The 57671-nt window shown below is 72.4% G+C and carries 42 protein-coding genes, 3 tRNA genes and 1 pseudogene (1 of these 46 running past the window's edge); 29 read left to right on the top strand and 17 right to left on the bottom strand.

The window, feature by feature from the left end; translation table 11 throughout:
• Positions 1-567 carry the 3' portion of a M14 family zinc carboxypeptidase gene (locus ABZ208_RS18835; RefSeq protein WP_356910579.1) on the top strand. 1986 nt of this gene lie to the left of the window's left edge, so only the last 567 of its 2553 coding nucleotides appear in the window; its start codon lies off the left edge, out of view; the stop codon is at positions 565-567.
• A gap of 71 nt (positions 568-638) precedes the next feature.
• Here ABZ208_RS18835 and ABZ208_RS18830 read toward each other — a convergent pair whose 3' ends face one another.
• Complete coding sequence (locus ABZ208_RS18830) at positions 639-1067, bottom strand: organic hydroperoxide resistance protein (RefSeq protein ID WP_356910578.1); 429 nt, start codon at positions 1065-1067, stop codon at positions 639-641.
• A gap of 66 nt (positions 1068-1133) precedes the next feature.
• A complete protein-coding gene (locus ABZ208_RS18825; protein WP_356910577.1) occupies positions 1134-2153 on the bottom strand; it encodes an NADP-dependent oxidoreductase in 1020 nt (339 codons plus the stop codon).
• Between the two features lie 91 nt (positions 2154-2244).
• Here ABZ208_RS18825 and ABZ208_RS18820 point away from each other — a divergent pair, with 91 nt between their 5' ends.
• The gene (locus tag ABZ208_RS18820) at positions 2245-2685 is read left to right on the top strand and encodes a MarR family transcriptional regulator (protein WP_356910576.1); all 441 of its coding nucleotides are present in this window, start codon (positions 2245-2247) and stop codon (positions 2683-2685) included.
• 90 nt (positions 2686-2775) lie between these two features.
• On the opposite strand, the gene ABZ208_RS18815 is transcribed toward ABZ208_RS18820, so the two are convergent.
• A complete protein-coding gene (locus ABZ208_RS18815) occupies positions 2776-3525 on the bottom strand; it encodes a hypothetical protein (RefSeq protein WP_356910575.1) in 750 nt (249 codons plus the stop codon).
• A gap of 122 nt (positions 3526-3647) precedes the next feature.
• Here ABZ208_RS18815 and ABZ208_RS18810 point away from each other — a divergent pair, with 122 nt between their 5' ends.
• Positions 3648-4226 carry a hypothetical protein gene (locus tag ABZ208_RS18810; RefSeq protein ID WP_356910574.1) on the top strand — a complete coding sequence of 193 codons (579 nt, stop codon included), beginning with the start codon at positions 3648-3650 and terminating at the stop codon, positions 4224-4226.
• A 123-nt stretch (positions 4227-4349) separates the two neighbouring features.
• Positions 4350-5420: a rod shape-determining protein gene (locus ABZ208_RS18805; RefSeq protein ID WP_356910573.1), complete on the top strand. Its 1071-nt coding sequence runs from the start codon at positions 4350-4352 to the stop codon at positions 5418-5420.
• Between the two features lie 529 nt (positions 5421-5949).
• Here ABZ208_RS18805 and ABZ208_RS18800 read toward each other — a convergent pair.
• Positions 5950-6390: an Lrp/AsnC family transcriptional regulator gene (locus ABZ208_RS18800; RefSeq protein WP_356910572.1), complete on the bottom strand. Its 441-nt coding sequence runs from the start codon at positions 6388-6390 to the stop codon at positions 5950-5952.
• 69 nt (positions 6391-6459) lie between these two features.
• Between ABZ208_RS18800 and ABZ208_RS18795 the strand changes: the two genes are divergently transcribed.
• The 4 genes from ABZ208_RS18795 (at position 6460) to ABZ208_RS18780 (ending at position 12178) form a co-directional block, all read left to right on the top strand.
• A complete protein-coding gene (locus ABZ208_RS18795) occupies positions 6460-7329 on the top strand; it encodes a hypothetical protein (RefSeq protein ID WP_356910571.1) in 870 nt (289 codons plus the stop codon).
• 112 nt (positions 7330-7441) lie between these two features.
• Positions 7442-8581: an MFS transporter gene (locus ABZ208_RS18790; protein WP_356910646.1), complete on the top strand. Its 1140-nt coding sequence runs from the start codon at positions 7442-7444 to the stop codon at positions 8579-8581.
• Between the two features lie 281 nt (positions 8582-8862).
• Complete coding sequence (locus tag ABZ208_RS18785) at positions 8863-10365, top strand: acyl-CoA synthetase (RefSeq protein WP_356910645.1); 1503 nt, start codon at positions 8863-8865, stop codon at positions 10363-10365.
• Positions 10358-12178, top strand: a complete 1821-nt coding sequence (locus tag ABZ208_RS18780; protein ID WP_356910570.1) for a carboxyl transferase domain-containing protein — start codon at positions 10358-10360, stop codon at positions 12176-12178. Before ABZ208_RS18785 ends, ABZ208_RS18780 begins: the two co-directional genes overlap by 8 nt.
• 57 nt (positions 12179-12235) lie before the next feature.
• Here the strand turns inward: ABZ208_RS18780 and ABZ208_RS18775 are convergent, their stop codons facing one another.
• Entirely contained in the window at positions 12236-15943 is a 3708-nt protein-coding gene (locus ABZ208_RS18775; RefSeq protein ID WP_356910569.1) for a S8 family serine peptidase, read from the bottom strand.
• Positions 15944-16197: 254 nt separating this feature from the next.
• On the opposite strand from ABZ208_RS18775, the gene ABZ208_RS18770 reads away from it, so the two are divergent.
• Positions 16198-16848 carry an HAD family hydrolase gene (locus ABZ208_RS18770; protein WP_356910568.1) on the top strand — a complete coding sequence of 217 codons (651 nt, stop codon included), beginning with the start codon at positions 16198-16200 and terminating at the stop codon, positions 16846-16848.
• A 144-nt stretch (positions 16849-16992) separates the two neighbouring features.
• Positions 16993-17781 (top strand): VOC family protein, encoded by a 789-nt coding sequence (locus ABZ208_RS18765; RefSeq protein WP_356910567.1) that lies wholly within the window; start codon positions 16993-16995, stop codon positions 17779-17781.
• Positions 17782-17855: 74 nt separating this feature from the next.
• On the opposite strand, the gene ABZ208_RS18760 is transcribed toward ABZ208_RS18765, so the two are convergent.
• Positions 17856-19616: an RICIN domain-containing protein gene (locus ABZ208_RS18760; RefSeq protein WP_356910566.1), complete on the bottom strand. Its 1761-nt coding sequence runs from the start codon at positions 19614-19616 to the stop codon at positions 17856-17858.
• 697 nt (positions 19617-20313) lie between these two features.
• Between ABZ208_RS18760 and ABZ208_RS18755 the strand changes: the two genes are divergently transcribed.
• On the top strand, positions 20314-20733 hold the full coding sequence (locus ABZ208_RS18755) for a VOC family protein (RefSeq protein ID WP_356910565.1): 420 nt from the start codon (positions 20314-20316) through the stop codon (positions 20731-20733).
• Positions 20734-20934: 201 nt separating this feature from the next.
• Here ABZ208_RS18755 and ABZ208_RS18750 read toward each other — a convergent pair.
• Both ABZ208_RS18750 and ABZ208_RS18745 read right to left on the bottom strand, forming a co-directional pair.
• Positions 20935-21235 (bottom strand): annotated as a pseudogene (locus tag ABZ208_RS18750) (hypothetical protein); the annotation flags it as partial.
• Between the two features lie 227 nt (positions 21236-21462).
• Positions 21463-21951 (bottom strand): ATP-binding protein, encoded by a 489-nt coding sequence (locus ABZ208_RS18745; protein ID WP_356910564.1) that lies wholly within the window; start codon positions 21949-21951, stop codon positions 21463-21465.
• A gap of 110 nt (positions 21952-22061) precedes the next feature.
• On the opposite strand from ABZ208_RS18745, the gene ABZ208_RS18740 reads away from it, so the two are divergent.
• Positions 22062-22742 carry a TetR/AcrR family transcriptional regulator gene (locus tag ABZ208_RS18740; RefSeq protein WP_356910563.1) on the top strand — a complete coding sequence of 227 codons (681 nt, stop codon included), beginning with the start codon at positions 22062-22064 and terminating at the stop codon, positions 22740-22742.
• A 1078-nt stretch (positions 22743-23820) separates the two neighbouring features.
• Here ABZ208_RS18740 and ABZ208_RS18735 read toward each other — a convergent pair.
• The 3 genes from ABZ208_RS18735 to ABZ208_RS18725 all read right to left on the bottom strand — a co-directional run bounded on the left by ABZ208_RS18735 (position 23821) and on the right by ABZ208_RS18725 (position 24219).
• Positions 23821-23894: transfer RNA gene (locus ABZ208_RS18735), tRNA-Ile, on the bottom strand.
• Between the two features lie 174 nt (positions 23895-24068).
• A tRNA-Asn gene (locus ABZ208_RS18730) sits at positions 24069-24141 on the bottom strand.
• Between the two features lie 5 nt (positions 24142-24146).
• Positions 24147-24219, bottom strand: a tRNA-Asn gene (locus ABZ208_RS18725).
• Positions 24220-24392: 173 nt separating this feature from the next.
• On the opposite strand from ABZ208_RS18725, the gene ABZ208_RS18720 reads away from it, so the two are divergent.
• The 7 genes from ABZ208_RS18720 to ABZ208_RS18690 all read left to right on the top strand — a co-directional run bounded on the left by ABZ208_RS18720 (position 24393) and on the right by ABZ208_RS18690 (position 31029).
• On the top strand, positions 24393-24692 hold the full coding sequence (locus tag ABZ208_RS18720; protein ID WP_356910562.1) for a YtxH domain-containing protein: 300 nt from the start codon (positions 24393-24395) through the stop codon (positions 24690-24692).
• 35 nt (positions 24693-24727) lie between these two features.
• Positions 24728-26173, top strand: a complete 1446-nt coding sequence (locus ABZ208_RS18715) for an FGGY family carbohydrate kinase (protein WP_356910561.1) — start codon at positions 24728-24730, stop codon at positions 26171-26173.
• 135 nt (positions 26174-26308) lie between these two features.
• Positions 26309-28042: an ABC transporter ATP-binding protein gene (locus ABZ208_RS18710; protein ID WP_356910560.1), complete on the top strand. Its 1734-nt coding sequence runs from the start codon at positions 26309-26311 to the stop codon at positions 28040-28042.
• A 20-nt stretch (positions 28043-28062) separates the two neighbouring features.
• Positions 28063-29970, top strand: a complete 1908-nt coding sequence (locus ABZ208_RS18705) for an ABC transporter ATP-binding protein (RefSeq protein WP_356910644.1) — start codon at positions 28063-28065, stop codon at positions 29968-29970.
• A 76-nt stretch (positions 29971-30046) separates the two neighbouring features.
• Positions 30047-30319 carry a metalloregulator ArsR/SmtB family transcription factor gene (locus tag ABZ208_RS18700; RefSeq protein ID WP_328400891.1) on the top strand — a complete coding sequence of 91 codons (273 nt, stop codon included), beginning with the start codon at positions 30047-30049 and terminating at the stop codon, positions 30317-30319.
• A gap of 13 nt (positions 30320-30332) precedes the next feature.
• Complete coding sequence (locus tag ABZ208_RS18695; protein ID WP_328400889.1) at positions 30333-30722, top strand: VOC family protein; 390 nt, start codon at positions 30333-30335, stop codon at positions 30720-30722.
• A 112-nt stretch (positions 30723-30834) separates the two neighbouring features.
• Positions 30835-31029, top strand: coding sequence for a hypothetical protein (locus ABZ208_RS18690; RefSeq protein ID WP_356910559.1), 195 nt, complete (start codon positions 30835-30837; stop codon positions 31027-31029).
• 10 nt (positions 31030-31039) lie between these two features.
• Here ABZ208_RS18690 and ABZ208_RS18685 read toward each other — a convergent pair whose 3' ends face one another.
• On the bottom strand, positions 31040-32320 hold the full coding sequence (locus ABZ208_RS18685) for an RNA polymerase sigma factor (RefSeq protein WP_356910558.1): 1281 nt from the start codon (positions 32318-32320) through the stop codon (positions 31040-31042).
• Between the two features lie 88 nt (positions 32321-32408).
• On the opposite strand from ABZ208_RS18685, the gene ABZ208_RS18680 reads away from it, so the two are divergent.
• The gene (locus tag ABZ208_RS18680) at positions 32409-33065 is read left to right on the top strand and encodes a hypothetical protein (protein WP_356910557.1); all 657 of its coding nucleotides are present in this window, start codon (positions 32409-32411) and stop codon (positions 33063-33065) included.
• Positions 33062-34048, top strand: coding sequence for a nucleotidyl transferase AbiEii/AbiGii toxin family protein (locus ABZ208_RS18675; RefSeq protein ID WP_356910556.1), 987 nt, complete (start codon positions 33062-33064; stop codon positions 34046-34048). Before ABZ208_RS18680 ends, ABZ208_RS18675 begins: the two co-directional genes overlap by 4 nt.
• Before the next feature lie 213 nt (positions 34049-34261).
• Here ABZ208_RS18675 and dnaG read toward each other — a convergent pair whose 3' ends face one another.
• From dnaG to ABZ208_RS18655, 4 genes are all read right to left on the bottom strand, one after another.
• Complete coding sequence (gene dnaG / locus ABZ208_RS18670; protein ID WP_356910555.1) at positions 34262-36160, bottom strand: DNA primase; 1899 nt, start codon at positions 36158-36160, stop codon at positions 34262-34264.
• Between the two features lie 34 nt (positions 36161-36194).
• Positions 36195-37457: an FAD-dependent oxidoreductase gene (locus ABZ208_RS18665; RefSeq protein WP_356910554.1), complete on the bottom strand. Its 1263-nt coding sequence runs from the start codon at positions 37455-37457 to the stop codon at positions 36195-36197.
• Positions 37458-37584: 127 nt separating this feature from the next.
• Positions 37585-38988, bottom strand: coding sequence for a deoxyguanosinetriphosphate triphosphohydrolase (locus ABZ208_RS18660; protein WP_356910553.1), 1404 nt, complete (start codon positions 38986-38988; stop codon positions 37585-37587).
• A 34-nt stretch (positions 38989-39022) separates the two neighbouring features.
• Positions 39023-39772 (bottom strand): sirohydrochlorin chelatase, encoded by a 750-nt coding sequence (locus ABZ208_RS18655; RefSeq protein WP_356910552.1) that lies wholly within the window; start codon positions 39770-39772, stop codon positions 39023-39025.
• A 308-nt stretch (positions 39773-40080) separates the two neighbouring features.
• Here ABZ208_RS18655 and ABZ208_RS18650 point away from each other — a divergent pair, with 308 nt between their 5' ends.
• The 5 genes from ABZ208_RS18650 (at position 40081) to ABZ208_RS18630 (ending at position 53128) form a co-directional block, all read left to right on the top strand.
• Positions 40081-40956, top strand: coding sequence for a DUF4132 domain-containing protein (locus tag ABZ208_RS18650; protein ID WP_356910551.1), 876 nt, complete (start codon positions 40081-40083; stop codon positions 40954-40956).
• Positions 40953-45998, top strand: coding sequence for a hypothetical protein (locus ABZ208_RS18645; RefSeq protein WP_356910550.1), 5046 nt, complete (start codon positions 40953-40955; stop codon positions 45996-45998). Before ABZ208_RS18650 ends, ABZ208_RS18645 begins: the two co-directional genes overlap by 4 nt.
• Positions 45995-47161 carry an AAA family ATPase gene (locus tag ABZ208_RS18640; protein ID WP_356910549.1) on the top strand — a complete coding sequence of 389 codons (1167 nt, stop codon included), beginning with the start codon at positions 45995-45997 and terminating at the stop codon, positions 47159-47161. The genes ABZ208_RS18645 and ABZ208_RS18640 overlap by 4 nt, the downstream gene beginning before the upstream one ends.
• Positions 47162-47402: 241 nt before the next feature.
• A complete protein-coding gene (locus tag ABZ208_RS18635) occupies positions 47403-51305 on the top strand; it encodes a DUF5682 family protein (protein WP_356910548.1) in 3903 nt (1300 codons plus the stop codon).
• The gene (locus tag ABZ208_RS18630; protein ID WP_356910547.1) at positions 51302-53128 is read left to right on the top strand and encodes a hypothetical protein; all 1827 of its coding nucleotides are present in this window, start codon (positions 51302-51304) and stop codon (positions 53126-53128) included. The genes ABZ208_RS18635 and ABZ208_RS18630 overlap by 4 nt, the downstream gene beginning before the upstream one ends.
• Here ABZ208_RS18630 and ABZ208_RS18625 read toward each other — a convergent pair.
• A complete protein-coding gene (locus ABZ208_RS18625; protein ID WP_356910546.1) occupies positions 53026-53799 on the bottom strand; it encodes a hypothetical protein in 774 nt (257 codons plus the stop codon). The two genes, ABZ208_RS18630 and ABZ208_RS18625, sit on opposite strands and share 103 nt — an antisense overlap.
• A 69-nt stretch (positions 53800-53868) precedes the next feature.
• On the opposite strand from ABZ208_RS18625, the gene ABZ208_RS18620 reads away from it, so the two are divergent.
• The 3 genes from ABZ208_RS18620 to ABZ208_RS18610 all read left to right on the top strand — a co-directional run bounded on the left by ABZ208_RS18620 (position 53869) and on the right by ABZ208_RS18610 (position 57499).
• Positions 53869-54585 (top strand): ElyC/SanA/YdcF family protein, encoded by a 717-nt coding sequence (locus ABZ208_RS18620; RefSeq protein ID WP_356910545.1) that lies wholly within the window; start codon positions 53869-53871, stop codon positions 54583-54585.
• A 63-nt stretch (positions 54586-54648) separates the two neighbouring features.
• On the top strand, positions 54649-55230 hold the full coding sequence (locus tag ABZ208_RS18615; RefSeq protein ID WP_356910544.1) for a TIGR03086 family metal-binding protein: 582 nt from the start codon (positions 54649-54651) through the stop codon (positions 55228-55230).
• 121 nt (positions 55231-55351) lie between these two features.
• Positions 55352-57499 carry a molybdopterin oxidoreductase family protein gene (locus tag ABZ208_RS18610; RefSeq protein WP_356910543.1) on the top strand — a complete coding sequence of 716 codons (2148 nt, stop codon included), beginning with the start codon at positions 55352-55354 and terminating at the stop codon, positions 57497-57499.
• Positions 57500-57671 lie beyond the last annotated feature (172 nt).

The raw sequence follows: 57671 nt of genomic DNA, 5'->3' as shown, positions 1-57671 counted from the left end.
ACACCGGTGACGACGGCCACGCTCAACGCGGGCTTCGACTGGACGGGCTTCGGGGCCCTGTACGTGTCCAGCGGGCTGGATCACGCCGGACTCGGCGCGCAGGCGCGCAGCGCGCTCGACGCGTTCCTGACGGGAGGCGAGGGTCGCGTGGTGGCGCTCGGGGAGCAGGGAGCGGCGTTCAACACAGCGGCGGGGCTGCTGAAGGTGACGCCGGTGGCGGGCAGCGGGGACGCCAACGGCGTGGTCCGGGTGGTCAATGGGCCGGGTGCGCGGATCACGGCCGGGTCCCTGCCGCACACCTTTGTGTACGCGCCGCGCTGGTTCACCGGCCTCGGCGCCGGTGTACGCGTCGAGCAGTCGTACGCCGCGGGGAACCCGCTGGTCGCGGGCCACTGGCGGGCGAACGAGGACGGCACGGGCGGTCCGTCGGCCGCGGCCGGCAAGGCGTCGGTCGTCAGCGGTGTCTCCCGGGCGGGCGCTTCTGTGGTGCTGTTCGGCACGGAGCCGCTCTTCCGCGCCCACCCCAAGGGGGTGTTCGCGCAGATCGGCCGGGCGCTGGTCGGATAGCGGCAGGCAGAAAGGGCCGAGGGCCGCATCCCCCTGCGGGGATGCGGCCCTCGGTCGAAGCGTGCCGCTGGTCAGACGACGGAAAGCTCGACCTTGATGTTGCCGCGCGTGGCGTTGGAGTACGGGCAGACCTGGTGGGCCTTGTCCACGAGCGCCTGGGCGGTGGCCGCGTCGACGTTCGGAACGGAGACGCTGATGGCGACCTCCAGGCCGAAGCCGCCGTTGCCGTTCTTGCCGATGCCGACCGACGCGGTCACCGTCGAACCGGAGATGTCGGCCTTCTCCTGGCGGGCGACGACACCGAGCGCGCCCTGGAAGCAGGCGCTGTAGCCGGCGGCGAACAGCTGCTCCGGGTTGGTACCGGCGCCGTTGCCGCCGAGCTCCTTGGGCGCCGTGACGACGACGTCGAGCATGCCGTCGTCGGTGGCGACGCGCCCGTCACGGCCGTTCTCCGCAGTGGCGACAGCGGTGTAGAGGACGTCTATGGCTTGGATGGACATACTGCGTGTTCCTCCTGGGGTGACGCCGCGACTCGCGCCCACGATCGCGACGGCCTGCCCGCGAGCCTAGCGGGTGAGCGAAACGATCATCTTTCCGGTGTTCTCACCGCGAAGCAGACCGAGGAACGCGTCGAAGCCGTGCTCCATTCCCTCGACGACGGTCTCGTCGTACTTGAGCTCGCCGGAGCGGATCCAGCCGGCCACGTCCTGGACGAACTGCGGCTGGAGCGCCGCGTGGTCGCCGACGAGCATGCCCTGCAGACGCAGCCGCTTGCCGATGACGAGGGCGAGGTTGCGCGGGGCGGGGCTCGGCTCCGTGGCGTTGTACTGGGCGATCATGCCGCAGATGGTGGCCCGGCCGTGGACGTTGAGCGAGGAGATGGCCGCCTCGAGGTGGTCGCCGCCGACGTTGTCGAAGTAGACGTCGATGCCGTCGGGGGCGGCGTCCTTCAGCTGCTGGGCCACGGGACCGCTCTTGTAGTTGAACGCTGCGTCGAAGCCGTATTTCTCGACGAGGAGCTTGACCTTCTCGTCGGAGCCGGCGGAACCGATGACGCGCGAGGCGCCGCGGAGCTTGGCCATCTGGCCGACCTGGCTGCCCACCGCGCCTGCCGCGCCGGAGACGAAGACGGCGTCGCCCTCCTTGAAGGAGGCCACGTCGAACAGGCCCGCGTAAGCGGTGAGGCCGGTCATGCCGAGCACGCCGAGGTACGCGGAGAGCGGGGCGAGCGAGGGGTCGACCTTGGTGGCGTGCTTGGCGGGCACGTTCGCGTACTCGCGCCAGCCGAGACCGTGCAGGACATGGTCGCCGACCTCGAAGCCCTCGGCCTCGGAGGCGATGACCTCGCCGACGGCGCCGCCGTCCATGGGCTGGTCGAGCTGGAACGGCGGGACGTACGACTTGACGTCGTTCATCCGGCCGCGCATGTACGGGTCGACCGAGAAGTAGTGGTTGCGCACAAGGATGCGCCCCTCGCCCGGCGCGGCGACCGGAACCTCACGCAGTGCGACGTCCTCGGCCTTGGGCCAGCCGTGCGGGCGGGCGACAAGGTGCCATTCACGGCCAGTTGCGGGAAGTGCGGACATGGTGCGATTCCTCCTCGTAAAGCTTCATTACCTGAAACAACCATGCTCCTGAATATTTCATGTTGTCAAGTAACTGGGTATTCTGTTGTCCATGGCCAGTCAGCGAACAGATCCCCTGACCCTCGAGGTCGTCGAGCTCATCGGTGCCGTGGTGGCCCGCTACTACGACGAGTACGAGCGGGCCGCGGCCGCGCACTCCCTCACCGGGGCCCAGGCGCGCGTGCTGGGACTGCTGTCCCTGGAGCCCACACCCATGCGCCGGATAGCGCAGAAGCTGAAGTGCGAACCGTCGAACATCACCGGCATCGTGGACCGGCTGGAGCTCCGCGGCCTGGTCGAACGCCGCCCCGACCCGGGCGACCGCCGGGTGAAGATCGCCGCGGCCACCCAAGAGGGCCGTGACACGGCGCATCGGCTACGGGATTCGCTGGGCTTCGCGCGCGAACCGCTGGCCGAGCTGTCCACCGACGAGCGCACGGTGCTGCGGGATCTGCTCAAGCGGATGCTGGGCGAGGATCCGGGCACCGAGTAGCGCGGCCCTGCACGCCCCGGGGTCCGTCGTTCGGCGTCGGACCGCCGGCCGTACACCCCTGCCGCCCCGCACATTTCCGCGGGACAGCTCTCAGATGCACCACCACAGGAACGGCTCGCACGTCTCCGTGGGAGTCGGTTCCGGCGGGGGCGGGGGCTCCTGGCCCGGAGGTGCGGGATCACCCGGACCCTGCGAGGGGTCGGCAGTGGAACTGGGGGACCCTTCGCCGGGCGAGGGGTCCGCGGAGGAGGACGGCGACGGACCGCCGCCTGCCGACTCGGACGCGGAGGGCAGCGTGCCCGCACCCTTGCCCGGGCTGCCCGAACGCTTGCCGCTCCTGCCCGTGCCGGTGGCGGACGTGGCGGGGCGCGGGGAGCCGGAGGAGGTGACCGCGGGTTCGTCCACCCCGGCCGGCAGTTCCGGCGCGTCGTCGCTCTCGGTGGGCTCCGGCAACTCCGACTCGACCACCGGCTTGTCCCGCACGGAGGTCGCCGCTCCGTCGGAGCCGCCCTTTTCGGTGGCCAGTTCGGCCAGGCTCAGCGCCCCGGCCGCCAGCGCCAGCCCGAACGTACCGAGCACCACGTTGCGCCCGCGCCGCTTGCGCGCACGGCGTGCCCTGGTGGCCTTGCGGCGCCCCGAGGGCGCCTCTCGGCGCTGCGCCGGCTGCTGCCGCCGTGCACGCCGGGGCGCCGCGGGCTCGGACACCACGTCCAGTTCGTAGACGTGGTCCCCTTCGGCCGCGGTGGGGCTGAAGTGGCGCAGCTCCTCGACAGGTGTACCGCACCCGGCACAGGCCAGGGCGCCGTTGAGGTGCCGTCCGCAGGGGTGGCAGTAATCCATGGCGCCCGCAGGCTATGCGCCCGCGGGGTACGAGATGTAGGGCACCTTGTGTGGATCCTGTGAGGAATCTTCACTTCCGCGGCGAGTCCCGTCGCCCTGGTTGACGTTGCGCGAGGGGCAGGATGTCTGCCATGACCCCTGCCGCACCCTTCGGTCCGCTCGACTTCCAGCTGGTGCTGCTGCGCCGGATGGCCGACTTCCAGCCCGGTCTCGCCGAGGACGCCCGGCGGGAGCTCGGCGCCTCGCTCGCCGACCAGCGCGAGGCCAACCGCCGCTGGCAGGCGATGAGTCACTCACCGCGCAGCCGCGGCGCGCTGACCCGCTACCGATCGGTCCTGGGCGACCCCGAGCAGGCCGCCCGCAGGCGGATCGGCGATCTGGAGTGCGATGCGCTGCTGTGGCGGCTGCCGCTCTGGCCCGATCTGCGCTTCGAGGTGCTGACGGCACCGGACTCCGGAGCGGTCTGGAACGAATGGCTGGTGAGGGCGCCGGGGGCACCGGGGCCCGAGCTGCGCACGGCCGGCGATCTGACGCCCTGGTCATGCACGGTGGACGAGGTGGCCCGGGCCTTCCCGCCGGCCCGTCCGATGGAGGGCTCGGCACCGACCAGATGGCGGCTGGCCTTCACCCTCCCCGACGGCGGGCAGCGGATCGCGGAATTCACCTGGGGGCTGCTCCAACGGCTGGTCCAGGACGACTGACCGGGCAGCACAGCGGATCTGGCGGAGCGTCAGGTCCTGCCCCCCGGCCGGCGCAACTCGACGCGCACAACTCCTGCGGTAATCGGACAATGCGTACAAGTACCGCTCTCGGGAGGACCTGCCGTGACCGTCAGCCTTGATCAGTTGCGCCGTTGCCATGTCGCCGTCGATATGGGGGCCGCCCGCACCCGGGTCTTCGTCAAAGGTCTCGGCCTTGTCGTGGACGAGCCCAGCGTCGCCGCCGTGAACACCCGCACCGGTGCGCTGATCGCGGTCGGCGCGCTCGCCGAGAAGATGACGGGCCGCACGCCGCACTACATCCGGGTGGCCCGGCCGGTCGCCGGCGGTACCGTCGTCGACATCGAGATGGCCCAGCGGATGCTGCGCCATCTGCTCGGCGAGAAGCTCCGCAGACAACTGCGCCGCAGGCCACGGCTGCGCGCCGCCGCGAGCACCCCGCACGACAGCGACCCGCTCGCCCAGCGCGCCACCGTGGAGACCCTGGTGGGCCTCGGTGCCCGCCGGGTGGAGCTGGTCGACACGCTGATCGCAGCGGCCGTCGGCTGCGGGCTGCCGGTGGAACAGCCCACCGCGACCATGATCATGATGTGCGGGGCGGCGACCACCCAGGTCGCGGTGCTCTCCCTCGGGTCGATCGTCACGGCCACGCGGATCCCCATCGGCGGCAACGCCATCGACCACGCGGTGATCCAGCATCTGCGCCACCAGCACGAGCTGATGCTGCCCAGCCAGTCCGTACGCCCGCTCCAGCTGGCCCTGAGCGGGAACGGCCTGACCCCCCACGGCCCCGCCTCGACCGAGATCCACGGCCGGGACGTGGCCACCGGCCTCGCCCGTTCGGTCACGGTGGACACCGCAGCGGTACGGGATGCCATCCACACCCCGCTGACCTCCGTACTCGACGGCATCGGCAAGGTGCTGCGGGACTGCCCGCCCGACCTGGTCGCCGATCTGGTCGACCGCGGCATCGTGATGGTGGGCGGGAGCGCGCTGCTGCCGGGCCTGGACCAGATGCTGCGCGATGCGACGGGCATGCCGGTGAATATCGCCGACCGGCCGGACACCTGCGCCGTGCTGGGTCTCGGCGCGATGCTGGACGGTCAGATCCGCCCGCTCGTCTTCGATCCCCTCGCCGAGGCCGACACCGCCGATCCGCTCGCCGACGCCGAGTGAGGCGATGACCGGCTCGGGCGGACCCGACGAGGGCGCGCCCGAGCGGGCGCCGAAACAGCTGGGGGGTGCCGCCTGCCGGGCCGTCCCGTCCAGCCGCGCGTTGCCGATGGCGCGGCCGCGGCGCCCGCGATCCCATCCCTGCAGCAGCCGGCCTCGGCGCCCCACGCGTTCCGCGGCCGGACGCTGCGCGCGAAGCGCGGCGCGGCGGACGTCGATCCGCGCCCGGGCGACGTGCGTGGTGCATGTCGCTCACCAGGCGCGGGGGCACTTCCCGTACGCCGCAGCACGCCGGTCACCGTGACCCGACCCGCGTCGACGCTGAACACCCCCACCAGGGCCGATGAGAGGTACCGCCGGTGAGGGCACGTCACCGGCGACGGCGACGACACGGGACTGCTCGGCCTCTCGCCGTCCCCTCACTCCACGGGCGCCCTGGACGCGCCGGCGCGCGAACCGGCCGACGGGCGGGACGCGGTGCGGCTGACGGTCACGGACGACGGCGTCGGGGAGGGCGAGCAGGACACGACGGTCATCTGGCCGGCCCCCCGGTAGCGGCCCGCAGCGCGATCCGGGTGCTGGACTGAGCGACGCCGGCCTCGCGCTTGAGGGTGCGCAGCAGCGTGTCCAGCTCGGCGGGGTCGGCTGCCCGGGCCCGGACGAGATAGTCGTGCGCTCCGGTGACGTGGACGACTTCGGTGATGCCCGGCAGCTTGAGCACGACCCGTTCGAACTCCTCGTTGGTGGTGTCGAGGCGCAGGGTGATGTCGATGAAGACGACAAGACCGGCGCGGGATTCCGCGGTGGGGTCGACCAGGGTGGTGAAGCCGCGGATCACGCCGTCGCGGCGCATCCGGCGTACGCGGTCGGCGGCGGCGTTGGCGCTGAGGCCGACACGGACGCCGAGGTCACGGTAGGAGATCCGCGCATCCTCACGCAGCACACCGAGGATTTCACTGTCGAGGCTGTCCATGCCGCGATTGTCGCAGTCCCGGCCGTAATCCGGCCGCGTGAGCGGCGGCCGCGATCCGACAGTGTGCCCATGACGGATATCTGGACGACAGCAACGGCGGGGGCCATCGCCGGCCTGGGTGTGGCGATGCCGATGGGGGCGATAGGCGTTCTGCTCGTCCAGGAGGCGATGCGCGACCGCCGCGGCGCGATGGCCGGGGCGGCGGCGGTGGCATGTGTCGACATGGCGTACGCGGCGCTGGCCACGGCCCTCGGCCCGCTGGTCGCCGCCGCCCTGTCGGGGGTCGAGGCGTGGGTCCGCCTGGTGTCGGCGCTGATCCTGGCGGTGATCGCGGTCCACGGCCTGCTGGCCTCCCGAGGTGTGCGCAGGCCGGGCGCCGACCGGGGCCGCGCCGCGCACACGGTCGCGGACCCGGGGCCACGCGGATCCGCGGCCCCGAGCGAGGCCGCAGATCCGCACCCGCCACAGCCACGCCGTGCCGGCGGCACGCCGCCGTCGACCACCGGCGCCGGCCGGTACGCGGCGGTGCCCGGCGTGAACGAGGCCGGGGCGAAGACCCGTCCGTCGGCCCGCGACGCCGTCGGGCCAGCACGTCGGCGCGGTGTGCGGGTGGACGGCGTGCAGGGCCACCCCGGCCGGGTCGGCACCCCCGGGCGTGCGTTCGTGCGGTTCGCCGCGCTCACGCTCGTCAACCCCACCACCGCCCTCTACTTCGCCGCCCTCACCACCGCCCAGGGCGCGACCCTGCGCGGGGGCGCCGCCGGTGCCGTGTTCGTCGGCGGGGTGCTCATCGCCTCGATGGCGTGGCAGCAACTGCTTGTAGGGGCGAGCGGGCTCGCCGGGGCCCGGATCCCGGACCGGGCCCGCGCCTGGACCTTCCGCCTCGGGTACGGACTGGTCGCCGTGTACGCCGTGAACGTCGCGCTGCCGCTGCCCTGACCGGGCCCGCTCGTACGGAGCAGTCCGGCGCGCTCTGTGACCCCTAGACACCTTGACTGGCCGTGTGAGTACCGTCGCGAAGCCCTCCGCCGCCGCGTACCGCAATCTGATCATGGCCACCGTCGGGTTCACGCTCACCTTCTGGGCCTGGAACCTGATCGCACCGCTGAGCGGCGACTACAAGGAACGACTCGAACTGAGCTCGTTCCAGCAGTCGTTGCTCGTCGCGGTGCCGGTGCTCGTCGGGTCGCTGGGCCGGATCCCGGCGGGTGCGCTGACCGACAGGTACGGCGCGAAGCTGATGTTCCCGCTGGTGTCCGCGCTCACGATCGTGCCCGTGCTGCTGCTGATCCCGGTGAGGGACTCCTACGCCGCCATGCTCGCCGTGGGGTTTCTGCTCGGACTCGGCGGCACGACGTTCGCCATCGGGGTTCCGCTGGTCAACTCGTGGTTTCCGCCCGCCGGACGCGGCTTCGCGATCGGCGTCTTCGGCATGGGCATGGGCGGTGTGGCCCTGTCGGGCTTCTTCACGCCCCGGATCGCCGAGCGCGGCGACAACCTGCCGTCCGTCATCGTGGCGATCGCGCTCGCCGTGTTCGCCGCGCTCGCCGCCGTAACGATCACCGACCGGCCCGACCGGCCGGTGCCCACGGCGTCGCTCGGGCACCGGCTGGGGCAGGCGGCACGGCTGCGCGTGACATGGGAGCTGTCCGCCCTCTACGCGATCGGGTTCGGCGGCATCGTCGCGTTCGGCGTCTACCTGCCGACGTATCTGAAGACCTGGTACGAGCTGGGTGCGACCGACGCAGGTACCAAGGCCGCCGGGTTCGCTCTGATGACCGTCGTGTTCCGGCCGATCGGCGGCTGGGCGTCCGACCGGATCCACCCGGCCCTGGTGACCGCCGCCGCGCTGGGCTTCGCGGCGCTGTGGGCGATCGTGCAGGCCTTCGACCCCCCGCTGTACCCGGGCGGCACGATGGCGCTGCTGTGCATGGCCGCCGGGCTCGGTACGGCGAGCGGCAGTGTCTTCGCCCTCGTCGCCCAGGTGACGCCGCAACCGCAGGTCGGCAGCGTGACCGGCATCGTCGGAGCGATGGGCGGGCTCGGCGGGTTCGTGCCACCGCTGGTGATGGGCGCCATCTACAGCTCGCAGGGCTCGTACTCCATCGGCTTCATGCTGCTGTCGGACCTGGCACTGGCGGGATGTGTCTACGCGTACGGGCGGATGCGGAACATCAGGCCGACGGCCTGAGCCGGCCGCGCCCGCGCACGGGCCCCCGCCGCCCGGACGCGTCGGCCGTGCCTGACGTCCGGACGGCGGGGCCCGCCGCCGCTCCCCCGTTCTCTCCCCCGTTGCCCCCGTGTCTCCCCCGCAGGACACGATGGTGCCGGACCGGTGGCCTCGGCACATCGGCCCGCAGACGGACCGGAGGCTTCCGGCTTCTCCGCCTTGCGGGGGAGCCAGAATGACCGGAGACGGTCCACGAGCACGCGACTCAAGGAGGACGACGAGTGGGTTCCCTCTTTCCGGCACTGGACAGCGCCGCCCCTGGCTCCGGACGCAGGGAGACAGGCCTCGCCCCGGCAGAGGACCCGGGGAAGGTCGCCCTGCGCTTCGGGGAACGCGCCCTCACCTACCGGGAACTGGCCGAAGCTGCGGGCGCGCTCGCGGGCCGGCTCGCGGCGGCCGGGCCAGGGACGGGGCTCCGTCCGGACGCGGGCCCGGGGAGGGTCGCCCTGTGGGCCGCGCCGACGCTGGAGACCGCGGTCGGTGCCGTGGCGGCGCTGCTGGCCGGCATGCCGGTCGTGCCGCTGAATCCGCGGACCGGTGAGCGGGAGCTGGCGCACATCGTCGCCGACAGCGCCCCGTTCGCGGTGCTGGCCGGGCCCGACGACGAGCTGCCCGCGGCGCTGGAAGCCCTGGAGCGCGTCGACATCCCGGTGTCCGGGGTGACCGCGACGCCGCTGCCGCCGGAGGCCGGCCCGGACTCCCCCGCGCTGATCGTCTACACGTCGGGAACCACGGGCCCGCCCAAGGGTGCCGTGCTGCCGCGCAGGGCGATCGCGACGACACTGGACGCACTGCAGGACGCATGGCAGTGGAGCGCCGACGACGTACTCGTGCACGGCTTGCCGCTGTTTCATGTGCACGGCCTGATCCTTGGCATCCTCGGTCCCCTGCGCCGCGGCGGTCAGGTGCGGCATCTGGGCCGGTTCACACCCGAGGGGGTGAGGCGGGAGCTCACCGGCGGCGGGACGATGCTCTTCGGCGTACCGACGATGTACCACCGGCTGGCCGAGGCGCTCGACGACGACCCGGAGCTCGCCAAGGCCCTGGCGGGCGCGCGGCTGCTGGTGTCGGGCTCGGCCGCCCTGCCGCTGCCCGACCACGAGCGGATCGCCGCGGCGACCGGCCGCCGGGTCATCGAGCGGTACGGCATGACCGAGACGCTGATGAACACCAGCGTCCGAGTGGACGGCGAGCCCCGGCCGGGCACGGTCGGGGTGCCGCTGCGCGGGGTGTCGCTGCGGCTGGTGGAGGAGGACGGCACGGAGATCACCGCACTGGACGGGGAGACGATCGGCGAGATCCAGGTGCGCGGCGATAACGTGTTCACGGAGTATCTGAACCGTCCCGACGCGACGGCCGCGGCCTTCGACGGGGACTGGTTCCGCACCGGGGACATGGCCGTGCGTGACGCGGACGGCCAGGTGCGGATCGTCGGCCGCAAGGCCACGGATCTGATCAAGAGCGGCGGCTACAAGATCGGCGCCGGGGAGATCGAGAACGTGCTCCTGGACCACCCGGGCGTGCGCGAGGCGGCGGTGACGGGCGAGCCGGACCCGGATCTCGGCGAGCGGGTGGTGGCCTGGATCGTGGCTGCCGATCCCCAGGCGCCGCCGTCGGCCGGGGATCTGACGGCTCATGTGGCGTCCCAGCTCGCCCCGCACAAGCGGCCGCGCGAGGTGCGCTTCCTCGATGTGCTGCCGCGCAACGACATGGGCAAGATCATGAAACGGGCACTTCATGGCTGAACGGGCGAATGCGCGCGAGGCGATAGCGCTGATCTGCGACGACTTCACGGAGCACCACACGGCTCAGCTGCCGGAGGTGGGCGAGGGACCGATCGGCTGGGACGGGTACGGAGCCTCCCGCGCCCGCGCGGCGCGGCGCACGGGCTCGTCGGAGTCCGTCGTCCACGGCGAGGCGACCCTCGGCGACGGCCGCCGCTGTGTGGTGATCGCCTTCGAGTTCGGCTTCCTGGGCGGCTCGTTGAGCCGGCGGGCCGGGGACCGTCTGGAGGCGGCGTACGCCCTTGCGCGCGAACGGCGGCTGCCGCTGGTCTCGTTGATCGCCACAGGCGGCAGCCGTATGCAGGAGGGCATGGTGGCCCTGACCCAGCTGCAGCGGGTGGCCCGCGCGTCCGTGCTGCTGCGCGAGGCGGGCGTGGCGCACATCGCGGTGCTGCGCGATCCGACGACGGGCGGCGGCTGGGCGACGCTGGGCGCGGGAGCGGACGTCGTCCTGGCGCTTCCCGGCGCCCAGGTCGGCTTCGCCGGCTCCCGTGTCCGCCCCGCTGACGCGGACCCGGCGGCGTACACGGCGGAGGGCCAGCTGGCGGCGGGCCAGATCGACGCGATCGTGCGGCCGCAGGAGCTGCGGGCGACGGTCGAGTTCTGGGTGACGGCGCTGGGCCCTGCGGCCGGCCAGGACCGCACTGCGGCGGACGCGCCCCGCGCCGAGCCGGTGCCCGGTGGCCGGCACGGACCGCCGGACGGGCCGGAGGCCGACATGTGCGGCAGCGGCACCGGTACGCCTGGCCCCGGCGGCCGGCCGGCCGATGGTTCTCCGCCCGGAGACGCCCCCGCCCCCGGCGGCGCATGGCCGGCACCCCGACCCGACCGCCCGGGCCAGGCAAGCCCTCTGCCCGCCGGCGGCGAGACGGGCGAGGTCGGTTCGCCACCAGGCGGGAAGGAGGCTGAGACCGCTGCCCCGGCCGGCAGCCGGCCGGGCGCACCCCGCGTCGGGCATGGTCCCGCCGATGGCTCCTCGCCCGAGGAGGCTCCCGCTCCCGGTGACGCATCGGCACATGGGCCGAACCGCCCGGGCGAGGCGGGTGAGGCTGGTTCAGCACCGGGCGCCGACAGCCCGCAGGCCCCGGGCGCCGGGCGGGGCGCGCCTCGTGTCCGACCCGTGCCCCCTCCGGACGCGCTCGGGGCGGCGACTCTGCCGGCGACCGGTTGGGACGCCGTTCGGCAGGCGCGCGACCCGGGGCGGGCGCGGGCCGGGGCGTATCTGGAGGCGTACTTCACGCGTCGGGAGCCGCTGCGCGGGGACCGGTCAGGGGGCGTCGACCCCGGCGTGCTGTGCGGTGTCGGAATGCGGGACGGACGACCGGTCGCGTTCGTCGCGCAGTGCGGCACCCCGACCCTGCCCGCCGGATACCGCACGGCCGCGCGCGTGGTGCGGCTCGCCGACCGGCTGGGGATCCCTGTGCTCACGCTCATCGACACGCCGGGAGCGGCCAATGACGCCGCGGCCGAGCACGCGGGCGCGGGTGCCGCGATCGCCGAGCTGTTCGCGACGATGGCCGCGGCCCGTACTCCGCTGACCAGCCTGCTCATCGGCGAGGGCGGCTCGGGCGGCGCGCTCGCGCTCGCCGCGCCGGGCAACACCTGGGCCACGCCCGACAGTTACTTCTCCGTCATCGCTCCGGAGCTCGCCGCCGCGATCCTCAAGCGCGACCCCGCCGAGGTGCCCCGCACGGCGGACCAGCTGCGGCTGCGGCCGCAGGACCTGGTCGAACTCGGCGTCGTACGCGGGGTGGTGGGACCGGCCGCCATCTGAGAGGCATGACGAAGGGCCCGGGTACGGCGGTACCGGGCCCTTCGTCTTCGCCCGTTCCTACTTCTTCACACCGACCGCGCGGATCAGCTCCTGCTTCGCCGAGCCGCCCTTGTCGTCGGCGGCCGATGCCCGCAGGGAGATGTACCGCGCGCCTGCCGGGACACGGACCGAGCCCTCCCAGGCGGCGGACCTGCCGCGGACGCCGTCGAGTTCGACCTTCGTCCACGTCGTGCCGTCGTCGAAGGACACCTCCAGCGCCCCACCGGTGATCTTCCCGGTGGAGGCCGCGCCCTTGACGTACTCGGAGAAGATCCCGAGCTCCAGACGGCTTCCGGCCCGCACATCACCGTGCAGATCCGTGTCCACGTCGAAGCCGAGGTTCAGCATCGGCAGGAACGTCATCCGGTCGGCCGGGGTCTCGGCGGACCGTACCGTCCACTCCGCGTGGCCCTTCGTGGAGAGCTCCCAGCGCTCGGGGTCGAGCGTGGTGTCCGTGACGACCTTGTACGTCTTCTCGGCCGGGTCGGCGTCCCAGACGTAGGCAGCCGAGCTCATCTTGCGGTCGACTCGCTCGCCGTCCACGTACACCTCGGTGAACTGGGTCATCGAGCTGTCGCTCCACACATCGCCGAAGCCGGTGTGGTCCGGTCCCGAGTCGCCCCAACCAGGAGTGTTGAACCGCAGGTTGTTGCCGCTGCGCTGCTGGCCCCAGCCGAGGCCGGTGCCGAGCCACGGGTGCAGCACGGGCTTGAACCAGTTGAGCTCGACGCTGCTTCCGCCCCGGTAGTCCACGAGGCCGCTGCGCTGCTCGATGGCGCCGGGACCGTTGCTCATCGACTCGTGCCAGCGCTGCCCGGGGCCGGTGCTGACGTAGTCGGTCCGCTCCACCGGGAACGCGATCTTCTCCTGGAAGCCGAAGCCGATCGGGAAGGTGTCGGTGATCGAGTAGCGGAACTCGCCGCCGTCGGCCGGCTTCGCGGCATGGAACCTGGCGTCGATCACCGCCAGTTCGCGCTTGCCCGGCCGGTAGGTGAGGTCGCGGTCCGGTACGGCGCCGGGGTGGCCTTCGGACAGGTCGTAGACGTAGGGCGTGTACCGGGTGCCGGTCAGCTTCAGGCTGCCGTGCCGGCGGGCCGTCTCGATCAGCCGGGCGCCGTCCACCGCATTGACGGTGGCGACATGGAGCGGGCGCTCCTCCCAGGTCTCGGTGCCGAACCAGGCCATCAGCCGGCCCGGCGCGTCATCGGTGACGAACAGCGCCTTCGCGCCCGCGTCCTGCGCGTTCTGCGCGAGCTTCGCGGCGCTGATCGCGTCCGTGCGCCGTACGACGACGGCCTTGCCGCGCACGTCCTTGCCCGTGTAGTCGGCCGGCGCGCCCTCGCCCGCGTCCACGACGCCGAGGCGCTCGCTCCCGTCGAGGACGACCGTTCCCGACTGGACGACGGCCTCGCCGAGGCGGCGGCCGTCGGCTGTGACGTCGAGCACGGGCTTGCCGAGCCGCCAAGCGGTCCGGTACTCGAAGGTGCCCGTGGCGGGCTTGCGGGTGGGCGCCGCGAAGACACTGTCGTACTTCGACGGCACCTGCACGACGCCGCCGTACGCGGCGCCGCCCGCGGTGCGGCTGAACTCCATCAGCAGCTGGCGGGTCTCGGTGCGGCGCTCGACGTCCGCGCGGATCTCGCGCAGCTCACGCCCGTCGAGGGTGATCTCCCGGTCCCGGTCGAGGACGATCTCCGGGTCGGTCAGGAAACCGAGGCCCAGCGAGTCCTTCCCGTTGCTGCCGTGCACGTCGAGGAAGGTGTCGACCGTGTATGTGCCCGGGGGCAGCCGCAGTTCGAGGGTGCCCGAGTCGCCGACGGCGGCCGGGAAGGGGTCGTGTCCCTCGGCGAGCCGCTGCACGCCGAGGAAGGCGGCGGTGGGTGCTCCGTCGCGGTCCAGGACGCGGACGGTGAGGTTGTACCGCTCCTCCTCCTTGACCAGACCGACCGCCGTGCGGGCGACGGCCTTGCCGCCCGCGGTGGCGGTGATCCGGCCGGAGGTGGTACCGACCGGGGCCTTCGAGCCGTCGCCGGTGACCTTCGTCTGCGCAGTGCCGTGGGCGGGCACGGTGAGCGAGCTGTCGGCGAGCGTCACGGCATCGGCGGGCACGCCCTCGACGGCGAGGTCCAGCGTCACGGCGGCGTCGGAGTGGTTGGAGTACGTCACCGTGCGGGTGGCCGGCTGGTTCTCCTCGTACGGCCAGGCGTAGAAGCCGAGGTCGGCGCTGCCGGTCGCGGTGAGCGTCGCGTCGACGGCGGCCGGGACGTCGACGCGACCCGCGCCGATCGTGTACGCGTCCGCGCCGAGCTGCTCGGACGTGGACATCAGCGCGTCCTTGAGCTGCTGTCCGCTCCAGTCCGGGTGCTTCTCGGCGAGCAGCGCGGCGACGCCCGCGACATGCGGGGTGGCCATCGAGGTGCCGCTCATCGTCGTGTACGTGCCCTCGCCCGGCACCAGTGTGGAGCGGGCGGCAAGGATGTCGACACCGGGCGCGGACAGATCCGGCTTGAGGGCGTTGTCGCCGAGGCGCGGGCCCTGGCTGGTGAAGTAGGCGGGCTCGTCGGCCGCGTCGACGGCGCCGATGGTCAGCGCGGAGTCGGCGGCGCCGGGCGAGCCGATGGAGCCGGGGTAGCCGCTGTTGCCCGCGGCGACGACGAAGAGCGCACCGGTCTCGGCGGACAGGGTGTTGACGGCCTGCGCCATCGGGTCGGTGCCGTCGCTGCCCTGCTGCGAACCGAGGCTCATCGACACGATCTTGGCGTCGATGTCCTTGGCGGCCCACTCCATGCCGGCGATGATCTGCGACTCGCTGCCGGAGCCCTCGTCGCTGAGCACCTTGCCGACAGCGAGGTCGGCACCCGGGGCGACGCCCTTCTCCTTGCCGTCCGAGGCAGCCCCGCTGCCGCCGACGGTGGAGGTGACATGAGTGCCGTGCCCGTCGCGGTCGGCGACCTCCTGTCCCTCGATGAAGCTCTTCGACGCGGATATCCGGCCCGCGAGGTCGGGGTGTCCGGCGTCGACCCCGGTGTCGAGGACGGCGACCGTGACGCCCTTGCCTGTCAGGCCGGCCTCCCACGCCTTCGGGGTGCCGATCTGGGCGTTGGAGGCGGCCATGGCCGCCTCGACCCGGCCGTCCAGCCAGACCTTGCCGACCCCGGCGGAGAACGCGGACCGGGACTTCGCCGCGCCGGAGGTGACCGTGCGCCAGAACTCGCCGGACGCCGCCGCCTCGACCGCCATGGCGTTGATGCTGGGCAGCGCCCGGGTGGGCTGGGCGCCGCGGGTGCGCGGGGCGGCGCCCTGCGTGCCCTTGGCGTACGACACGATGAGCGGGAGCCCGTCCTTGCCGTCGAGCCCCTGCTCGATCAGCCCGGTGACGTCGAAGAGCCGCTCGTCGAGGATGCCGGAGCGCAGATACGGCCGGGCCTCGTCCGGCACAACCGTGACGCGACCGCCGGAGATCTCGCTCCGCACGGCGCCACTCGCGCCCTTGGGCCGCTCCACGGCCACCGCCTTCCGGCCCGCACCGAGGTCGGTGACGGTCACCTTGTCCCCGGTCACCAGCGTGACGGTGTGCGCTGCCCGGGCGGCGGCGGTCGCGGGGGCGGTGTTCGGCGCCGCCGCGCGATCCGCGCCGGCGGCGACGGCCTGCCCGGCCGGGAGCAGTACGAGCGAGAGCCCGGCTGCCATCAGCCGGGCCCTGCGCCTCGTGGTTGCTCTGGTCATGGATGTCTCTCCCTGTGACGCCCGGTGAAGGGGGTGGCTCCGGGCGCTGCGAAGAGTGTGGGTGCTCACAAGTTGCTTGAGGCATGGGAGTTGTTGGCGGATAGCTGCCATGGCGGCCTCCCGCCATGGGCGCGGGGACGGATCGGTGACGCACCGAGCGGCGGTCGGGCGACGACACCCGGCGCGGCGTCCGGGCTCACGTGCCGCCACGTTCCGCTTCGCACGCTTCGCGCCCAAGTCCCTATCCTGCAGGGATGATCCGACCCATCGAACTAGTGATCTTCGACTGCGACGGCGTGCTGGTGGACAGCGAACGCATAGCCTCGCGCGTGCAGATCGCGCTGGGGGCAGAGCTCGGCTGGCCGCTCACCGAGGAAGAGGTCGTCGAGCGTTTCATCGGGCGCTCCCACGCGGCGATCCTCGAGCAAGTAGCCGCTCGGCTCGGCCATGAGACGGCAGCCGTCTGGGGAAAGCGGTTCGAGGAGCTCCACGCAGAGGGGGTCGAGGAAGGACTGACTCCCGTCGACGGACTGCCCGAGGCACTCGATGCGATCGCTGTGCCCACATGCGTCGCCTCCAGCGGCTCCCCCGAGAAGATGCGCCACACCCTGGGCCGTACCGGTCTGTACGAGCGCTTCAGGGGCCGCATCTACAGTGCGGCCGACGTCGCGCGCGGCAAGCCGGCACCGGACCTCTTCCTCCATGCCGCGCGGCAGGTGAACACCGACCCGGCTGCTTGCGTGGTCGTGGAGGACAGCCGCCCCGGTGTCCGGGCCGCGCGGGCCGCGGGTATGCGGGCACTCGGGTATGCCGGGGGACTCACCCGGCCCGAGCTGCTCGAAGGAGACCGCACGGTCGTCTTCCACGACATGAGCGCATTGCCCGGCCTCATCGCGCGGTCGTGATCCGTCCCGGCGCCTGTGCGGGCCGGCTGCCGACGGGCCGGGCGGACGCTGCGGCGTGTTCGCGGGCCGTTCGACGGGCGATCGGCCGGTGCGCCGCCTAGCTTGGCAGCAGCAGGCAATCCACGAGCAGGAGGCTTGGACACGATGGCAGCGCTACCCGAAGGCACGCCCTGCTGGGCCGACGCGATGTTCCCCGACGTGGAGGCCGCCAAGAGCTTCTACGGCGAGTTGCTCGGCTGGACCTTCGACGAGGGCTCGGCGGAGTTCGGGGGCTACACGCAGGCGCGGTCGGACGGCAAGGCCGTGGCCGCGGTCGTCCCGCGGATGCCGGGCATGGACACACCGCCCGCCTGGAACCTCTACTTCGCCACGTCGGACATCGCAGCCACCGCACGCAGGATCAGCGACAACGGCGGGGCGCTGCTGATGGACCCGATGCCGGTCGCCGGCTTCGGCACGATGATCACGGCGGAGGACCCCAGCGGTGTGTACTTCAGCGTCTGGCAGGCCGGCACCCACGAAGGCTTCGAGAAGATCGGCGAACCCGGCGCGTACTGCTGGACGGAGATCACCACGCGGGACGTGGAGAAGGCCGACCACTTCTTCCCGGCCGTCTTCTCCTTCGAGGTGAAGCGGATGAAGGACGAGTCGGTCGGCTATCACCTGTGGCACATCGAAGGCGCGCCGGTCGCGGGCCGCCTCAAGATGACGGCCGAGTTCCCGCACGACATGCGGCCGTTCGTCAATGTGTACTTCGCCGTCGAGGACTGCGACGCGGCGGTCGCCACGGTCACGCGGCTGGGCGGCCGGCTGCACCACGGGCCGACGGACAGCCCCTTCGGGCGGTTCGCATCGGTGTCCGACCAGCAGGGGGCGGGGTTCGCGGTCATCGATCCGAAGACGGCCAAGGGCGACAATCCGGAGTTCGAGTGATCGCCACGACCGGCTGATCCGGGGCCCGGTGGCGACCGGGCCCCGTTCGCCGTGGGCGCCGCGGCGCCCACGCGCTACGGCGCGGACACCTCGTCCGCCGCAGCCTGCGCCCGGGACGGCGTCACGGCGGGGACGGCCGAGGGCCGCCCGAAGGACCGGGGCTCCTGCGAGTTTTGCCCGCTGTCGCTGACCCGGCGAAGACCGGCGCCCTCGGCCGCTTCCTCTGCTTCCTCGTCCGGCCCTTCGTCCGATTCCTCGCCGGCCACCTCGGCCGGCTCCCGGCCCGCCTCCTTCTCCGCCTTCTTGTCCCTCGCCTCTTTCCGTACGCCGTCGTCCTGCGACGGCGCCGCGTCGTCTTCCGCCGGCGTGGACTGCGGCGGGCATGTCCCGCCGACACAGTGCCCGCCCTTCGCCGGTCCGCCGACCTCCGCGGCGTACGGGGAGGCGGTGGCGGTGCCCGACTGCCGCGCGGTCCCTGCGCCCATGGTGTCGGTGGCCCAGATCTGGCCGATGGAGTCGTCCCGCACCTTGACGACCACCGGGCTGTCCGGCTCGGGAGCGGCGGGCATCACGGCCAGTCTGTCGTTCCACCGCGGGATCATCTGGCCCTGGATCGTCAGGTCGTAGCGGACGTCCACGGCATCGGGCGCGGCCGTCGTCGTACAGGTGTCCAGGACAACGATGCCATCGAGCCCATGGGAGTCCAGGCACAGCTCGGGGGCCAGGGCACTGCGCAGGCGGCCGTCGCTCTCGTACACCCACTGCTGGGCGGGGGCCGACGAGCAGACCGCCATCGCGACGTCCGTGCCGGGTTCCGGTGTGACGGTGGGGATGTCGAGGCAGAGGTTGGACTCGGCATTGCGCAGCCGTGTGGTGAGCGGGCCGCCCGGGTGGGCGGCGGAGGTCGTCGAAGGCTGGGGCGCGGTGCCGGACGGCTGGGCCGTGCCGGTTCCGGTGCCCGGTGCCGGGGCGGTGGCGGACGGGCCGGTGACCGCTCCGCTGGGCACGACCGGGCCGGCCTGATCGTCGTCGTCGGACCATGCACTGGCCACCAGACCGAGCAAGAGCAGCCCGACCGCGGCGAGAGCGGTTCCCGCCACCAGCATCCTGGGCGAGAAGGGCAGTGGAACGTGCTTGCCCAGAACGGCGACACGGGGCACCGCGCGGCCCCGTCCGCCCCTGGAGTGCCGGCCCGGCCGCCGAGCCTCGGCTCTGGCCTGGGCCGGGGCGCCCCGCCGGCCGGGGCGCGACTCCAGGTACGGCTGGGCGGCCCGGCCGAGGAGCGCCTCGGCGAGCAGCTGACCGAGCCGGCCTCCGGACTGCCTGAGCTGATCGGCCGCGTACCGGCAGTGCCGGCAGTTCGCCAGATGCTGCTGAATGTCGGGAATCAGCGCGCCGCCGCGGCGCAGGGACACGTCGAGCAGCCGGTTGAAGTGGCGGCACCGCTGGTCGGTGGCGAGCTCCCGGTGGGCGCGCAGACAACCCTGCCGGAACTGTTCGCGCGCATGCTCGAGCTGGTCGCTCGCCAGACGCGGGTCGATGCCGAGCAAACCGGCGGGTATGGATATGCCCTCGGCCTCGACCTCGGCATGCCACAGCAGCACCTGGGCGGTCAGCGGCATTGCATGGAAAGCGCGTGAGACGAGCTGCCTATTCTCGGAAGGCAGCTCGGGAATGAGAAGTCCGGGCAGCATGGCGGCCACGCGCTCGTCACTGGCCCATACCTTGGCGATATGACGGGTGGTCACCAGGAGATGCGGCCGCAGCGCACCGGCCGGTGCGCCGGTGTGCGCGAGATTCTCCATCAGCTGGGCGAAAGCCACCGTGGTGAACATCGAAGCAATATTCGAAGAAGGGGCACAGATCGATGCGTAATCGAACACCGGCTGCCAGTGCCGCGCCAGCAAAGTGGCCGCAGGATAGGCCTCCTTGGCGCCTTCGCCGGCCCCCAGCGCGGCGGAGAGCTCCTCGTCTGAGATCCCGGGAGCAGGGCTTGACTGCACGGAAGGTGCGATTCCGGGCGTACGGGCGTGCTGCATAGACGTCGTTCCATCCATGGCATTGCGGTGGGGGGTTGCAAGGGTGGCAGCCTCGGCCGAGGGGCCGCGGACGCCGGGCGAAAGGCGCGCACCTGTTGGTACATACCTATGCGGGCGATGCCCCCTCTTTTGGAGTCGGGTCGCCTTCGGAGAAATTCGAACGGTTGATCAAAATAGTCTTGTTCGGACGTGAGGAAGCTCACCCTTACACAACTCGCCTCCCGACAACAAGAGTTCCGGGCGTCCGCCATTCACATTCCGGCGCGTCAAGTCCACTTCCGGGCACAGCGGCCGACTTCTGGAACTTGAGTAAGTACAACAATGACGAAGCATTGCTGCGGGGACCCTTGACCTCGATCGCGGAAAACACCCGCGGCGCCCGGCCCGCCGTCGCCAGCGGACGGCGCCGTGACCGCCGGGGAGTCACCCGCCCACACAGACACCGCACCGCCTAACCTGCCAGGACGGACTTGCCTCGCGAAAGGATCATCTCGTGTCTTCTCGGCTCAACCCGTACATCAGCTTCGACGGCAACGCACGCGAAGCCATGGAGTTCTACAAGGAAGCCTTCGGCGGCACCCTGACGGTGAGCACCTTCGGCGAATTCCAGGCGGAGGAGGCCGGTGACGCCGCCGACAAGGTCATGCACAGCATGCTCGAGACGGACAAGGGCTTCACCCTCATGGGCGCCGACACACCGCCCGGCATGGAGCACAAGCCCGGCAACAACATCGCCGTGAGCCTGAGCGGGGACGACGCAGCCGAACTGCGCGGCTACTGGGAGAAGCTGTCCGGCTCGGGCGGCACGGTCACGGTGCCGATGGAGAAGCAGATGTGGGGAGATGTGTTCGGGATGTGCACGGACCGGTTCGGCATCACATGGCTGGTCAACATCAGCGAACAGCAGGCCTGACCCTCCGCATACCTCGACGACGGTGCGGGGGCCGCATCCAGGGATGCGGCCCCCGCACCGTATGACTGGAACAGTCCGCTCGGCCGGGAGCCGTACGGGCTGCCGTCCACCTCACTGGTGCCAGGCAGAAGCGCACTGTTCCACTCGGGGGAACGCACATGCGTGGGCCGGGTCCCGAGCTTTCGGCTGAGGGGCTGCGCATCACAGGAGGCTGACCGTCGGTTCAGCAGTCGGCAGGTCGTCATCGGGGATCATTGGTGCGGAGAGGAGCTCGTGGACGATGGGGCCGACGGACCCGGAACCGGCTTTGCCCCCTCGACGAGACAGGCGATGGCGACGTTGCCACGGTGCGCGGCGAGCCGGCCGTTGTTCGGCTGGTCCCCGCCGACTTCGGCAATGCCGGTCTTGGCGCCGGTGTCGTCGGGCAGACCGGCGAGGACCGTCACGGTGTGCCCTGGGTGACGGTGGCGCGCATCATGTCGCGCAGCTGTGTGACGATGCCCGCCTCTGGCGGCCGACGGCTGGGTGACGGCGGTGCCGCGGCGCCTGGACGGTTTGCGGGTCAGGAACGGCGCGGCGCAACGGCCTTGCTGATCGCGGTACTCGCCGAAGCGACCGAGAGGACGGTCGTGTTCTTCAGGACCTCCTGGGCGGAATCGAGCGGTGACGTTTCCCTACGGGAAATCGGTGATGTGACGAAGCGACTCGATCCGCGCGAGGGCGCCTCGCTCAGCGCCGCCCTCCACCGGGGGAATCCGGCGCTTCCGGAAGTTCGAACCAGACGTCCTTGCCCCAGGGAGTGGCGTCGGCGCCCCATTTGCTCGCCATCAGATCGACCAAATGCAGGCCGCGGCCGAATTCGTCGGTGGTCTGCGCCGAGCGGAGCTGCGGCAGTTCCCGGCTGCCGTCGCGGACTTGGCAACAGATGACCTCGCGGCGTACCACAGTGAGGCGGACGGAACCGTAGGCGTGAAGCAGCGCATTGCCGACCAGCTCGCTGACCAGGAGTTCGGCCGTGTCCGCAAGATGGTCCAGGCCCCAGTCGGACAGGGTGCTGCACACCGCTCTGCGGGCTTGACCACAGGCGTCCGGAGCCCGCGGAAGCCGCCAGGGACCGGCGACGGTCAGCTCCCGGTGGGGGGCGAAGCCCAGGGACGGGACAGGGACGGGGCGCGTTGCGGCGGTCGCGGCGGGCCGTACGAGGTGAGTGTGGTGCATGAAAGCCTCCACAAGGCCCTGGCCGGTTCTCCAGTCAGGGAGTCGATACAACCGCATTTACTACGGAGTAAAATCGTAATCCTGGTTTACCCCGAAGTAAAGTGGTGGACATGGCTGATCACCCGCCCAAGGCCGGCCCCACGCCACAGCGTCCAGCGGGCCGCCGCCGCGCCTCTGCGGCACGCCCGACCGACGAAGAGATGCTGGACGCGGCCTCCGCGGTCTTCAGCGAGGCCGGATTCCACGCGGCGACCATGGACGTCGTCGCCGCACGTGCGAGATCCACCAAACCCACGCTGTACGCGCACTTCGGCAGCAAGGAGGACCTGTTCGGCAAATGCGCCGACCTCGCAGCCGACACCTTGGCGAGCGCGCTCTTCGAGGCCTACGCGGCAGCGGCCGATCTCCCACTCGAACAGCAGGTGCGCGCGGGCGTGGCCTCGTTCTTCGATTACGCGGACGTCCATCCGGCGAGATTCCGCCTGCTCTTCGGCGCGCACGCGACAGGGTCGGCGGCCGAGGCCCGGCAACGGCTCATGTCGGCCGCCGACCGGGAGATCACGCGCCGGATCCGGTACTTCACCCAGCGCCACGGCCGTGGCACCTGGGGGACGAGTGCGGAGCTCTGCGCCTCCTTCGTCGTCGGCCTGGTCGTCGAGGGCGCGCGGTACACGCTGGTCGCCGACTCACTGGATCCGGCATCGGCCGCCGAGTTCACGACCCAGTTCGCCGTGGCGGCGCTCAGAAACATCGACCCGCACCTCGCCGACACTCTCGACGCACGCGAGTGAGCAAAGCGCGTCGGGGTGACAGCCCGGGACGGCGCTGCCGCCCCATGTTGTCGCGTCGGCCGAACCATTTGGTATGTACAGCCCTGTGCCGGTCAGCGCAGGTCTGCCCCCGCCACTTGGGCGTGGCGGGGTTGAGCCGACTCCGGACCCCGACCGGGACGTCAGAACGGAGCCGTCGGCAACGGCGCTGACATCTCGGTGATTTGGGACCGCACCGACTCGGTGTTGCAGCCGTCACCCGGACTGCGCCTGCCGGACGCGGTGGCCCCCGCCGGGCGGAGGACGAACCGCCGACGCCGTCCTGGGCTCGATGGCTCCGACAACCTGCCGCGCCCGACAGCTGCCTCACATCTCGCTTCCATTCCGGCGTCGCCACGGGGCGGTTCAGCCGCGCCCCGGCGATGTCCGGGCGATTCCCGGCCTGTGACGGGAGGCCTGCTGCCGCTCCGGGCATCAGTGTCCAGGCACAAGCCTTGGAACCCGGCACCACTGTGACCAAGCGTCAGCCGAACCGGCGGACACCGTCGGAGCCTCCGCGGTGCGGTGGCAGAACCGGCGTTCGTAGGGACCCCGCAGCAGCGCGGCGTAGACAACAGCGAACGCCGTCCACGCCGGACAGAGGCCCGCAAGGCCGAGCCCGGCGTGGACGCCGAGGAGTCGGCCGGCGGGATGAGGGGGACATGGTCGCCGGTCACGGAGGCGATCACGACAGTCCTGGTGTCACCGGCGGCGCGCAGCAGAGCGGCATGGGACATGGCGAGCGCCAGAGTGGCCATGCCGAGCAAGGCCAAGGGTGTTGCGGTCCAGTCGCGCTCGGGGTCGAGGCACCCCGGGGCGAGATCGCTGCGCCACACGTAACTGTCTGCGGCCTCCCGAACGGAGGGGCTCATTGCATACGGGTCGCTCGTTGCCGGGCCTGGCCGCGAGACAGCGTGACGAGCGCGTGTCGCTACGCCTCTGTCCTCACATTGTCCTCACACTAGGAGGACGGCCGTAGGGATGGGCCGTCACGATCAACTTCACGACTCGCCCGACCGGCAAAGATGCCGGTCGGAGATCCGTAACCACAGGCCTGCGGTGGGGCGGGTGGGACTCGAACCCACGGCCGACGGATTATGAGTCCGCTGCTCTAACCGGCTGAGCTACCGCCCCTAACGGCGCGTCGCGCACATTTGTGCGCGCCGTCTGCCGCAGCATAGCCGGTCATACGATCTCTCGCTTCGGATGCTCGGCAACCCGTGACCATGAAGACTGCGCTGGTCGCCGCCCCGGATGCCGTGCGGAAGACGCGAAAAAGGACCCTCGAGGGGTCCTCTTTCTCAGCTGCTCCCCCGGCTGGACTCGAACCAGCAACCCTCCGGTTAACAGCCGAATGCTCTGCCAATTGAGCTACAGGGGATCGCGCTCCCCCGACTGGACTCGAACCAGTAACCTGCCGGTTAACAGCCGGCTGCTCTGCCAATTGAGCTACAGGGGATTGCTGCGTTTGCACCGAACGTACCTACCCGGGGCGTCCCAGGGGGCGTGCGCTCGCTGCGACACATACATTAGCGCAAGCAGGGGGGTGCTCCGCCAATCGGTATGTCCCGGGGTGATCACGGGCCCAGCCGGGTAGGCGAGCAGCACCGACGCAACGGAAGGGTCGCAGCCATGCGGTACAAGCTCACGTTCGTCGCCGGACTGGCCCTCGGCTTCGTGCTCGGCGCACGGGCCGGGCGCGAGAAGTACGAACAGCTCAAGAAGTCCGCGCGGCAGTTCGCCCAGAACCCCGCGGTACGCAACGCCGCCGAGTCCGCGGCCCAGAACAGTCGCCAGGCGGCCGGCAAGGCGTTCCACAAGGTCAGCGACAAGGTCGGTGACCATGTGCCCGTCTCGGTGGCCGAGCGGGTGAGGGCACTGCGCGACAAGAACGGCAGTCTCGACGACGACTGGGGTACCACCAACACATGACGTGACTGTCGGCGAAGTGCGGCAGAATTCTGGACATGGGGATAGTCGCAGGGCTGGACAGCTCGTCCGAGTTCACACGCATCGTCGTCTGTGACGCAGACACGGGCGCCGTGCTGCGCCAGGGGTACGCTCCGCACCCCGTCGAGGCCAAGGCCACCGAGGTCGATCCTCAGGTGTGGCTCCTCTCCCTCGGCGAGGCCGCGGGAGGCGGGCTGCTCGAGGGCGTGCAGGCCATCGGCGTCTCCGCGCAGCAGAACGGTCTGGTTCCCCTGGATGCTCAGGGCGGGCCGGTCCGTCCCGCCCTGCTCGGCAACGACAAGCGCGCCCAGGTCGCGGCAGCCGATCTCATCGACGGGCTCGGCGGGCGGCAGGCCTGGGCCGAGGCCGTCGGCTGCGTGCCGCAGGCCGCCCAGCCGGTGGCGAAACTGCGCTGGCTGGCACGCTCCGAGCCCGAGGCCGCGCAGCGGATCGCGGCGCTGATGCAGCCGCACGACTGGCTGGTGTGGCAGCTGCTGGGCCGGCCGGCCCGGCGGACCACCGACCGCGGCGCCGCCTCGGGGACCGGCTACTGGTCCGCGGGCACCGGGTCCTACCGTCCCGACCTGGTGGAGCTCGCGCTCGGGCACCCGTGTGCGCTGCCGGAGGTGCTCGGTCCGGCCGAGGCCGCGGGCACCACGCCCGAGGGGCTGCTGATCTCCGCGGGGACCGGCGAGACGATGGCGGCGGCGTTCGGGCTCGGGCTCGGCGTCGGCGACGCGGTGGTGTCACTGGGCGCGTCGGGTTCGGTGATGGCCGTGCACCACGAGGCGCTGGCCGACCCCAGCGGGATGATCACCTCGTTCGCCGACGCGACCGGGATGCATCTTCCCGTGGTGCACACGCTCAATGCCGTACGGGCGCTGCGCGGCACCGCCGAGCTGCTCGGCCTGGGGGACCTCGCGGAGCTCTCGGATCTCGCCATGAAGTCGACGCCGGGCTCGTCCGGCCTGGTGCTGCTGCCGTATCTGGAGGGCGAGCGCACTCCGCAGCTGCCCCACACGGCGGGCACGCTGAGCGGGCTGCGGCGCGAGTCCATGAAGGCGGAGCATCTGGCGCGGGCATCGTTCGAGGGCATGCTGTGCTCGCTCGCGGACGCGATGGACGTGCTGCGCAGCCGGGGCGTAGAGGTGCGCCGGGTGTTCCTGCTGGGTGCGGCCGCCGAGCTGCCCGCCGTGCAGGCCGCCGCGCCGGCGATCTTCGCGGCGCAGGTCGTCGTGCCGCAGCCCGCCGACTATGCGGCCCTCGGTGCGGCGCGCCAGGCCGCGTGGGCGCTGGGGGTCGCGCAGGGGACGCTGTCGCCGCAGTCACCGCCGGCCTGGCAGGGGGCCGCGGTGCAGGTCTTCGAGCCGGGCGACGAGCTCGCGGTGGGTCAGGCCGTGCGCCAGCAGTACGGGGCGACCCGGGAACAGATCCACCCGGGGGCGTTCAGCTTCGGCGGCTAGGCTCTGTCCGGCCGCCGACAGCGGTTCCTTCAGCTGTTCTTGACCGGGCTTTGGAGGAATTCCCTTGAGGTTTCCCCTGCCCGGTGCCGGAAGATGGGGTGACCCCCCGATCTTGCCGAGCCCGAGAGACAGCGCGTGCTGATACAACTGCTGCGGACCTTCCTGGGTCCGTACAAGAAACCCGTCGCCTTCCTGGTGGCGCTGCAGCTGCTGCAGACCAGTGCCACCCTCTATCTGCCGACCCTGAACGCCGACATCATCGACAACGGTGTCGTGAAGGGGGACACGGGCTACATCCTGGCCCTGGGTGCCGTCATGATCGGCGTCAGCGTGGTCCAGGTGGTCTGCAACATCGGGGCCGTCTTCTACAGCGCGCGCACCGCGTCCGCGCTCGGGCGGGACGTCCGGGCCGCCGTCTTCGACCGGGTGCAGAGTTTCTCCGCGCGCGAGGTGGGGCACTTCGGTGCCCCTTCGCTGATCACCCGGACGACCAATGACGTCCAACAGGTCCAGATGCTGGTGCTGCTGGCGTTCACCCTGATGGTCTCGGCGCCCATCATGTGCGTCGGCGGCATCGTCATGGCGCTCGGCCAGGACGTGCCGCTGTCCGTGGTGCTGCTGGCGGTCGTGCCGGTGCTCGGTATCGCGGTGGCGCTGATCGTGAAGCGGATGCGGCCGTTGTTCCGGACCATGCAGGAGCGCCTGGACACGGTGAACCGGGTGCTGCGTGAGCAGATCACCGGCAATCGGGTGATCCGTGCCTTCGTACGCGACACGTACGAGAAGGAGCGCTTCCGCGGGGCCAACGGTGAGCTGACCGACGTGTCGCTGTCGACCGGTCGGCTGATGGCGCTGATGTTCCCGACCGTGATGACGGTGGTGAACGTGTCGTCGATCGCCGTCGTCTGGTTCGGTGCGCACCGGGTCGACAGCGGTGCGATCCAGATCGGCGCGCTGACCGCGTTCCTCGCGTATCTGATGCAGATCGTGATGGCCGTGATGATGGCCACGTTCATGTTCATGATGGTGCCGCGCGCCGAGGTGTGTGCCGAGCGGATCCAGGAGGTGCTGGGCACCGATTCGAGCGTCGTGCCGCCGAGCGCGCCCGTGCGGGAGCTGCGCCGCAGCGGTCATCTCGAGGTGCGCGGCGTCGACTTCCGCTATCCGGGTGCAGAGGAGTCGGTGCTGCGGGGCGTCGATCTGGTGGCGCGGCCGGGTGAGACGACCGCGATCATCGGGTCGACGGGCAGCGGCAAGTCGACCCTGCTGGGTCTGGTGCCGCGGCTGTTCGATGTGACGGGCGGCGAGGTGCTCGTCGACGGCGTGGACGTACGGGAGCTGGATCCGGCGCTGATGGCGCGGACGGTGGGGCTCGTGCCGCAGAAGCCGTATCTGTTCTCGGGGACCGTGGCCACGAATCTGCGGTACGGGAACCCCGGCGCGAGCGACGACGAGCTGTGGCAGGCGCTCGAGGTGGCGCAGGCCGCCGACTTCGTACGGGAACTCGAGGGCGGGCTGAACGCGCCGATCGCGCAGGGCGGCACCAATGTCTCCGGCGGGCAGCGTCAGCGGCTCGCCATCGCGCGCACGCTGGTGCAGCAGCCGGAGATCTATCTCTTCGACGACTCGTTCTCGGCGCTGGACTACGCGACCGACGCGGCGCTGCGCGGTGCGCTGTCCCGCGAGACGTCCCGGGCGACGGTGGTGATCGTCGCCCAGCGGGTGTCGACGATCCGTGACGCGGACCGGATCGTGGTCCTGGACGAGGGGCAGGTCGTGGGAACCGGAAGCCATCACGAGCTGATGCAGGGCAATGAGACGTACCGGGAGATCGTCCTCTCGCAGCTGACGGAGGCTGAGGCCGCATGAGCGGGGGACCTGCTGCACGGATGATGGCCGGCAGCTCGCCCGCCGAGCGGTCGATGGACTTCAGGGGCTCGGTCAAGCGGCTGCTGCGGCAACTCGCTCCGGAGCGGGCGACGCTGTGGGTGATGCTCGCGGCCGGCGTGCTGAGTGTCGCGTTCTCGGTGGTCGGGCCGATGATCCTGGGGCAGGCGACCGACCTGGTCTTCGCCGGGGTCGTCGGCCGGGAGATGCCGGAGGGGACCAGCAAGGAGCAGGCGATCGAGGGCCTGCGCGAAGGGGGCGAGGGCGGCCTCGCCGACATGCTCACCGGGGTGGACTTCACGCCCGGCGACGGCATCGACTTCGGGGCCGTGGGTGATGTGCTGCTGGTGGCACTCGCGATCTACGTGGCGGCCGGGCTGCTGATGCTGGTCTCGACCCGGCTGTCGATCCGGGTGATCAACCGGACCGTGTACCGGATGCGCGAGGACGTGCAGGCGAAGCTGTCGCGGCTGCCGCTGTCGTACTTCGACCGGGCCAAGCGCGGCGAGGTGCTGAGCCGGGCCACCAACGACATCGACAACATCTCGCAGACGCTCCAGCAGACGATGGGGCAGCTGATCAACTCGCTGCTCACCATCGTGGGCGTACTGGCGATGATGTTCTGGATCTCGCCGCTGCTGGCGCTGGTCGCCCTGGTGACCGTGCCGGTGTCGGTGCTCGTGGCGACCAAGGTCGGCAAGCGCTCTCAGCCGCACTTCGTGCAGCAGTGGAAGTCCACCGGCAGACTCAACGCCCATATCGAGGAGATGTACACCGGTCATGCGCTGGTGAAGGTCTTCGGACGGCAGGAGGAGTCCGCGAAGGACTTCGCCGAGCAGAACGATGCGCTGTACCAGGCCGGTTTCAAGGCCCAGTTCAACAGCGGGGTCATGCAGCCGCTGATGTTCTTCGTCTCCAACCTCAACTACGTGCTGGTGGCCGTCGTGGGCGGACTGCGGGTGGCCTCGGGCGCGCTGTCGATCGGTGATGTGCAGGCGTTCATCCAGTACTCGCGGCAGTTCTCGATGCCGCTGACCCAGGTGGCGTCGATGGCGAACCTGGTGCAGTCGGGCGTCGCGTCCGCCGAGCGGATATTCGAGCTGCTGGACGCGGAGGAGCAGGCTCCCGATCCGGTCGTGGGTGCGCGGCCCGAGGCACTGCGCGGTGCGGTGTCGCTGGAGAAGGTGTCGTTCCGCTACACGCCCGACAGGCCCCTCATCGAGGATCTGTCCCTGTCCGTCGATCCCGGTCACACGGTGGCGATCGTCGGGCCGACCGGCGCGGGCAAGACCACTCTGGTCAACCTGCTGATGCGGTTCTACGAGGTGACCGGCGGCCGGATCACCCTCGACGGTGTGGATGTCGCCACGATGTCGCGGGACGAGCTGCGTGCCGGCATCGGGATGGTGCTGCAGGACACCTGGCTGTTCGGCGGGACCATCGCCGACAACATCGCCTACGGCACGTCCCGCAAGGTGACACGCGAGGAGATCGAGGAGGCGGCGCGCGCCGCGCACGCCGACCGCTTCATCCGGACCCTTCCGGACGGGTACGACACGGTGATCGACGACGAGGGCTCGGGCGTGAGCGCGGGCGAGAAGCAGCTGATCACCATTGCGCGCGCGTTCCTGTCCGATCCGGTGATCCTGGTGCTGGACGAGGCCACGAGCTCGGTGGACACCCGTACCGAGGTGCTGATCCAGAAGGCGATGGCGCGTCTGGCGCACGGCCGGACCAGCTTCGTGATCGCGCACCGGCTCTCCACCATCCGGGACGCGGACGTGATCCTGGTGATGGAGAACGGGTCGATCGTCGAGCAGGGCACGCACGAGGAGCTGCTGACGGCTGAGGGGGCGTACGCGCGGCTGTACGCGGCGCAGTTCGCGCAGGCCGTGGTGGAGGTGGACTGACCGCCGTGCGGCGGAGCAGCCGTTATAGGCAAGTGGCCACTTGACAAGCAAGTGGCCACTTGCCTATAACGGGGGCGTGGGTGACATCTTCCACGCCCTCGCCGCGCCTGCGAGGAGAGCGATCCTCGACGAGCTGCACGACCGCGACGGCCAGACGCTGTTCGAGCTGTGCACCCGGCTGACGATGAAGCACGGGCTCGGCCTGTCCCGGCAGGCCGTGTCCCAGCACCTCGATGTGCTGGAGGCGGCCGGACTCGTGACCAGCAGGCGCGACGGCAAGTTCAAGTTCCACCACCTCGACACCGCCCCGCTGCAGAGCATCGCGGAGCGGTGGCCGCCCAGGACATGAGAGGAAGGGCGCCATGAGGATCAACATCACGAGCGTCTTCGTCGACGACCAGGACAAGGCCCTGGCCTTCTACACGGATGTGCTCGGCTTCGTGAAGAAGCACGATGTCCCGCTCGGCGGCGAGCATCGCTGGCTGACCGTCGTCTCGCCGGAGGACACCGACGGCACCGAGCTGCTGCTGGAGCCGGACGGCCACCCGGCCGTCGGCCCCTACAAGAAGGCCCTGGTCGAGGACGGCATCCCGGCCACGTCGTTCGCGGTCGACGATGCCCGGGCGGAGTACGAGCGTCTGAGCGCGCTCGGGGTGCGCTTCACCCAGGAGCCGCTGGAGATGGGCGGGGTGACGCTGGCGGTCCTCGACGACACATGCGGCAACCTGATCCAGATCGCCGCCCGGCACTGACCGCTCGCGCCCGGGCCCCCTCGTACGGCCGTGATCTCGGTGAGGAGAATGGTGCCTTCACGGACCATGACCACATCCGTGCGTACGGCCACATCCGCACAAGGGGGAACACATGACGGACAAGAGCAGGCCCGGCTACGGCATCGCGCTGTGGCTGCCGCTGGGCGTGGCGCTGGGGATCTCGCTCGGGCAGCTCACCGACAACCTGAGCCTGGGCATCGCGCTCGGGCTGGCTCTCGGCGTCGGTGTCGGCGCCGGAATCGACGCACGCGCCAAGCGGCAGGGATCCCCCGAGGACGAGGGCTGAGCACCTGTGCTCAGTCGAGGTAGCCGCGCAGCTGGTCGGCGAAGGCGTGGTCGCGCAGCTTGTTGAGGGTCTTGGACTCGATCTGGCGGATCCGTTCACGGGTCACGCCGAAGAGCCTGCCGATCTCCTCGAGTGTGCGCGGCCGGCCGTCGACCAGCCCGTAGCGGAGCTGCACGACCTTGCGTTCCCGCTCGCCGAGCGTGGACAGCACCGCCTCCAGGTGTTCGCGCAGCAGGAGGAAGGCTGCCGACTCGACGGGGGACGCGGCGTCGCCGTCCTCGATGAGGTCGCCGAGGGCGACATCGTCCTCCTCCCCCACGGGCGCGTGCAGCGACACGGGCTCCTGGGCGAGCCGCAGCACCTCGCTGACCCGCTCGGGCGGCAGTTCGAGGTGGGCGGCGACCTCCTCGGGGGTGGGTTCGTAGCCGCGCTCCTGGAGCATGCGGCGCTGCACCCGCACCACCCTGTTGATCAGCTCGACCACATGGACCGGGACGCGGATGGTGCGCGCCTGGTCGGCGAGCGCCCGCGACATGGCCTGGCGGATCCACCAGGTCGCGTACGTCGAGAACTTGTAGCCGCGGGCGTAGTCGAATTTCTCGACCGCCCTGATCAGACCGAGGTTTCCCTCCTGGACCAGGTCGAGCATCGTCAGCCCGCGGCCCACGTAGCGCTTGGCCACCGAGACGACGAGCCGGAGGTTGGCCTCGATCAGCCAGCGCTTGGCCATCCGGCCCATGACCACCAACTTGTCGAGGTCGACGGCGAGTTGGGAGTCCGGGTCGGGAGTGTTGCCGAGCCGCTCCTCGGCGAAGAGACCCGCCTCGACCCGGCGCGCCAGCTCCACCTCCTCGACCGCGGTGAGCAGCGGAATGCGGCCGATCTCCCGCAGGTACTGGCGGAAGAGGTCGGAGGAGGGACCGCCGCCGTCCAACCGGGCGACCGCCCGCGGCTCGGGCGTCTCCTGCAGCTCGGGCTCGTCCCCCGGCTCCGCCTCCGCAGCCGGTGCTGCGGCGTCGGGTACCGCTCCGGGGTGCGCTGCGGCCCGGCTCTGCGCAAGGACCTGCTCGGCCATGCCGGAGGCCGAAGCGGTGGCGGTCGTGGCGGCTACGGTCTCGGTCAGGGTCTGCACGGGGGCGACCTCCAGAATGATCGCTGCCGGTTCGGGGGCGTGCGGCAGCGGGACGGCAGCGGCCGCCTGGCCGTTTTCCGTCCCGTTCAGGATGAGCGGATCCGCGGGGATGTCAGGCCCACTTCGGGTGGACCGGCCGCGCTCCGAGGACTCGGACACCGCCCCCAGTGTGGGGTACGACACATCTCTGCCACGAGGGGCGTGCGGTGACTTTTTGAGACCCGTGCGTGACCGGCCGGTTACTCGGATGCCCGCTCGCACAGACGTCTGCCAGGATCGGCCGGTGCGCGAGAACTACGAGTACGAGACCCATGTGACGGTGCGCTGCGACGAGGACGGTGCGCAGCGGCTGGACGCGTGGGCCCGTGCCGCGGGACTGAAAGTGACCCATATCGTGCTGGCACGCGGCCGGATGCCGGTGCAGCCGATGCTGACCCTGAGGGGCACGGACGGCCTTGGCGGGCAGCGTGCGGCCGCGGACGTGCTGGTGGGGCGGCTGCGGGCGGACGGCTTCGATCCGGTGCGGGTGAAGATCGAGACGACGCCGTGGTCGCCCGAAGCCGGCTCGTCCGACGGGTACTTCGAGCATCACGTGAAGCTGGAACTGGACGAGGACTTCGACCGGGAGACGCTGACCGCGCTCGCGGTCCGGCACGGGGCGCACCTGTCGTGGAATGCCCGGCGGGTGACGTCGGTCGGGCGCCACGAGCGCTTTGTGACGCAGCGCTGCCACGGAGGTTCGGCCGAGGAGGCCGGCCGGGCGTGCGATGCGATGGTGACGGAGCTCGCGGCGGCGGGGTACGAAATCCGTTCCCAGGAACGGGAGTTCGTGCTGTACGACAGTGATCTGTCGGTGGACGACGGGTGGATCGACGGATGGATCGACAAGGGGGCGGGAGCATGAGCGGATCGTGGGAAACGTTCGGCTGGACCAGCGAGAGGGTGCCTCAGGCTCCGCTGGACGAGGCGACGCGCGCCAGGCGCCATCTGCCGCGCACGCTACGGCCCGTGGCTGGGGACGGCCTGGTGCAGCGCCCTGTCTTCGAGCCGGCGCTCAAGCAGTACGCCAACGCCTACCGGGCCGCGGACCCCCGGTTCGACGATCCGGCCGAGGGGGTGGCCTGGCGGGCGGCCCGGCGCGAGGCGCTGGACGTCGTGCTCGCCGCGATCTCCGGTTCCGATCGGGCCGAGTCGCTGGTGCTGCGCGGCAGCGTGCTGCTCTCGGCGTGGTTCGGCGGGGCGGCCCGGGAGCCGGGCGACCTGGACTTCGTCGTCGTCCCGTCGACCTGGCACATCGACGATGCGCGCACCAGCGAGCTGCTGGACAGCATCGCCGCTGCTGCGGAGCGCATGGCGCGTGGATCCGGCACTCAGGTGCGGATCTCCGCACAGGGCGCCGTGGTCGAGGACATCTGGACGTACGAACGCGTACCGGGCCGCCGGATGGTCCTGCCGTGGTCCGCCCCGGGCCTTCCCGGCGGGCATGTGCAGCTCGACTTCGTCTTCAACGAGAAGCTGCCGGCCCAGCCCGAACCGGTGGAGCTGTCCGCCGTCACGACCCTGTGGGCGGCCACCCCCGAACTGTCGCTGGCCTGGAAGCTGATGTGGCTGATCAACGACTGCTACGCGCAGGGCAAGGACCTGTACGACGCCGTACTGCTGGCCGAGCGCCATCCGCTGCCGTACCCACTGTTGCGCGACGTCTTCCGGCTGTCCGGCGAGTGGCCGCACCCTGACCGGGAGGAGATCCTCTTCGAGGACGTCGAAGAGGCTCTCGGCCAGGTGGAGTGGAACCACTTCGTCGCGGAGTACCCGCAGTTCGCGGACGACGAGCAGGCGTTCGTGCAGCGGCTGCTGAGCGCGCTCGCGCCCACGTTCACCGGCTGACGCCCCGGTGATCCGGCGGCGCCCTGCCCGAGGACGGCGCTTCGCCGTCCGGCGGCCGATCCGCTGAAGGGCCCGGACGTCCCGGACACCGGCGCCGCCGGCGGGCGCCGTGCTCGCGCCGCGTGTCGGCGGGCCGCCCGGCCGGTGCCCCCTCGCGCGTCGGCATCGAGCACGGGAGCCGGGTGCGGGAGCCGGGTGCGGGAGTGCCCCGCGTCAGAGCGCGTCCGCGCCCTGGTTGCGCAGCGACTGGGCGTACTGCTGGAGCACCCACAACTCGTTCTGCACGGCGGACACATGCTCCGGTTCGGCGTGCTGCCCGAGGCGGGCGAGCGTGCCCTGGACGTCGCGGATACGGCGGTCGACGGCGCGCAGCCGGACCTGGACCAGTTGCATGCCCGCATAGGTCTCGTCGACCGTACGGGAGTGGACGGCCTCCACGGCGAGCTCGGTGACCAGGGCGCGCACCGTGTCGTTCGGTGCCGTGTCGCGGACCCGGGCCAGATAGCCGGGGGTGTCCTGGGTGCCCTGCTCGGCACCGCCCGCCTCCATGATGGTCTCGCGGACCGCCGCGTACGGGGGGGCGGTGAACTCGTCGGCGCCGTACGCGTCGAAGGCCGGGGACACCAGCTCAGGATGCTGGAGCGCGAGCTTGAGCAGTTCGCGCTCGGTGCGGTGGGCGGGGCTGCGCAGATTGAGCGCGGGGCCGGCCGGGGCCTGGTGGGCGTGCTGGGCGTCGTACGCACGCGGCTGCTGGGGGGCCGCGGGGCCGCGGCCGCCGCGCTCTCGGGCCCAACGGGCGAGCTGGGAGACCCGCTTGACCACGAACTGGGTGTCGAGGATGCCGAGGATGCCGGCGAGCTGGACGGCCGACTCGTGCTGGATCGCGACGTTCTTGATCCCGGCGACGATGGGTGCGGCCTCGTCGAGGGCGGCGGCGCGGCCCGCGGGGGTCTCCAGGTTGTGCCGGACCACCATCTGGCGGATCGCGAACTCGAAGAGCGGGGTGCGCGATTCGACGAGCTTCTGCACGGCGGGGTCGCCCTCGGCCAGACGCAGCTCGCAGGGGTCCATGCCGCCGGGGGTGATCGCGATCGAGGTCTCGGCGGCGAACTTCTGGTCGTCCTCGAAGGCACGCAGGGCGGCCTTCTGGCCGGCCGCGTCACCGTCGAAGGTGAAGATCACCTCTGCCGTGGCGTTGTCCATCAGCAGACGGCGCAGGATCTTGATGTGGTCGCCGCCGAAGGCCGTGCCGCAGGTGGCGATCGCGGTGGTGACGCCCGCGAGATGGCAGGCCATGACGTCGGTGTAACCCTCGACGACCACGGCCGTGCTGCTTCTCGCGATCTCCTTCTTGGCGAGGTCGATGCCGTACAGCACCTGCGACTTCTTGTAGATCGCGGTCTCTGGGGTGTTCAGGTACTTCGGGCCGTTGTCGTCGTCGCGCAGCTTGCGCGCGCCGAAGCCGACGACCTCTCCGGTGATGTCGCGGATCGGCCACATCAGGCGGCCGCGGAACCGGTCGATGGGTCCGCGGCGGCCCTCCTGGGAGAGGCCGGAGAGGAGCAGCTCCTTGTCACTGAAGCCCTTTCCGCGCAGGAACCGGGTCAGATGGTCCCAGCCGGCCGGGCTGTAGCCGACGCCGAAGTGCTGGGCGGCGCCCTGGTCGAAGCCGCGCTCGGCGAGGAACTTCCGGCCGATCTCCGCCTCGGCGCCGTCGAGCTGCTCGACATAGAACTGTGCCGCGGCCTTGTGGGCCTCGACCAGCCGGATCCGCTCGCCGCGCTGGTGGGTGGGGTTGTACCCGCCCTCCTCATAGCGCAGCGTGATGCCCGCCGTCGCGGCGAGGCGCTCGACCGTCTCGGAGAAGGAGAGATGGTCGATCTTCATCACGAAGGCGATGGTGTCGCCGCCCTCCTGGCAGCCGAAGCAGTGGAAGAGCCCCTTGCTGGGGCTGACCTGGAAGGAGGGGGACTTCTCGTCGTGGAAAGGGCACAGGCCCTTGAGGTTTCCGCCGCCGGCGTTGCGCAGCTGGAGGTACTCGGACACGACGGCGTCGATCGGGACGGCGTCCCGCACCGCCTTCACGTCGTCATCGTTGATCCTGCCTGCCACGCGTGAAGTCTACGGCGGTGCGGTGACACTCCCGTCAGCCGTTGAGGGAAGCCAGAGGCACCGACGGGTCGCCGAGGGCGTCGGGGTCCACCTGCGCACCGGAGCGGACGAGCTGCTGGATGGGGTCGGTGACGTCCCACACATTCACGTTCATCCCGGCGAGCACCCGGCGGTCCTTCAGCCAGAAGGCGATGAACTCCCGCTTGCCCACGTCACCGCGCAGCACCACCTGGTCGTAGGAGCCGGCAGGCGCCCAGCCCGAGTACTCCAGCCCCACGTCGTACTGGTCGGAGAAGAAGTAGGGGACGCGGTCGTAGGAGACGTCCTGGCCGAGCATGGCGCGCGCGGCTGCCGGGCCGGAGTTCAGCGCGTTCGCCCAGTGCTCGACCCGCAGCCGGATGCCCAGCAGCGGGTGGTGGACGGCGGCCACGTCGCCGGCCGCGTAGATGTCGGGGTCGGAGGTGCGCAGGCTCGCGTCGACGGCGATACCGCCGCCGTGCGCCCGGTCGGCCAGCGCCAGACCCGCGGTTTCGGCGAGCGCCGCGCGCGGGGCGGCGCCGATCGCGGCGAGCACGTCATGGGCCGGCTGCTCCTCGCCGTCGTCGGTACGGGCGGCAAGCACCATGCCGTCCTGGCCGGTGATCTCTGTGAGGCGGGTACCGAAGCGGAAGCGGACACCGTGCTCGGTGTGCAGCTCGGTGAAGACCTGGCCCAGCTCGGGGCCGATGACCTGGTGCAACGGGGTGGGCAGCGGTTCGACGACAGTGACCTCGGCGCCGTAGCCGCGGGCTGCGGCAGCGACCTCCAGGCCGATCCAGCCCGCGCCGGCGATGAGCAGATGGCCGTTGTCCCGGCCGAGTGCGGTGAGCCGGTGGCGCAGCCGGTCGGCGTGGGCGAGGCGGCGCAGATGGTGGACGCCCGCGAGGTCGGTGCCGGGGATGTCCAGACGTCGCGGTTCGGCGCCGGTGACCAGCAGCAGCTTGTCGTAGCGCACGACGGCACCGTCACCGAGGCGGACCGACTTCGCGGCGCGGTCGATGGCGACGACGGACTGGCCGAGATGGAGTTCGACGTCGGCCTGCGCGTACCAGGCGGTCTCGTGGACGAAGACGGAGTCGCGTTCCTCCTTGCCGGACAGATAGCCCTTGGACAGGGGCGGACGCTCGTAAGGATGGTCGCGTTCGTCACCGATGAGGATCACTCGGCCGGTGAACCCTTCGGAACGAAGCGTCTCGGCGGCCTTGGCCCCGGCAAGTCCACCGCCGACGATGACGAAGGTCCGATGTGCGTCGACCACGTGATACCTCCTCGTTGCTTCTGCGCTGCGCAGCCTTCAGCGAGCGTCCCGCACGGAGCGTGATGACGAAAGAGGGGCTACCTTCCGGGCGTGTCATATCAGGATGAACCGGTGGACCCTCCCGTGCTCAGCCAGGGTGCCGCCGGTCGGTGAGGCGGGCGTGGAGGGTGCGGGCGGAGGCGTCGGTGAGGCTGGCGATCTGGTCGACGATCACGCGCTTGCGGGCCCGGTCGTCCGGCGCCGCCTCGTACCAGGCGCGGAACTGCGGCTCGAGACCCTCCGGGGCACGGGCGGTGAGCGCGTGCGCCAGCTCCGCGAGCACCACGCGCTGGTCCGCGCGCAGGGTCTCCTGCTCTGCACGCTGCATGACATAGCGGTCGGCGACGGCCTTGAGCACCGCGCACTCGTTGCGGGTCTCGCGGGGGACCACCAGCTCGGCCGCGTACCGCGTGAGACGGCCGGAGCCGTACGCCTCGCGGGTCGCTCCCTCGGCGGCCAGGCAGAACCGGCCGATCATCTGGCTGGTGGCGTCCTTGAGGCGGGCCTGGGCGACGGCCGACCCGTCGTAGTGGTGCGGCCACCACACCTGGTCGACCAGCCGGTCCAGGGCGTCGGACAGCTCGTGCGGGTCGGTGTCCTCGGGTACGTACCGCCCGATCGCCACGGCCCAGACGGCCTCGCGCTCGGTCCGGGACATCAGGCAGTTCGGGTCGATGTGGCCCGCGTGCAGTCCGTCCTCGAAGTCGTGGACCGAATACGCGACGTCGTCGGACCAGTCCATGACCTGGGCCTCGAAGCACTTGCGGTACGCCGGGGCCCCCGTGCGCGCCCATTCGAAGACCGGCAGGTCGTCCTCGTACACCCCGAACTTCACCGAACCCGGCTCGGTGGGGTGTCCGCCACGCGGCCAGGGGTATTTGGTCGCGGCGTCGAGGACGGCACGGGTGAGGTTGAGGCCGACGCTGACCGGTTCGCCGGTGCTCTCGCTGTGGATGAACCGCTTGGGCTCGATGCGGGTCAGCAGCCGCAGCGACTGGGCGTTGCCCTCGAAGCCGCCGCAGTCCTTCGCGAAGTCGTTGAGCGCCTGCTCGCCGTTGTGCCCGAAGGGCGGGTGGCCCATGTCGTGGGCGAGGCAGGCCGCCTCGACGAGGTCGGGGTCGCAGCCCAGCGCCGCACCCAGCTCCCTCCCGACCTGGGCGCACTCCAAGGAGTGGGTCAGCCGGGTGCGCGGGCTGGCGTCCCAGGCGTGGCTGCGGGTGCCGGGCGTGACCACCTGGGTCTTGCCGGCCAGGCGGCGCAGCGCCGAGGAGTGCAGGACGCGGGCACGGTCGCGCTGGAAGGCGGTGCGGCCGGGACGCTTGTCCGGCTCGGCAGCCCAGCGTTCGGTGGCGGTCTCGTCGTAGATGTCGGGGTCGTACGCGTCGGGGCCGAAGGGTGAGAGGTGGTACGGAGCGGTGCCGTACGCGCCGGAGCCGTGCACGCCGGGCGTGGACGAGGCGCTGCTGCCGGTGGGGCCGGTGGTGCCATCCATGCACCGAAGGTATCCGGATCAGCTGACACTCGGGCTATGCGGCGGCCAGTTCGAGCCTCTGGGGCGTGTGCGAGCGGCTGAGCGCCTCGTCGTAGCGGTGCAGCAGCAGCCGGGCGAGGGCCGGGTGGGCACCGAGCGGCTCGGCCGCCACCCAGGGTGCGGCGGCGGCGCTGCGGGCGGCGAAGAGGCCGGGGGCGGCGAAGTACGAGGCGACGGCTATGCGGTGCCGGCCGCGGGCGGTGAGCGCGCGGACGGCCGTGGGGACGGTGGGTGCGAGGGCGGAGGCATAGGCGGGGACGACGGGCACGCCGCCGAGCCGTTCGCTGAGCAGGTCCGCGGTGCGGCGGGTGTCGGCGGCCGATTCCGGGTCGCGGGAACCCGCGGAGGCGAGGACCACTCCCGCACTGCGGCTGGTGCCGTCCTCGGGCCGGAAGCCCGCCTCGGCGAGCCGGGAGCACAGCGCTTCCACCAGGAGCGGGTGCGGGCCGAGCGGCTCGGCGACACGCAGCTGCGCGCCGGGGTGCGCCGCCGCGGCCAGCGGCAGGTCGTGCTTGACGTGGTAGCCGCGGCTGAGCAGCAGCGGGACGAGCACGCCGCGGGCGGGCAGGGCGGCGAGGGTGTCGCCGAGCAGCGGCTCGTTCAGCTCGATGTGGCCGAGCCGGACATCGAGCCCGGGGCGGAGCTCGCGGACGTGGTCGAGGAGAGCGGAGACGGTGCGCACGGCGCGCGGGTCGCGGCTGCCGTGGGCGACGGCGACGAGGGTGGGCCGGTCGGTCGGGGGCATACGCGGCGGGTTCCGTTCAGTCTGACGTGACTCAGCTGGGTGCCGAGCTGGGCGGTGATGCGCGTGAGCAGCTGCGCGGTCGAGTCGAGGGGCAGGGAGTCACGAAGGTGTTCCGGCTCCGTCATGCACCGATGGTGACCCGCGCAGGTTGCCGGGTTGTTGCGTGAGGGTGACGGGTCTTTTCCACAGGCTCACTGCCTCCCGCCGGCGCTGTCAGTCCCCTCACCTACTGTGATCGCCAACGGAACCGGCTGGGGTTCCGAGCAGGGTCGTGGGCGGTCGGGGACCGTCGGGGAGGCGGTCTCGCCATGGGCTGGATCGAGACGGAGCACGGCGGCTACGCCGTGACGCTGGACGGCACGCATGTGCTGTGCCGCAACGCCGCGGGGCGCACGCTGAAGCAGGTGCCGCCCAAGCTGAAGGACGACGCGGCGGTGGTGCGGCTGCGGCAGCTCGCCGAGTGGCTGGAGCGGCACGCGCGCGAGTGCCGGGAGCAGGTGGACACCTGGCTGGTGCGCTCGCTGCCGGTGCCCGTGGCGCTGCTGGCCAGAGTGTGGCCGGACGCGGCGTGGCAGGCGGCGCTGCGCGATCTGGTGGTGGCTCCGCCGGCGGCCGACGGGTCGGCGGACATGGCGCGGGCGGGATTCCTGCGGGACGCCGACCCGCAGAAGGGCGCCGGGATCGTCGACCTGGACGGCGACTCTCGGCGGCTCGCGTGCGAGACGGTGCTGATACCGCATCCGGTGCTGCTGGAAGACCTGGACGATCTGCGGGAGTTCGCGCTGGAGCTCGAGGTCGAGCAAGGCGTGGAGCAGCTGTTCCGGGAAGTGTGGCGGCGCCCGGACGACGCCGGCGGCCTGCACTGGCGCGCGTACGAGAACGGGAAGTTCGCCCAGCTGCGGCATGCGACCGGACGGGCGGTGGCGCTCGGCTACCGGGTGCGCGGCGGTGAGGCGGTGTGCCCGCTGGTGGAGTTCGGTCGTCCGCTGGAGGCGGCGTACTGGCTGGGCGACGAGTATCCGGACGCCGAGTCGCTGACAGGGTCACTGGAGTGGCGGGACCGGCACGGGCGTCAGGTGCCGCTCGCCGAGGTCGGGCCGGTGGCCTGGTCGGAGGGCGAACGGATGGCCGCGCTGGTGTACGCCGGGCGCGTGGCCGTTGACGAGGAGGGGGAGCTGCGGTGACGACGACGGGAGCGGCTGGATCGACGACGGCGGAATCGGGGGAACCGGTGGACGGACAGCAGGACGCGGGGCTGCGCGCGGCGCAGCTCCTCGAGGCCGGTGCGGTACTGCCGCTCGGCGCAGACGGCGGGTTTTCCGGGGACGGCGGCGGTGACGGGCTGACGGCGCGGGCGTACGAGCACCCGGTGCTCCAGGGGCGCACGGTGGTGCGGCTGGTGCCCGGGGCCATCGGGCCGGCCGAGGATCTCGCCCTGGAGTACCTGGGGTTCACGGGAGCAGGGGCCGAGCCGGTGGGGCGCGTGAAGCGCCGGTCGCTCGGGTTCCCCGCATGGGCGCTGGTCCACGACCCCGACCGCGGCCATCACGCGCTGGCCGTGGTCAAGGAGATGGAGCGCCTCACGCGGCTCGTCGCGACCAAACCGGGCCTGGCCAAGGAGGGGTTCGACGACATCGGGGCGCGGCTGGACCGTTCGGTGCCGCACTTCCTTCCGACGTTCTACGAGCAGGCCGGACGGCTGCTCCTGGCCGTCGACGCGAAGCAGCAGGCCTCGGTGTTCTTCGGCAAGGCGCGGGCAGCCGAGCAGCGGCACGCGCTGGCGGTCGACGAGGACCGGCTGCGCGAGGTGTTCCTGGAGTTCGCCGGGGCGGGCGCGCTCACCGCCAAGTCCCTGCGGGACTACGCGAAGGGGCTGGCCGTCCGGCTGGCGTCCGAGGAGGCGTACGCGCAGTTCCGTACGGTGTGCCTGGAGCGGTGCGCGGCCGGCCTGGCGCCGTACACGGGCATGGTCGAGGACCTGCGGCGGCTCGCGAAGAGCGCGGGGCTCGACGCGGCGGCCGAGGAGCGTGCGCTGATCGCACGGATCGTCCACACCGGCGCGGTGAACCGCGCGCCCGCGGCCTTCTGGAAGGCGGCGCTGCCGGCACTGACCGCGGTGGCCGCCGAGGACCGGGGGGTGCGGGAGCGGCTGCTGGAGCTGTTCCCTGACGCGGGCGGCGACCATCCGGAGCAGTTCGACGCGGCGTGGCTCGATGTGCTGGACAGGTGCGGCGCGGTGGAGCTGCTGCTGGACGGGACCGTGGCTGCGGCCGAGTGGCTGTCGTCGTGGGCACGGCACCGGCAGCGCGACTGGCGCGGTATGAAAAGGCTCGCGGCAGAACTGACCCTGCTGGAGCGGCTGGCGGCGCGCCTGGTCGCCGAGGGCACGCCGGTGCGTCTGATGAAGGGCGGCGGCTGGCGCACCACGGTCGACCTGGACCTGCTCGACGCGTGTCTGGCATCGGGCGTGCCCGTCGAGCCGCCCTCGGCCGGCGCGGAGAACCTGGAGCTCAGCCCCTGGCTGACGGACGAGGGTGACGGGCGCAGGGACTTGGCGGCGCTGACCGCCGATCCCCGGTTCGGCCCGCTGCTGCGCGGCGGGGTGGAGCGGATGGCCGGTACCAATGAAGCGTCGGCACGGCTCCAGCAGATCGCGGAGCACCCGGCGCTGCGCACGGTGCTGGCGTCCTGGCTCGCCGAACGAGCGGGCGAGCTGGGCCGGCCGCTGGGCCTGCCTGGGCTCGGGAAGCTGCTGAGCCGGGTGGAGAGGTTCTCCTCGCACGCGGTGCTGTCTGCGGCGCCGCAGGCCGTGGAGCGTATCGCCGCGTTCTCCCCCGCCGGGGCTCTGGCGCGCACCCTGCGCGCGGGGATCTTCGACGAGCTGGGCTGGCCGGCGCTGGAAGAGGCGCTGGAAGGGCTCGGCAAGGTCAATCCGATGGCGGCCGGGCAACGGCACGGCTATCTGGCCGACGCGTTCTACCGGATGGCGGACGCCTGGCCCGCGCTGATCGTCCGGGTCGGCACCCGGGTGGCGCTGGTTGGACCGGACGCCGTGCTGGAACGTCGCGACCTCACGCTGCCCGCGGCGTCCACGTCCGCGTACGACGTCCCGACCGTGCGCCATGTGGGCGGCCAGTGGCTGGTCGCCAACGGGCACGGCGCGGACCGGCGCGCAGTGTGGACGGGGCGGCCGGCCGATGTGTTCAGGCCCGGCGGCGAGTTGCACGACCACTGGACCTCCACCCAGTACGCGACACTGCAACTGCCCGACGGCAGCCGTACGTTCGGCGGCCGACCGGTCCAGCCGGGCGACACCTCGTTCGCACCCGAGCGGCGGCCGGTCGCGTCGGACGGCATCTCCTTGTGGGTGCTGCACGACAGGGAATGGTGGGACTACGACCCTGGGTCCGCGCGCAGGGGCAGGGTCTCGGTGCCCGCCTTCTTCGACTCGGCGCTGGCCGAGGGTGAGGGAGCGGCCCCAGGAGGCGGGAGCGTCCTTCTGGCCCACGCCTGCCGGCTGCTGCCGGTGCAGCCGGGCCTGGAGTCCTCGCCGTTCGGCAGCAAGGACGGCCTGGTCGGCTGGTGGGTGCGGCACGACCCGCAGGCCGGGACGCTCACCGCGTGCAGCGTGGACGGCACCCGCAGCCCGGCCGTCCCGGTGCCCCCGGACAGCCGGACCGATCGTCTGACGCACGACATTCCGCTGCCGCCGCTGCGGCTGCCGGGCGGGGCCGTCCTGCATCCACGCGAGACGCGCGGCTTCGACGCCGTGATCCATCTGTACGACACCGAGGGTGTGGCGCTGGCCGCCCTGCAGGAAGGCGACCGGGGCAGGGCCGTCGCCGAGGGCACGTCCCTGGTGCCACCGGTGAGCCACTGGCATGCACTGCGGCCGCGTGACGAGCAGGGCTCGGCGGCGCTGCGGTCGGTCACGGACAAGGACGCGGACCTTCTGCTGGCGGCCGTGGCGGCCGGGGCTGAACCACAAGCGGCCGTCAGGGAGTTGCTGCCATCGATCACCCACCCCTCCCTCGTCGCGGGCGTGGCCGGTCACGTGGCGGAAGCCGCGCGGCACGCCAGGCGTATCGGCGTCATCGCGGAGCGCTCGGCGAAGGCACCAAAGGTGGCCGAAGAGGCCGGGCCGAAGCAGGCCGTGCGGCATGCGAACGACGGCCGGCTGCGCGACGCACTCAGCGGATTCACCGGCTCCGCGCACTTCTACGGCGTCCGTTCCTGGGAGCGCAGCCCCACCACGGTCATGGACCAGCTGCGGGCGCTGCGCACGGTGCTGGCGCCTGACGGCGAGGCCGGCAAGGTGCCGCTGGCCGGCACCGGCGTGGGCTGGCTGACGCTGCCCGGCGAAGGCCTTGCGGCCGCCGCGGTGCGAGCGGCGTCGCCGACGACGGACGAGGCGGAGCGGGCCGCGCTGCTGGAGTTCCTCGACGCCGCCCTCGAGGTGCGTGCGGGTGCGCCGGAGGGCGGTGACGCGGTGCTCGCCGATCCGCGGGGCAGGCTGCGGATCGTCCAGCTGCGGGCGGAACGGGTCCCCAACGGCTCCCAGCGGCTGGGCGAGGTGCGGCACACCGGCAAGCGCCGTCTGCTGATCGTGGCGTGCCAACGCACGGACGAGCGGCACGACTTCTTCAACGGCATCGAGTACGACCCGGAGGGCGCCTTCGGCGCCTGGGACGGCTTCACGCTCATCGAGTCGGAGGTGCTGGGAGCGGCAGGCGACCCGGTGCGTGAGGAGGCCGTGCGCCGGCTGGTCGACGAGGTGCGGGCCCGCGGGCCGGTGCCCTACCGGCCGGAACAGGCACAGGAGTTCGCCGCCCTGGTCGGTGTCGGGGCCGTGACCGGCGCGCTGCTGCTGCTCGGGCTCCCCGGTCTGAACGGCTACGGCAGGGACGGGCTGCTCCCTGCGGAGTATCTCGCCCCGCTCGGCGCCAAGAGCGCGCACGCACAGGCCGGGCGCGGGGTGCTGACCTCCATGAAGCCTGCGGAACGGACCGCCTTCGCCGCACAGTTGCTGCCCGCCGAGCCGCAGCGGGTGAGCGAGCTGTGGACGGACGGCTTCGATCTGGCGCCGCTGACCGGGGCCTGGGTCGCGGCGCGCGGGAAGCGGCGCGTTGCTTCCGACGCGCTGATCGCCCGGATGGTGAGCGAGGTCGGCTCGGGCACGGTCCTCGACTCCGTGCTGAACCCGCAGGCGCAGCCGGCGATCACCGGCCGGACCGAGCAGCCGTGCGGCGACGACGGACCCATGCCCGTGGATCCACAGCTGCTGCTCACCACATCCGAGTTGACCTCGTACGTGTCCATGCTGCGCTGGCTCGCCTACCGGCTCCCGTACGGCGACCCGCTGCGCGAGGTGCTGCCCCTCACACTGCGGATGCTGCGCGAGCGACTGGCCGACCCGGGGCTGCTGCTCCACGTGGGAGTGGACTGGGACAAGGACGGCGCGTCGATGTCGATGCGGTTGCGCGAGGCGCACGGGCTGCCGTCGACCGCGGGCTCCGGGCCGCGTCCCAGTGGTTTGGTGGAGCTGTCGGACGCGATCGTGCTCGCGCCGATGCGGTACCGGTCGGAGTGGGAGTCGGTGTGGGTGCGTCCCGCAGCGGTCCTGTCGGGAGCGGTCGCCGGAGAGGGGGACACCGACCATCCGGCGCTGCAACTGCTGTCCGGGCTCGCGGGCGAATCGGTGACGCTCAGGGCGCTGCGCACGGTCCTGGGCGAGGAGCTCACGACGCTGGTCACCGCCGACGGGCCGACCGGTGCGCCGCAGCATCCGCAGGTGAGTGCGCCGGAGCTGGTGGCGGAGGCGGCCGGACGGTTCGGGCTCTCCGAGGACGCGGCCACGCTCTATCTGATGCTGCTGGCGCTGCCCGACCCGACCGACCGCAATCAGGCGGAGTGGACGGGCTGGAAGCCGGCCCGGCTGAAGAAGGCCCGTGCCGAACTGGCCGCCACCGACCTGGTGGTGGAGGCCAAGCGGGCGCGGGCGGGACGTTCGCTGTTCCTGCCCGGCGGCTGGCTGGAGCAGAAGACCCCGCGGCTGCCTGCCGAGAGCTGGAAAGCACCGCTGCTGCCCGCGATCGGGAACGGCTTCGTGGTACCCGACCGGCCGGTGGAGCAGCTGTACGCGGCAGCGTGGCAGCGGGTGGTGAGCGGTGACGCACCAGGGTTCGAGGAGTTCAAGGGCCGTGGCGGCCGGGGAGGTTCACGATGAGCACGCGGAACGGGTCGGGCGGTGGCGGCGCGGGGAGCGGGACGCGGCAGGTCGAGCTGCCGGAGGACCGGTACGCGCACGAGCTGGAGTTCCTCGCCGGGTACGACGAGGGGCCGAGGCCGCCGGGCTGGCGGATGACGCCGCGTGCCGTCGTGCTGTTCGTGTGCGGCTCGGGCGGCGAGCCGCTGCGCGCGCCGGACGGCCAAGAGCTGGTGGTGTCGCGCAAGTTCGTCGGCGACCGTGCACTGGTCGAGCGGTGCGTGGTGACGCTGGCGGGCGAGCGTGGACTGCTGCTGGTCGGCGAGCCGGGCACGGCCAAGTCGATGCTGTCGGAGCTGCTGTCCGCCGCGGTCTGCGGCACGAGCGCGCTGACCGTGCAGGGCACGGCGGGTACGACGGAGGATCAGCTGCGGTACGGCTGGAACTACGCGATGCTGCTCGCCAAGGGCCCGAGCCGGGAGGCACTTGTGCCCTCTCCCGTGCTCACCGCGATGTCGCGGGGCGCGGTGGCCCGGGTCGAGGAGGTCACCCGCTGTCTGCCCGAGGTGCAGGACGCGCTGGTCTCGCTGCTCTCGGAGCGCCGGATGTCCGTACCGGAACTGGCCGGTGGTGACGTCGCGGACGGCACCGTGCACGCGGTGCCCGGCTTCACGCTGATCGCCACGGCCAACCTGCGGGACAAGGGCGTGTCGGAGATGTCCGCCGCGCTGAAGCGCCGGTTCAACTTCGAGGAGGTCGGCCCGATCGGCGACATCGAGGCCGAGACGGAGCTGGTGCGCGGTCAGGCCACGGCGGCGCTGGCACGTTCCGGCGCCGCGTTCTCGGTGGACGACGCCGTGCTGGAGGCGCTGGTGACGGCGTTCCGGGATCTGCGGAGCGGGCGCAGCGCCGAGGGCTGGGAGGTGGAGCGGCCCTCGACGGTGATGTCGACGGCGGAGGCGGTACATGTCGCCACGGCGATGGGGCTCGGGGCGGCGTATCTGGGCGACGGGCGGGACGTGGCGCGCACCCTGCCCGGCCATCTGCTCGGCACCGTGCGCAAGGACGATCCGGCCGATCATGCACGGCTGCTCGGGTACTGGGACGGGCCGGTACGGCGCCGGGCGGAGAGCGGGGCACCGCTGTGGCGGACACTGTGGGAGCTGCGCGATGAGCTCAGGTGAGCAGCCTCGCGGGCCGCTCGGAGCGCGGGGGCGGTCCGGACCCTCCGAGGCACCCGGACCCACCGGAGCCGACGCACCGCCCGAAGCCACCGGACCATCCGGAGCCGCCGCAGCGGTCGGTCCGGCCGAACACGCCGAAGCAGCCCCGTCGGGCCGGCCATCGGGAGCCACGGGATCACCCGGGCCCACCGGAGCCGGCGACCCCGGGCCCAGCGGAGGATCGGCGTCGCCCGCGCGGGCGGTGGCGGAGCTCGCCGGGTGCCGTGATCCGTATCTGATCGGAGTACGGCACCACTCCCCCGCGCTCGCGGCGGCGGTGCCCGCCCTGCTGGCCGAGGCGGCGCCGGAGGTGCTGTTCATCGAGCTGCCCGAGGAGTTCGCGCCGTGGCTGGAGCATCTGGCCGACCCGGCGACGGTGCCACCGGTCGCGCTCGCGGGCAGTGGGGGAGGCGGCGGACGCGGACTGGTGTTCCTGCCGTTCGCAGAGTTCTCACCGGAGCTGGCGGCCATCCGCTGGGCACGGGAGGCGGGCGTGCAGGTGGTGCCGTTCGATCTGCCGCTCGCGGCCCGGTGGGATGCCGGTTCGGATGCCGGGACGGATCCGGACGCCCGTCCTGCCGAGGATCCTCCTGCCGGTCCGGGCCCGGAGGCCGGCCCGGACGCCGGACCGGGTCGGGGGGCGGCTACCGGCGCGCAGCCGCGGTCGGGTACAGGCGCACGATCCGGTGCGCAGACCGGTCCGCGGACCGCCAGGCCGACCCGCGCCGGAGCGCTCGCGGCCGCGCTGCGGGCCAGGGCCGGCGGACGGCCCGGGGACGATCTGTGGGACCGGCTGGTGGAGGCGACCGCACCCGGCTCCGAACCCGAGGCGCTGCGGCGCGCCGCACTGGCCGTCGGCTGGGCACTACGCTCGGACACGGGTGCCGTCGACGCTCACGACCTGCGGCGCGAGGCGAACATGCGGCGTCATCTGCGGGCCTGGACAGGCCGGCGGGCGGCTGCGGTGATCGGTGCGTTCCACGCACCCGCGCTGCTGCCGGGGTCCGTCACCGCCCCGGCGGAGACGGAACTGTCGGCGGAGGGACCCGCGGTCGTCACCTCGCTGGTGCCGTACGCGTACGCACTGCTCGACGAGCGCTCCGGCTACCCCGCCGGGATCCGGGATCCGGAGTGGCAGCGGGGTGTGTTCCACGCGGCCGGCGATCACGGGCGGCTGGACGAGCTGCTGACCGGCACGGCCGTGCGGATCTGCGCCGCTGTACGGGACGCCGGGCATCCCAGCGGGCCCGCCGATGCCCGCGAAGTGGTGCGCATGGCACGCGACCTGGCGACCCTGCGCGGGCTGCCCGCCGCCGGACGGGGTGAACTGGCGGAGGCGGCCCAGACGGTGCTCACCCAGGGCCAGTTGCTGGGGCGGGGCCGGGTCGTGGCCGCCGCGATGGAGCGGGTCCTGGTCGGCACACGGCTCGGGCGGCTCGCGCCGGGCACGCCGCGTTCCGGACTCGGTCCCGCGGTGGAGGCGCTGCTCGGCGAACTGCGCCTGCCCTGGCCCGGCGAACCCGGGCGACGCGAGCTGCGGCTCGACATCCTGCGCAGCGACCTGGACCGGCGCCGCGAGATCTGTCTGAGACGGCTCACGCTCTGCCATGTCCCCTACGGGGAGGAGTCCCACGTCGCCGGTGTCGGCGACGCCGCCGCGCTCACGACCCAGTGGGCGGCGGCCTGGTCACCGTCCACGACGGCGATGCTCGACATGGCGGGCGTGCACGGCGTGACCCTCGAACAGGCCGCCGCGGGGATGCTGCGACGGCGGCGCCACGAGCAGCAGCGGCAGGGCGGCCCGACCGCCGCCGACGTCATCCAGGGGCTGACCGAAGCGGCGCGCTGCGCGCTTCCCGAGATCGCCCTCTCGCTGCTGGCCGAGGCGGCCGTGCTGCTCCCGGCCACCGGCACACTGCCCGAACTGCTGGCCGGGATGACCCTGTTGGACCGCATCCGCTCCGGGCATCTTGCGGGTCTCGGCGAGGCGTGGGAGCGTGCGGCGGTCGACGCGGCGTACGAGGAGCTCTCGGCGGCCGGTGTGCGCGCGCTCGACGGGCTCGCGGGCTCCACCGAGCCGGACGACGCCCGTGCGCTGGTGGCGCTCGCCGGCCGGGCCGATGCCCTCGGCGGCGGTCTGCGCCTCGCCGACGCACTGGCCCGTCTGGACACGTCGGCGACGCCGCTGATCCGGGGTGCGGCCGGCGCGGCGCGGGTGCTGCTGGGGCAGCGGGACGCGGGCGAGTTCGGCACCCGGCTGGCGTCCCGCACGGACAGCGCCACATCACCGGAACTGCGGACCGCACTGACCGGGTTCCTGCGCGGCACACTGCTCGCGGCGGGCCCGCTGATGGAGGCGGGCCGGGCGCTGGATCCGCTGTTGGAGCGGGTGGAGTCGCTCCCCGACCGTGACTTCCTGAACCGGCTCCCGGCACTGCGCGCTGGATTCGAAGCACTCGCCCCGGCGGCGCGCGCCCGCCTGCTCTCAGTGGTGGAGGACCGCACGGGCACGGCGGCCGGCACTCTCACGGGCCCCGTCACCGACCCGACGATCCTGGCCCTCCTGGCCGCGGCGGACCTGACGGGCCGCGAGGCGCTCACGGCAAGGCAGTTGCCGCCGGTCGCGGCGGCGACCGGGCCGGAGACCGCCCCGCCGGGCGATCCCGAAACCGCCCTTTTGGCCAACCCCGGCGCGGCGGCCGTCAGTACGCGTGCCCGCGCGCACCGCCACAGCGCCGAGTCCGGTCACGGCCTCGTCGGACCGCTCGGTCCCGGTGCCGCCCCCGCCGCGAACACGCCCGGGGCGGACCCCGCCCCACCCGGACCCACGACCGACCGGACCACCGCGTCGGATGCCGCGACAGCAAAGGACGCCCCCGCAGGCGCGGCGACCACCGGGCCGGAGACAGCCCCGACCGGTGTCCCGGGCGACCCCGGAACCCCCGAGAGCGGGGCACCTGCTGCCCCAACCGCCCCGGACGGACTCGGGGCCGGCGAGCGGTGGCGGCTTCTGCTCGGGCAGGGCCGGGAGTTGACCGGCAGTGCCGGGCGGGTGGCCGCCGCACTCGACGAGTTGTACGGGCGCGGGCGCGGTGAGGGCTCGCGCGGTGAGGACGGGTACGGCGGCAGCGGTCAGGGCGGCGGCACCGAGGCGCCGTACCCCGATGTCCGGGCCTGGGCCGAGGAGCTCACGGCCCTCTTCGGGCCCGGTGTGCGTGAGGAGGTGCTCGCAGCCGCCGCCGACGCCGGACGGCTCGACGCCGCCCTCGAGGTGGACCCCGCCTCCGCGCGGCCTTCCGTGGAGCTGCTGCGCACGGTCCTGTCCTACGCCGGCGGCATGCCCGAGCAGCAGCTCGCCCGGCTCCGGCCGCTGGTGGCCCGGCTGGTACGGGAGTTGACCGCAGCGCTCGCGAACCGGCTGCGCCCCGCGCTCACCGGGCTCGCCCGGCCGCGTCCCACCCGTCGCCCCGGCGGCCCGCTGGATCTCCCGCGCACACTGCGGGCCAACCTGGCGACCGCGAGCCGGGACCCCGCCACCGGGGCCGTCACGGTCCTGCCGGAGCGGCCGGTCTTCCGCACGCGCTCGCGGCGCGCCGCCGACTGGCGGCTGGTGCTCGTCGTCGACGTGTCCGGTTCCATGGAGGCCTCCACCATCTGGTCGGCGCTCACTGCCTCCGTCCTGGCCGGGGTCCCTGTCCTGAGCACGCACTTCGTCGCGTTCTCCACCGAGGTCCTCGACCTGACCGACCATGTCGACGACCCGCTGAGCCTGCTCCTCGAGGTCCGCGTCGGCGGCGGTACGAGCATCGCCCGCGGCCTGCGCCACGCGCGCGAGCTGGTGACCGTGCCGTCGCGCACGCTGGTCGTCCTGGTCAGCGACTTCGAGGAGGGCGGCCCGGTCGGCCCGCTGCTGTCCGAGGTGCGGGCGCTGGTCGACGCGGGCTGCCATGTGCTGGGCTGCGCCTCCCTGGACGACCGGGGCCGCCCGCGCTACTCGGCGGGCGTGGCGGGCAGGCTCGTCGCCGCGGGCATGCCGGTGGCCGCCCTCAGCCCTCTGGAACTGGCCCGCTGGGTCGGCGAACGCGTAGGAGGTACGCACCGGTGACCAGCCCCTCATCGCCCGCGCTGCCCCCGGTCACCGCCGATGTCGCGGCCGGTGCTCTGGAGCTGCTCCCGCAGCGCCTTCGCAAGCGCATCGACCCGGCCGTGGCCAAGGCCTCCGGCTGGCCGGTGGAGGCCACGCAGGACGGGGTGCGCGTCCGGGTGGACGCGGACACGTCCGTGACGCTGAAGGTCACGGACGGGATCGTGGCCCGCCCGGAGGACGCGGTCTGCGACTGCCTGCTGGCGCCTGCCTGCCTGCACCGCGCCGCGCTGCTGTCCAGCGCGCCGCTGGCCGAAACAGGGGCCGCCGGGCCCGCCGCCGTGGACCAGGCGGCGGGGGCGAGCCCTCAGCCGGACACCGCGCCGGACGAGCCGGACGCGGCCGCCGCACCGGAGGAGCCGGACGCGCCGGACGGCGGCGTCCAACCCCTCACCGCCGCGCAGCAGTCCGCTCTCATCGGGCTGCGGCGCGCCGCCACCGGCGTGCTCGTGGCGGGGGTCGCCGGAGGCGGGGCCGTACAGCGGGTGGAACTGCTGCACGCCGCGCACTCGGCGCGCATCGCCGGGCTGCCGCTGCCCGCCGCTGCCGCAGTGCGGATCGCACGGCGGCTTGACGAGGCGCGGTCCGGCGACCCCGGCTTCCGGCTGTCCGAGCTCTCGGCCGAGCTCGCGGGTCTGCTCGATCTTCTACGGCGCCCGGCCGACGCCGTCACGCCCGCCCGCCGTGCCTACCGGCCCGCCAAACCGCTGCGTCTGCACGGCCTGTTCACCGAACCGGTGGTCACCGCCTCCGGGTATGCGGGCGCGACCGGCTACGCACTCGCTCCCGACGGCGGGCTGCGCACGCTCTCGGACATCGCCCCCGGAGGTCCCGAGCGGGCCGCCGCGGCAGCCCTGTCACCGGTGCCCGGTGGCTGTGCGCTGTCGCTGCGCGAGTGGGGCGACGGCGGCGCGGTGATCCTCACCGACCCGACCGTGTCACCGGAGGGCAGGGTCGGCGGGGGTGCCCGCCGGCGTTCCGTACGGGCGCCTGGTGCGGCCTGGCACGAACCACCGCTCGATGCGCTGTGGCAGCGACCACCCGCGGACCAGCTCGCATCCGCGCTGGACTGGCTGCATCTGCCGGCCGACGACCGTCCGGCGGGCGGCGACCTGTTGTTCCTCACCGGAGTCATGACCGGTCAGGGCGGCTTCGCCGTCACGGGCGGTCCCACGCTGCGGCTGCTCGCTCCGGACGAGCGGCCCGAGTTGCCGTACGCGGAGAATCTCCGGCTGCTCGGTTCGTACCCAGGGCTCGCGCTGCGGCTGGCCGGCCGGGTCGTGCCGGACCGCCCGGACGGCATACGGGCGCTCGCCGCCGCCTGGAGGGGGCACGACGGCGGGACCGTACGCGTGGACCTGGGTCTGCGCCGGGTTCACCGCACCGATGTTCCCGCTCCGTCGGCCGCCTTCGCCCCGTGCCCTCCGCCTCCCGCGCTCCCCGTCGAGCTGGATCTGCTGCGCCGTGCCGTCCATCGTGCGATCGCGGGCGGCCGGGCCGTCACGGCAGCGGCCGCCGACGGTGAACTGCCGCGCAGGCTGCGGGCGGTGGGCCTCACCACGGGTGCGGACTGTGCACGGGCGCTGGCCGCAGCAGCGGCCGAGCGACGGCACGACGCCCTCGGGCGGCTGCTGCCCGGCGACCCGGACGCGTTCGCGACGGCATGGCTGGCGGCCGCGGTCTACGTGTCGGCGGCGGCCGGTTCACTGCTGGCGGCGGCATGGTCGGCAGCCGGCCCGGACGCGAGCCAGACCCGCAGCGGCCCGGCCGGGGTGCAGCCCTGACGGATCGCGGCGTCCAGGTCGTCCCCGTGCTCGTACCCGACGACGGGCGTGCCCGGCCACCGTCGGGCGACGGCGCCCAGGCAGCCGGCCCAGGCGCCGTCCAGGTCGTCGTCCACGGCGAACAGGTTCGAGACGCCCGCGGCCCCGGCGCCGAGGTTCACCACGGCTCCGGCGACGATGCGCCCCTGCCGCGTGCCGGACCGGGAGTGCGCGGCCAGGAAGGTGATCGCCGGGTCGGACAGGAGCTCCGGGCGGAACAGGCCGGCCAGGCCCTGTCCGCCGTCCCAGGCGGCCGCCCACTCGGTGAGTCCGGCGGGGCTCGTCACCTGCTTCCACTCGGTCTCCGGCGGCGCCGCGGGGGCGGGCAGATCGCCCGGGCGGTGCAGCCACTGCGCCTCGAAGAGCACGTCGAACCCCTCCGCCGTCAGATCGAGGGCCGCGAAGCTGTCCTTGACCGAGCAGCCGGCGCTCGCCGTGTCGACCGTGCCGAGGACGTCGTCGGCCCTCGCGTCCCGGGTCAGCGTCACCGCGTCGGGGTACAGCAGCGGTGTCCGCCGCGCGCTGGTCCAGGCGCGGGCGCCGAAGCCACCCGGCACTGCGTGGGCGCGGCACATCGCGTCGCACCACTCTGCGTTGTTGCGGGCCCCCACGAGCGCCCTCTCGGCCATCATGGCGGTGATCATGTCAGGAAGCCGTGCGGCTGACCGAACCTTTTGCCGCGGGACGACGTCTGACCTGGCATGAGGGGACCTCTGAAGAAGCTGCGCCTGCCCAGGAGCCTGCCGAGACCCCGGCTGCCGCGTTCGCGGCGCGCCCGGCGGCGGACCGTGCAGGCGGTCATGCTCGGGTGCGTGCTCGCGCTCGCGCCCGCGACCTGGATGCACGCGGTCGCCGACAGCCGGGTCCGTACCGCCGCCGAGGTCCCCGCACAGGAGGTCGCCGTCGTCTTCGGGGCCGGGCTGTGGAACGGCCGGCCCACGCCGTATCTCGCCCACCGCCTGGATGCCGCCGCCGAGCTGTACCGGACGGGCAAGGTCAAGGTCGTGCTGGTCACCGGCGACAACAGCCGGGCGGAGTACGACGAGCCCGACGCGATGCGCACGTATCTCGCCGAGCGCGGCGTGCCGGACAGGCGGATCGTCAGCGACTATGCCGGGTTCGACACCTGGGACTCGTGCGTACGGGCCAAGAAGATCTTCGGGGTCGATCACGCGGTCCTGGTGACACAGGGCTTCCACATCCGGCGCGCCGTCGCGCTGTGCAACGCGGCCGGGGTCGACGCGTACGGCGTCGGGGTCGTCGAGCCGCACGACGCGACCTGGTACTACGGCGGCGTACGGGAGATGTTCGCGGCCGGCAAGGCGTCACTGGACGCGGCGCTGCGGCCCGACCCGCACTTCCTCGGGGCGAAGGAGCCGGGGGTGCACGAGGCCCTGGCCGACGCCACCGGCCGCTGACACGCAGCGGCGCGTTCCCCGCCGGACTCGCGTCCCGGTCCGCGGCGCGCAACAGTGAACCGTATGGAAAACGACGTGGCAACGCTCCTGGCCCGGCACTCCGAGGCGCTCGCCCTGTTCACCGACCGCGTGCACGCCGTGCACACCGACCAATGGGACGATCCGACGCCGTGCACGGAGTGGTCCGTGCGCGATCTGGTCAACCACCTCACCGCTGAGCAGCTGTGGGTGCCCGATCTGGTGAGCGACGGGGCGTCGATCGCGGAGGTGGGCGACGCCTATGACGGAGACGTTCTCGGCAGCCGCCCCAAGACCGCCTGGGACGAGGCCTCGCGGGCAGCACGCAAGGCCTTCGCCGCCGAGGGGGCGCTGGAGCGGACCGTGCGGCTGTCGTACGGGGAGACTCCGGCGGTCGCGTACTGCGCGCAGATGATCACGGACGCGGTGGTGCATTCCTGGGACCTGTCACGGGCGATCGGCGCATCGGAGCGACTGCCGGACGAGCTGGTGGCCTTCGCTCTGGAGGAGGTCACTCCGTATGCGGCCGAACTGTCGAAGTCCGGGCTGTTCGCGCCGCCGATCGAGCCGCCACCGGGCGACAGCCACCAGTCCCGGCTCCTGGCAATGCTGGGCCGGCGCGGCTGACCCGGGGCCACGGCCCACGAGGTGTCCTCACCGGGCGGCGGGGTGCGCACGGAGCCAGGCGTACCCCGCTCGTAATGCGAAGCGTCCGTCCGCGTAACACGGACGTTCCACGCTGGGCACCATGCGCGACGAGACCATCCCGACCCACTGCCCGTACTGCGCCTTGCAGTGCGGCATGAATCTGCGCGCCACGCCTGCCTCCGGTGCGGGTGCCGGTGGCGATGCGGTCGTCGAGGTGGTGGAACGGGCCGATTTTCCCGTCAACCGGGGTGCGCTGTGCGGCAAGGGCCGCACCTCCCCCTCCCTGCTCTCCTCCCGGGTGCGCCTGACCGAACCGCTCGTCCGATCCCACGCCACAGGCCGGCTCGAGCCGGCCACCTGGGAGGAGGCCCTGGCCGCGATCGCGGACGGGCTGCGCCGTACGAGGGCGCAGCACGGCCCGGACGCGGTGGGAGTCTTCGGCGGCGGCGGTCTGACGAACGAGAAGGCGTACACGCTCGGCAAGTTCGCACGGGTCGTGCTCGGCACCTCGCAGATCGACTACAACGGGCGCTTTTGCATGTCGTCGGCGGCGGCCGCGCACAACAAGGCTTTCGGACTCGACCGGGGGCTGCCGTTCCCGCTGGAGGACATCGCCCGCACCGGGTGCGTGATCCTCGTCGGCTCCAATCTCGCCGAGACGATGCCGCCCGCCCTGCGCTATCTGACCGAGCTGAAGGAGAACGGCGGCAAGCTGATCGTCATCGACCCGCGCCGCACGAAGACCGCCGAGCAGGCCGATCTGCATCTGGCACCCCGGCCCGGCACGGATCTCGCGCTGGCGCTCGGGCTGCTGCACGTAGTGGTGGCCCAGGGGCGTACGGACGAGGAGTTCATCCGGTCCCGTACGAGCGGCTGGCCGGAGGCGAGGGCCGCGGCGATGGCGCACTGGCCCGAACTGGTCGAGCGGATCACCGGCGTCGGCGTGCCCCAGCTGCGCGAGGCGACAGCGATGTTCTGCGACGCGCCGACCGGGATGGTGCTCACCGCGCGCGGACCCGAGCAGCACTCCAAGGGCACGGACACCGTCAGCGCCTGGATCAATCTGTGCCTGGCCACCGGCCGGGCGGGCCGTCCGCTGTCCGGCTACGGGTGTCTGACCGGGCAGGGCAACGGGCAGGGCGGCCGGGAGCACGGCCAGAAGGCCGACCAGCTGCCGGGCTACCGCAAGCTGGACGACCCGGCGGCGCGCGCCCATGTCGCCGCGGTGTGGGGCGTGGAGCCACAGACGCTGCCAGGGCCGGGACGCAGTGCGTACGAGCTGCTGGACGCGCTGGGCCAGGACGTGAAGTCACTGCTGCTGATGGGGTCGAACCCGGTCGTGTCCGCGCCGCGTGCGGCGCACATCGAGGAGCGGCTGCGCTCCCTGGACTTCCTCGCCGTCGCGGACGTGGTGCTGTCGGAGACGGCCGTGCTGGCGGACGTGGTGCTTCCGGTCACCCAGTGGGCGGAGGAGACGGGTACGACGACGAACCTGGAGGGCCGGGTACTGCTGCGCCGCAAGGCCGTCGACGCGCCCCCCGGTGTACGCAGCGATCTCGAGGTGCTGGGCGCGCTCGCCGGACTGCTCGGCCACGAGAAGGGGTTCTCCTGCGACCCGGAGGAGGTCTTCGGCGAACTGCGCCGTGCGTCGGCGGGCGGTCCGGCGGACTATTCGGGCATCACGTACCGCAGGATCACACAGGAGAACGGCGTGTTCTGGCCGTGCCCGGACAACCCCGCCGGTGAGGGGGAGGGGCACGTCCACCCGGGGACGCCGCGGCTGTTCCTGGACCGGTTCGCGACGCCGGACGGGCTGGCCCGGTTCGTCCCGGTCGGCCACCGGCCCGCCGCCGAGGAGCCGGACGCGGAGTACCCGGTGCTGCTGACGACCGGGCGGGTCGTGGCCCAGTACCAGTCCGGCGCGCAGACCCGGCGGGTCGACGAGCTCAACGCGGCCGCGCCCGGGCCGTTCGTGGAGCTGCATCCGCAGCTCGCCGAACGCCTCGGGGTCCGTGAGGGGGACTCCGTCGCAGTGGTGTCGCGGCGCGGCCGGGCGGTGGGCCCGGCGCGCATCACGGGCGGCATACGGCCGGACACCGTGTTCATGCCCTTTCACTGGCCGGGCGAGGGCCGGGTCAACAGCGTGACGAATCCGGCGCTCGACCCGACCTCACGGATGCCCGAGTTCAAGGTGTGCGCCGTCCGCGTGGAACTCGCGCAGCAGCCCGCGCCGGTGGCCGCGGCCTGAGGTACGGGGGGCTTCAGGCCGGGCCCGGCGCGGTCCGTCCCGGTCCGCCGGCCTCGCAACCGGCCGGACCGCCGGGCCGGACGCACCGGATCGCAGGCTGCGAACCTCCAGAGCCGGCTGCCGCCCGATGAAGTCGCCTCTGCCCTGGAGCAGTCGACCAGTTGGACTACCG

It is taken from the genome of Streptomyces sp. NPDC006208, from assembly GCF_040613775.1.
Taxonomy (GTDB): Bacteria; Actinomycetota; Actinomycetes; order Streptomycetales; family Streptomycetaceae; genus Streptomyces.
The sequence above is the reverse complement of the archived record's forward strand: the minus strand, read 5'-3'. Positions and strand labels throughout refer to the sequence as shown.

Excerpts from the sequence above, each read along its gene's own strand:
- ABZ208_RS18770 (WP_356910568.1), top strand. The coding sequence starts at position 16,198 with ATGATCCGACCCATCGAACTAGTGATCTTCGACTGCGACGGCGTGCTG.
- ABZ208_RS18705 (WP_356910644.1), top strand. The coding sequence starts at position 28,063 with ATGATGGCCGGCAGCTCGCCCGCCGAGCGGTCGATGGACTTCAGGGGC.
- ABZ208_RS18660 (WP_356910553.1), bottom strand. The coding sequence starts at position 38,988 with ATGGATGGCACCACCGGCCCCACCGGCAGCAGCGCCTCGTCCACGCCC.
- ABZ208_RS18680 (WP_356910557.1), top strand. The coding sequence starts at position 32,409 with ATGCCCGCTCGCACAGACGTCTGCCAGGATCGGCCGGTGCGCGAGAAC.
- ABZ208_RS18780 (WP_356910570.1), top strand. The coding sequence starts at position 10,358 with ATGGCTGAACGGGCGAATGCGCGCGAGGCGATAGCGCTGATCTGCGAC.
- ABZ208_RS18745 (WP_356910564.1), bottom strand. The coding sequence starts at position 21,951 with ATGCACCACACTCACCTCGTACGGCCCGCCGCGACCGCCGCAACGCGC.
- ABZ208_RS18720 (WP_356910562.1), top strand. The coding sequence starts at position 24,393 with ATGCGGTACAAGCTCACGTTCGTCGCCGGACTGGCCCTCGGCTTCGTG.
- ABZ208_RS18625 (WP_356910546.1), bottom strand. The coding sequence starts at position 53,799 with ATGATGGCCGAGAGGGCGCTCGTGGGGGCCCGCAACAACGCAGAGTGG.
- ABZ208_RS18815 (WP_356910575.1), bottom strand. The coding sequence starts at position 3,525 with ATGGATTACTGCCACCCCTGCGGACGGCACCTCAACGGCGCCCTGGCC.
- ABZ208_RS18795 (WP_356910571.1), top strand. The coding sequence starts at position 6,460 with ATGACGGATATCTGGACGACAGCAACGGCGGGGGCCATCGCCGGCCTG.
- ABZ208_RS18810 (WP_356910574.1), top strand. The coding sequence starts at position 3,648 with ATGTCTGCCATGACCCCTGCCGCACCCTTCGGTCCGCTCGACTTCCAG.
- ABZ208_RS18775 (WP_356910569.1), bottom strand. The coding sequence starts at position 15,943 with ATGACCAGAGCAACCACGAGGCGCAGGGCCCGGCTGATGGCAGCCGGG.
- ABZ208_RS18640 (WP_356910549.1), top strand. The coding sequence starts at position 45,995 with ATGAGCACGCGGAACGGGTCGGGCGGTGGCGGCGCGGGGAGCGGGACG.
- ABZ208_RS18765 (WP_356910567.1), top strand. The coding sequence starts at position 16,993 with ATGGCAGCGCTACCCGAAGGCACGCCCTGCTGGGCCGACGCGATGTTC.
- ABZ208_RS18615 (WP_356910544.1), top strand. The coding sequence starts at position 54,649 with ATGGAAAACGACGTGGCAACGCTCCTGGCCCGGCACTCCGAGGCGCTC.
- ABZ208_RS18830 (WP_356910578.1), bottom strand. The coding sequence starts at position 1,067 with ATGTCCATCCAAGCCATAGACGTCCTCTACACCGCTGTCGCCACTGCG.
- ABZ208_RS18620 (WP_356910545.1), top strand. The coding sequence starts at position 53,869 with ATGAGGGGACCTCTGAAGAAGCTGCGCCTGCCCAGGAGCCTGCCGAGA.
- ABZ208_RS18715 (WP_356910561.1), top strand. The coding sequence starts at position 24,728 with ATGGGGATAGTCGCAGGGCTGGACAGCTCGTCCGAGTTCACACGCATC.
- ABZ208_RS18675 (WP_356910556.1), top strand. The coding sequence starts at position 33,062 with ATGAGCGGATCGTGGGAAACGTTCGGCTGGACCAGCGAGAGGGTGCCT.
- ABZ208_RS18800 (WP_356910572.1), bottom strand. The coding sequence starts at position 6,390 with ATGGACAGCCTCGACAGTGAAATCCTCGGTGTGCTGCGTGAGGATGCG.
- ABZ208_RS18740 (WP_356910563.1), top strand. The coding sequence starts at position 22,062 with ATGGCTGATCACCCGCCCAAGGCCGGCCCCACGCCACAGCGTCCAGCG.
- ABZ208_RS18790 (WP_356910646.1), top strand. The coding sequence starts at position 7,442 with ATGGCCACCGTCGGGTTCACGCTCACCTTCTGGGCCTGGAACCTGATC.
- ABZ208_RS18695 (WP_328400889.1), top strand. The coding sequence starts at position 30,333 with ATGAGGATCAACATCACGAGCGTCTTCGTCGACGACCAGGACAAGGCC.
- ABZ208_RS18820 (WP_356910576.1), top strand. The coding sequence starts at position 2,245 with ATGGCCAGTCAGCGAACAGATCCCCTGACCCTCGAGGTCGTCGAGCTC.
- ABZ208_RS18825 (WP_356910577.1), bottom strand. The coding sequence starts at position 2,153 with ATGTCCGCACTTCCCGCAACTGGCCGTGAATGGCACCTTGTCGCCCGC.
- ABZ208_RS18650 (WP_356910551.1), top strand. The coding sequence starts at position 40,081 with ATGGGCTGGATCGAGACGGAGCACGGCGGCTACGCCGTGACGCTGGAC.
- ABZ208_RS18655 (WP_356910552.1), bottom strand. The coding sequence starts at position 39,772 with ATGCCCCCGACCGACCGGCCCACCCTCGTCGCCGTCGCCCACGGCAGC.
- ABZ208_RS18760 (WP_356910566.1), bottom strand. The coding sequence starts at position 19,616 with ATGTTCACCACGGTGGCTTTCGCCCAGCTGATGGAGAATCTCGCGCAC.
- ABZ208_RS18690 (WP_356910559.1), top strand. The coding sequence starts at position 30,835 with ATGACGGACAAGAGCAGGCCCGGCTACGGCATCGCGCTGTGGCTGCCG.
- ABZ208_RS18610 (WP_356910543.1), top strand. The coding sequence starts at position 55,352 with ATGCGCGACGAGACCATCCCGACCCACTGCCCGTACTGCGCCTTGCAG.